Below are 57671 nucleotides of genomic sequence, written 5' to 3'. Positions count from 1 at the left end.
ATGTGATGATTCAAATGGTTAAATCGGATCCTCGTGCTTTTCCTCAGGCAATTAAACTGGAAACATACAAAATCGGATTTATTGAAGTTTCCAATATTCAGCTGATTATCTTATTTACGTCTCTGTTCCTAATGATTTTGCTGCAGGTGATTGTTAAAAAGAGTAAGATGGGGAAAGCTATGCGTGCAGTGAGTGTAGATTCTGATGCTGCTCAGCTGATGGGGATCAATGTTAATCGAACCATTTCATTTACCTTTGCTTTGGGTTCTGCTCTGGCAGCTGCAGCTGGTATGCTGATCGGGCTGTACTACAATTCCATTGATCCGATGATGGGGGTTGTTCCCGGACTGAAATCATTTGTAGCAGCAGTTGTCGGTGGAATTGGTATTATTCCCGGCGCGGCAATCGGCGGTTTTGTTATCGGCTTGCTGGAAACAGCGGCAGTGGCTTTTGGCTTCTCCGATTATAAAGATGCTGTTGTATATGCCTTACTGATAGTTATTTTGCTGATTCGTCCTGCAGGTATATTAGGGAAAAATATTAAAGAGAAAGTGTAGGCGATATGTATGAAGAAAAATATGAAATATATCCTAATCTGGTCGCTGATTGCTTTAGCTGTTTATGGTGCAATTTATGCAGCTTATGTTCTTGGTGCGGTAAATCTGTATTTAGAAAATACGCTTATCACCATTGGAATGAATATAATTTTAGCTTTGGGATTAAATTTGATTATCGGGTTTTCCGGACAGTTTTCATTGGGACATGCCGGCTTTATGGCAATCGGTGCATATGCAACGGCAATTATGTCTGTAAAAAATCCTACTTTAGCCGGCTTTTTCACAGGTTTGCTTTTAGGTATCCTCCTTTCAGGGATAGTTGCGGTTGTGGTTGGTATTCCTACACTGCGATTGAAAGGAGATTATCTGGCTATTGCGACATTAGGTGTATCGGAAATTATTCGGATTGTCATTATTAATATGAGAGATATTACAAATGGACCGGCTGGAATTTTCGGTATTCCGCCATTCGTTAACTGGTCTATGGTTTTTGGTTTTGTTGTGGTAACTATTTTGATTGTTGTCAATTATATTCACAGCGGTTCCGGAAGAGCTACAATGGCTATTCGCGAAGATGAAATTGCTGCAGAATCAATGGGAGTTAATACAACAAAATATAAAGTTATTGCTTTCGTAGTTGGAGCGATGACTGCCAGTGTTGCCGGAGGAATTTATGCAAGTTATATCCAAACAATTGCACCAAAAGATTTTGGGTTTATGAAATCCATAGATATTCTGATTATCGTGGTATTTGGTGGAATTGGAAGTGTGACTGGAACCGTTATTGCTGCAATAGCATTAGGGGTTATGAATATGTATCTGCAAAACTTTGGGGAACTGCGTATGATTATTTATGCACTGGCGTTAATTATTATTATGATTTTCAAACCGGGCGGCTTATTGGGTACGTGGGAATTTTCAGTAAAACGCTTATTTAATAAAAAGGGGGACGATTCAAATGCCTCTATTGGAAGTTAAAAATCTGACTAAAAACTTTGGCGGTTTGGCGGCTGTTTCTGATGTAAATCTTTCTTTGGAAACCAACGAATTAATTGGACTTATTGGTCCGAATGGTGCCGGCAAAACAACGCTGTTCAATTTGCTAACAGGGGTTTATGAGCCAAGTGAAGGAACCGTTGAATTGTCTCTGCTGGGGAAAAAGCATATACTAAATGGGATGAAACCTTATAAAATTGCAGATATGGGACTTAGCAGAACTTTTCAGAATATTCGCCTGTTCAAAGAACTGACTGTGATGGATAATGTATTGATTGCAATGAACAGTAAAAATAAAGAAGGCATTTTTTCCAGTATTTTGCGCCTGCCGATGTTTTATAAAAAGGAAGAAGAGCTGGAGAAAAAAGTCAGAGAACTGCTTATGATTTTTGGACTGGAAAGGAAAGCAGATCATCTAGCTAAAAACCTTCCTTATGGAGAACAGCGCAGATTGGAAATCGTTCGTGCTTTAGCGACAAATCCGCAGGTTCTATTTCTGGATGAGCCGGCTGCTGGAATGAATCCACAGGAGACAGCTGAACTGACAGAACTGATTAGAAAAATACAAAAAGAGTTTCAAATTACAATTTTGCTGATTGAACATGATATGAGTCTGGTGATGGAAGTGTGTCAGAGGATTTATGTTCTTGAGTATGGACGGGTCATTGCTGAAGGAGAACCGGAAGAAATTCGGAATAACCCTCAGGTAATAGAAGCTTATCTTGGAGGTGAGCTGTAATGCTGTCGATTGAAAATTTATCTGTTCATTATGGTATGATTCAAGCAGTAAGAGAAGTCAGCTTTAATGTGGAGCAGGGAGAGATCGTTTCTCTGATTGGTGCAAACGGCGCTGGAAAAACGACAATTCTTCGAACGATTTCAGGACTGACCCGCTCATCAGGCGGGAAAATTCTTTTTGAAGGAAACGAGATACAAAAAATGGTACCGCAGAAAATTGTCGCCTCTGGATTATGTCAGGTGCCGGAAGGAAGACATGTATTTCCTGGATTGACTGTGCAGGAAAATCTTGAAATGGGTGCGTTTTTACGTAAATCAAATGAGTTTAAAAAAGAGTATGACATGATTTTCGATCGCTTCCCAATTTTGAAAGAAAGAAGAAATCAGGATGCAGCTACACTTTCAGGAGGCGAACAGCAGATGTTGGCAATGGGACGTGCTCTAATGTCAAAACCGAAACTGCTGCTGCTGGATGAACCATCAATGGGACTTGCACCGATTTTTATTCAGGAAATTTTTAACATCATTCAGGAAATCAATAAGCAGGGAACTACTGTTTTACTGATTGAACAAAATGCTAAAATGGCACTGTCAATCGCTGATCGAGGGTATGTACTTGAAACCGGAAAGATTGTTTTAAGTGGAACTGGGAAAGAACTGATTGATGATGAAGAAGTGAAAAAAGCATATTTAGGAGGCTAATTAATGAGTATAAGAGATTTTATGACGAAAAATCTGATCGTTGTACAGCCTGATGTGAAAATTTTTGATGCTGTAGATTTGATGAAGAAAAACGATATTCACCGACTGCCGGTTGTTAAGAATGAACGATTGGTGGGACTGCTGACAGAAGGAACGATTCAGTCGGCAATGCCCTCTCAGGCAACCAGCCTGAGCGTGTATGAGGTAAACTATCTTTTAAACAAAACAACAGTTGCTGATATTATGATTAAAGATGTTCTGACTGTTGATCCTGATGCTTTACTTGAAGATGGTATTTATCAAATGAGAGTCAACAATATAGGTGTATTGCCTGTTGTTGATAAAAATAATGATTTGGTTGGTATTATTACAAACAATGATATTTTTGATGCTTTCCTAAAAATAACAGGTTATAATGATGGGGGAACAAGAATTCAGATTCGTATTCCTGAGGATCATAAAGGAATTCTTGCACGAATGACAGAACTTCTTGCGGAAAATGATTTCAGTATTATGACGGTAGTAGTAAATCGTAAAGAGCTGGAGACGATTATTGAAATGCAGGTAGAAAGTCGGGAAACTGAGAAAATTCAACGCATTTTAACAGATGCCGGATACGATGTTTTTGAAGTAGCCCTTGTTACCAAAAAGAATGTCTAGAATATTTTTCTAATTGAAGTCTTTGAAAAGCATTGACTAATAAATATCCATATGATAACTTTAATTTAGAATTTCATTAATTGTAGTGAGTAAACGCATTATCGAATGAAGAGAAATTTCCATTTCAGACCTTACCAGGGCTTTGGAAATTTCACTTTTTTCTTAAAAAACATTCGGATATCAGTAAATAGTCTTTTTTTGTGTAAGGGGAGAATATGTTACTCACCCCGTTGTTTGTTGGTATAATTAATTCTGGCTAACTGCAAAGTTTGCCGGTAATTTTTTATAAATAATTAAAGATAGGAGGAGATTACATGAAAAAAATCTTGGGATTATTAGTTGTAGTTTTTGTTGCTCTAGGCTTGGCTATGCCAGCTTCAGCAGATGGCGCGATTGCAGCCAATGAGCAAAAAATCCTAAACGAGTTGAATGCAGGTGCAACGATTGGCGGAAAGAAATTCTACTTTGAAGCAGCAGAAATTAATGCTGCTGAGAATCATTTGAAACGTGTAGCATTAACGGATGCACAGGTTGAAGAAGTTCTTACAAACATTCGTGCAGCTGTTGCTTTAGTTGGAGCTCAAAATGTAGATACAACAAATGCAACAACTCTGGGAGATGCATTACGCTTGTTGCCGACAAGTGTACTTGATCAGCTGAAGAACTATGTTATTGCTGCTGGTAATGCAGTAGGTGTGAAAATCACTTTCGGCAGCGGAGGTTCTTATACCGCTGTTACTGTAACAGATGCTGCTGGAAATCCAGTATACAGCTCTGGCAGTGCGGTTAAAAACACTGGAAACAGCTATGTTCTTAGCGGAATCACTTTTGGTTCTTTACTGGCAGCTGCTGCAGGTGCGGCATTTGTAAGTAGAAAACGTAAACTTGCGTAAAAAAACGTTCAAAAGGGTGGGGGCATATTTTTATGTGCCCTTTCTCTTTATGATTTTTGGCTATCTTATCATTTATATTATCGGTGCACCTGTCATTAATTTTGCTTCATCAGCTGTTGAGTTGATTTTATTAAGCGATGCTCCGGATTTTGAAAGTGAAAAAAATAATCTTTTTGCTGAAGCTGAGCAGACTGAAAAAGAACAGTCTATTAATTCTGAAGGAAAATTAGCCTCATCGACATTGATTTATCCGGATGGAGGAGATCAGTTCGGCAAGGTGATTATTGATAAAGTTGGAATTAATGAACCTTTATTTTATGGAGATAGCGAAGATATTTTAAGCCTGGGTGCTGGTCAATATATTGGGAGTATGATCCCGGGAGATATTGGGACAACATTGATTGGTGGGCATAACGCGCCTTCTTTTGGTAAGATTTACTATTTGGAGCCGGGTGATTCAATTTCCATCAGTACACATTATGGAGATTATACTTATCAGGTTACAGAAAAGAAGATTGCACACTATACAGACCCGGTTATTAAAGAAAGACTTGGAGATAAAACAAAGCATTCTCTGATTTTATATACTTGTTACCCGCTGGATGCCATAGGGTTAACGCCGGAACGGGTGTTTGTTTTTGCAGACTATGTTTCGGGACCGTTAATAGATGGGGATGTCTAAAATGAGGAGCGAAGTAGAAATGCAACACTCAACACCATTAAGTAAAACGATTGCAAGACAATTTCTGGCTTTTCTTTCAATGGTATTTTTATTTGGTTTTCTGATTCTGCTAAGTCTGTACCTCACACTTTTTAGTGGAAAATATTTGGAAAGGCAAGCGGAGAAATCAGATTATTACACCAATTTATCTGAAGAAATTAATAAGCAGATAGAAAATACCGCATTAGGCAGTAATATTCCGGCCGGAGTTTTAGAAATAGCGGTAACAGAAGCTTTTGTAAAGGAAGATGTAAAGTCTTATCTCACTGCAATGTATAACAGAGGAAAAGATTTTGAACTAAAAAATCAGAAAAATGTCCATAATTCTGTAACTGAGAAAATCAAGAGATATGCAGCGGATAAGGGTATAGATGTTACTAAGGATACGGAAAATTCAATCCTTCTTTTGGCTGATCGCTCTGTTGAAATATATGATGGGTATATTGAGCTGCCTTTTCTGGTTTCTTTTACAAATCGAATGATTGGTTATAAATCAAAGCTTTTATTATTCATGATTGTTTGCGGTATTCTTTGGGCAATCTTAAGTGCTGTTCTTTTCAGCTCATTAAGAGGATATTTTCACCGACTGGTGAGATTTTGGGGCTATATTTTTACAGGCGGCGGTTTGATGATGATCGTTCTGCCGGCATTTTTCCTGCTGACAGGCGTATTGAAGCGTCTGGGAATACAATCTAAAGCAATGTATGGATTTGTACAAACTTATTTAGCCAGCTTTCTTCAAATGTTTATTGTAATGGGGATTATATCCGTTGCCATCGGCGTATTCTTTGCCCTTTTCAGTGAATTTCAAAGAAAACGAATGCTTAGGCAATAAGTGTAAAAGTGTCTATTTGAAAAGAAATAGATGCTTTTTTTTCTGATTATGGTATGATTTATTTCGGGAGGGATAAGAATGTCAAAAAAGAATAAAGATATAGAGGTAAGAATTGAGGAAGAAAAACAAACGCTTGCCGGCGTACAGATAACTGTAACAAAGTTATTAATCGGAAAGAAAGAAATCGGACGGATTATTCCAAAAGATGAAAAGCGTTTTACGATTGAAATGAATGGCGGTACACAGGCAACAGTTAAGACAGTTGATGAAGGAATTGAGAGCATTATTCGTCAATGGAATCTTGCGGAATAAATGCTGAAAAAAAATTATAAATAACACTTGCATTTACAGATGAAATTATGTATTATGAATAAGTCAGGTTTTTAAGAAACCTTTTGGAGGAGTAGCGAAGTGGCTAAACGCGACGGACTGTAAATCCGTTCCTTAGGGTTCAGTGGTTCGAATCCACTCTCCTCCATTTTTTATTTTTGGGGTATAGCCAAGCGGTAAGGCAACGGACTTTGACTCCGTCACTCGTTGGTTCGAATCCAGCTACCCCAGTCTTTGGAGCTGCTCATAATTCTTGAGCAGCTCTGTTTTTTATTCTATAATGAAAGTGTATAAGTTGATGAACAGGTAAAGGAGAGTAAACAGATGAATCTTAAAGAAAAAATTACAGATACAGCTGAAAGATTGTATGATTTAAGCAAACAAAAAAAGTATCAGATAAAAGCTGGTTTTCCCGGTAAAATAACTTCGGACAGAAAAACAGCCCATAACAAAAAATGGCGGGCTAAAAACAGATAAGAACCATTAATTCTTCTGATACAACAAAAGAAGCAAGTACCTTCACCTGATCCGCAGGAAGGAGGCTTGCTTCTTTTGTTTGATATAAGTAGAAGAGAATTGTAATTTTATACTGAAGTCATTACAGAACTTCAACCAACTTTTTTTCAAAGAACAGCAATCTAACCTCTTACTTCTCAATCTCTATCCCTAAAACGGTCAGATGTCCATTGCCAACTAATTTAATCACCAAACGTGCCAGATGGTTTGGCGTCATATCTGTTTCACTGCTGACCCACCAGTGAAGTGTTCCTACAAATATGGATGTCATATATTCAATGATGAAATCAACAGGAACTTCAATATCATTTTCGGTGATTTTTAACTGTGAAAAAATACAGGAATATTTTTCATAGAGAATATCAGCCAGCTTTCTTCTCAACACTTCATTAGAGCTGCCATCCATAATTGTCAGAAAGAAATTCTTATTTTTATGAATATTGTTATAAATTCTTGTTAACAGCAATTCAATTTTTTTTACTTCCAATTTGTTCTGTTGAATAGTGGTATCTGCATCAAGAACGGAGGTAAACGCCTGAACAGCAAAATCAAAAATCTGCTCGTAAAGATCCTGCTTATCTTTAAAGTGTGCATAAAAGGTGGCTCTGTTAATCATTGCCCGGTCGGCAATTTCCTGAATCGTGATTGCATCCAAGCTTTTCTCTTCAACTAAATGAAAAAAAGCTTCAATAATCATCTTGTGAGTTCTCATTACTCGAAGATCTTTTTTTTTCATTGCAAAAATTCCTTTCAAAAAGACAACATTACATCCAACTTTGTTGTTTATCTCACAAAAACCAACATTTTGCTTATTGCAAAAAAAAGCAATCATTTCTAAAATAGACATAAGTATTATATCAGACAACACGTAAGTTAATCAACAAACTGTTGCTTATTGTGATTTTTTTCTCTTGGAAGGAGTGGTTGCATGATAAAATTAAGAGCAGGAATCGATGTGGGATCAACCACTGTTAAATTAGTTATTATTGATGGTGAAAATCAAACAAAATTTGCGAAATATGAACGGCATTATTCAGATGTAAAAGCTGCAACGGAACGTGTATTAAGCGACGCTCGGGAAATTTTAGGCGGAGAACAGCCAATAAGCATGATGATTACAGGATCAGGCGGGATGGGTTTGGCAGATGTGCTGGAAATTCCTTTTGTACAGGAAGTAATTGCTTGCACAAAGACGGTTGAAGAAATTATACCTGAAACGGATGTAGCGATAGAGCTTGGTGGGGAAGATGCTAAAATTACCTTTTTTGAGGGTGCTTTGGAGCAGCGCATGAATGGAAGCTGTGCAGGCGGAACGGGAGCCTTTATTGATCAAATGGCAGTATTGCTGAAAACGGATGCCAACGGTGTCAATGAACTGGCTAAGGATTATCAGACTATTTATCCGATTGCTTCCCGATGTGGTGTTTTTGCCAAGACAGATGTTCAGCCGCTAATCAATGAAGGGGCTGCAAAAGAAGATATCGCTGCAAGTATTTTTCAGGCAGTTGTGAATCAGACGATCGCCGGTTTAGCAGCAGGTCGAAAAATAAAAGGGAAGATTGCTTTTCTTGGTGGACCTTTGTTCTTTATGTCTGAACTGCGTAGAAGATTTATTGAAACATTGGATATTAAGCCGGAAGATGTAATTTTTCCTGAACATCCACAGTTATTTGTTGCAATGGGAGCAGCGATTTATTCACAGGAAGTTGAACCGACGCAGCTGAATCGGCTGATTGAAAGACTGACAGGCGGTGATAAAGATCAGCTGAAGCCTACAGATACTTTGGAGCCGTTGTTTAAAGATGAAGAGGATCTGAGAAAATTCAGGAAACGTCACAGTCAGTCGAATACGGTGGAAAAAGTGCTGTCCAAGCACAAAGGGGCAGCTTTTCTGGGGTTGGATGCCGGCTCCACAACAACTAAAGTTACCTTAATTGACGAGGAAGGTAATTTACTTTTTTCTTATTATGGCAATAATCAGGGACAGCCGTTGGAAACAACAATGACTGTTTTGAAGGATCTTTATGCTCAACTGCCGGAAGGAGCGTTTATTGGCAAGGCTGCAGTTACAGGGTACGGTGAACATCTGATAAAAAATGCCCTGAAAGTAGATATTGGCGAAGTAGAGACAATGGCTCACTACAAAGCGGCAGAGCATTTTCAACCCGGTGTTGACTTTATTTTAGATATTGGCGGTCAGGATATGAAAGCGATGACGATAAAAGAAGGTGTTCTGTCTTCTATTCAACTGAATGAAGCTTGTTCTTCCGGATGCGGTTCATTTATCGAAACTTTTGCGAAATCACTGAATTACAATGTGAAAGATTTTGCTTTGGCAGCATTGGAGTCAAAAGGGCCTGTTGATTTAGGTTCTCGCTGTACTGTCTTTATGAATTCCAAAGTGAAGCAGGTGCAAAAAGAAGGTGCCTCTATTGGAGATATTTCAGCAGGGCTCTCCTATTCTGTTATCAAAAATGCCATTTACAAAGTAATTAAAGTGAGAAGACCTGAAGAACTTGGGAAAAAGATTGTTTGTCAGGGAGGAACCTTTTACAATGAAGCTGTTTTAAGGGCTTTTGAAATGATCAGCGGTCGTGAAGTTATACGTCCTTCCATATCTGGATTGATGGGGGCATACGGTGCCGCATTAATTGCACTGGAGAACTATGAACTCGGGGATGAAACAACTCTGCTATCACAAGAAGAAATGGAAACTTTTACTGCAGATAAAGAATTTACGAATTGTGGTCTCTGTGAAAACAATTGTATGATGACTGTGACTATTTTCTCAGATGGCCGCAAGTTTATCACAGGTAATCGCTGTGAACGAGGAGCAAGGATTAAAGTAAAACGTGAAGACCGAAAAGTAAATTTAATCGATTATAAATATCGCAGACTGTTCAAGTATCGTCCTCTGAAAGAAAAAGATGCTGTCAGAGGAACTGTCGGTATTCCACGTGTGTTGAATATGTATGAAAATTATCCTTTGTGGTTTACTTTCTTTAATGATTTAGGATTTAGAGTGGAGTTGTCTCCACGATCCAGCAAGGAATTATATGAACAGGGAATGGAAAGCATCCCAAGTGATACGGCTTGCTATCCGGCTAAAATAACTCACGGGCACATTCAGGCGATGATCGATAAAGGAATTCGAATGATTTTTTATCCAGGAGTGATTTTTGAACGTCAGGAAGACCTGAAAGCGGATAATCATTTTAATTGTCCCATTGTACAAAGTTATCCGGATGTTATCAGAAATAATGTGGATGATATTCGTGATGGAAAAGTGGATTATCGGAATCCTTATATAAATTTGGCAAACGAAGCCTCAGTGGCAGAGGTGCTGGCAGCAGCATTTGAAGATCTGGACATTACAAAGGAAGAAATTACAGCAGCTCTTCATCACGGGTATAAAGAATTGGAGCAGTTTAAAGAAGATGTCCGTAATAAAGGCGAGGAAACACTGTTAATGTTAAATCAAAAAGGGCAGAAAGGGATTGTACTGTCAGGAAGACCGTATCATCTAGATCCTGAAATCAATCATGGTATTGCTGATGTGATTACCCAGGAAGGCTTCCATGTGTTAACAGAGGACAGTATTTCTCATTTGGGCGATATTGGAAATTTAAGAGTGGTCAATCAATGGGTTTACCATTCCAGACTATATGCTGCAGCCAAGGTTGTTGCAAAATCTAAAAATCTTGAGCTGGTTCAGTTGAATTCCTTCGGCTGTGGACTGGACGCTGTGACGACCGATCAGGTGGAAGAAATTATGGAGCAGCATGGCAAAATTTATACAGTGCTTAAAATTGATGAAGGATCAAATCTGGGAGCTATTCGAATTCGGCTGCGCTCATTGAAAGCTGCTGTAGGAGAAAGAGACAAACGTGGGTTTGAACCTCAACAACGTGAAGAAAGTCAGGAGAAAATCATCTTTACGAAGCAAATGAAGAAGAATCATACACTGCTTTTGCCGATGCTTAGTCCTATTCATCAAAACGGACTTGTGGATGTGGCGTTGAAAGCTTCTGGATATAATGTGGTCTGTCTTCCCTCTGAAGATAATGAAGCAATTAATGTTGGACTGAAATATGTTAACAATGATTCTTGTTATCCTGCAATTATTTCAATTGGTCAGCTAGTAGAGGCTCTGCAGAGTGGAGACTATGATATTAACAATGTCAGTGTGATGATGACGCAGACCGGCGGCGGGTGCCGGGCTACCAATTATATTCCGTTGCTGAGAAAAGCATTGAATGATGCAGGCTTTTCACAGGTTCCTGTGGTATCTATTTCAATGGGGAATAAAGGTGTTGAATCAAATCCAGGCTTTAAATTTACTTTACCTATGCTAAAACGAGTGGCTGTTTCTTTCCTGTACGGTGATTTATTTGAACGTGTGGTTTACCGAACACGTCCTTATGAGGTTGAGCCGGGTATGATTGACCGCATGCATGAGGAATGGTTGAAGAAAATCGAGAAAAATGTTCGAAATGGTTCACTGACTCAGTTTAATCGAAATATGAAGAAAATTATTCAGGATTTTGACACTGTTCCTTTGCTGGATATCGAAAAGCCTAAAGTAGGAGTTGTTGGAGAAATACTGGTTAAGTATTCTCCAACTGCAAATAACGATATCGTCCGGCTTTTAGAAGCAGAAGGTGCAGAGGCTGTTGTACCAGATATCGTTGGGTTTATGAATTATTCACTCTATAATCAGATTTTTAAATATGAGAATCTGGGAATGTCGAAAAGGAGTAAAATGATTGCAGAATTTGCAATTAAGATGATTGAATTAGTAGAAAAACCAATGGACAAAGCTCTGAGAAATTCTCATAGATTTGAAGGGATTGCTTCAATCTATGAATTAGCTGAAGATGCAGGTAAGGTGCTGTCAATCGGTAACCATACGGGAGAGGGCTGGTTCCTGACAGGGGAAATGATCGAATTACTGAAAGAAGGCGTAAACAATATTGTTTGCATGCAGCCGTTTGGCTGCCTGCCAAATCATGTGGTTGGGAAGGGAGTTATCAAAGAGCTTAGATACCAGTATCCAAAAGCAAATATCGCTGCCATTGATTATGATCCAGGCGTCTCACTGGTAAATCAGTTGAACCGTATCCGATTGATGATGGCAACAGCTCACAAGATGTTGAAAGAAGAGAAGAGCCATTTATAATATGAGCGTGTGCGCATCGCAGAGTTCGGGATAAACATTCATAAGCGTTTGTCCCGCCGTTTATTCGGGGGTAGATACGAAGAGAGTTTGGAACTTTTTTCTGTCCCACTCTCTGTTTTCTTATTATTCAGTTATACCAAATAAGCGTATTAAGGATAAAAATGCCTTTATATTAAAAATCTGGTTGTTTATTAGGTATATACCAGTTATACTTGGAATATAAGAATAAGAGGGGGAGATCGCATGAGTTCTTCTTTACCAATCTATTTGCAGATACACGATAAGCTAAAAGAAGATATAGAAAAGGGTCGCTGGGCAATTGGAGATCGTCTGCCGTCTGAACGTGAGCTGGCAGTACATTTTAATGTAAGCAGAATGACACTCCGTCAGGCAATTCAAACGCTGGCTGATGAAGGGATATTGGAAAGAAAAATTGGTTCCGGAACATATGTAGCCAGGAAAAAAGTACAGGAAAAAATGATTGGGACAACTAGTTTTACCCAAATTATGGTTTCTCAAAATCGAACACCTTCAAGCAAAACGGTGTCTTATTTTATTGCCAAACCAAACTCCAGTGAGCAGGCTAAACTACAGCTTTCAGAAGAGGATTCTATTTTGAGGATGGAGCGAATTCGCTATGCTGATGGCATTCCTATCTGTTTTGAGGTAGCAAGTATTCCTTATTTCCTTGTAGAAAAGTACAGCAAATCTGAAATTAGTACTTCGTTGTATCAGATGCTGGAAGAAAAAGGCGGGTATAAGATTGGTCATGCCAATCAGACCATTTCAGCTATGCTGGCATCTGAGCAGATTTCCGAGTACTTGGAAATCAAACGTGGAGATGCTATTTTAAGACTGCGGCAGATCTCTTATCTGGAGGATGGCCGCCCATTTGAATATGTACGTACACAATATGCCGGAAACCGCTTTGAATTTTATCTGGAAAAATAAATAGGTCAGAAGGGAAAAGTTATATTTGTAAGCCCCCTGTTAAGCTGATCATGAGCTGCAGATTCATGCTCCTTCGTTTTTGCTTGAATGGTTCGTAGATAAAGTAAAAACACTTGGAGGAGCGAAAAAAATGAATGCCCAACTAAGAGAACTGAATGATGAGGATATACCTTTAATGGAAAGCTGGCTTCAAAGAAAGGCATGTCGCTCGTTGGTATCACGAACCAGAGGACTGGTTGCTGGAGATCAGAAAACGAAATGATGCATTTAAGTTTCTGCACTACTTCATTGTTTTAATGGATGGTCAGGCAATTGGATTTGGACAATACTATTGTTGTGCTGATGCTGAAGAAGAATGGTATGGAGAAGTATAGCTGAACGAAATATACAGTATTGACTATTTAATCGGTGAAGAAGCTCAACTTGGAAAAGGATTTGGAACAGGGATTGTGGGTTTGCTGACAGAAGCTGTTTTTCAGAAGAACAACAGTAAGAGGATTATTTGTTCAGCCGGAACTTGAAAATCAGGCTTCCTGTGGTGCACTGAGATCACACGGTTATTATTTTGATAAGGCAAATAGCTGCTATATCAAAAATAGAAGCTAAATAAGAATGTGCGGCACAACCGCACATTCTTATTTGATTTATTTACAGAGAACCTCATGATAACTGCATTCGCCCTCAACAAAACTAAACTGTCCATTTAATACATCTGTTACTTCGCTGAGAAACTGCTTTGTCTTTTCTTCATCCACTAAACAGATTAAGGTAATAGTTTCACTAAAAAGTGTCTCCTTTGTTGTACAATCACTGCCTTCCAAAAATTTTTGGAGTTTTCCCAGCTGGGAATAAGCAATCGTCAGACGGAGCTCCTGCTGCAGCTTTCCTTCAACAACACCAATTTCATCAATTGCCTGAGAAACAGCATGACTGTATGCGCGAATTAATCCTCCGGTACCTAGTTTAGTTCCTCCAAAATAACGTGTAACTACTGCAGCAACATTGATCAGCTCACGTTTTTTTAAGACCTCCAGCATGGGCACCCCGGCTGTTCCGCTAGGTTCTCCGTCATCACTGCTTCGCTGTATTTCGCCTTTTGAACCAACAACAAATGCACTGCAATTATGGTTTGCTTTCCAATGTTCTTTTTTTATCTCGGCAATAAACGCTTTTGCCTCTTCTTCAGTGTGAACACGCTTCATATAGCAAATAAAACGAGATTTTTTAATTTCCTGTTCACTTTGTCCATCCTGCAAAATTGTAAAATAATGATCGATCATCGTATCTTCCTTTACACAGTTATAATACTACCAGTATAGAAAAAAACAACAGGTTAAGCAACTATGGAAAACATTGAGCTTTCAGGGTGCCAATAGTTGAAACTTCAACGATTTGTGAGATAATAATAACAGATGGGAGGAGATCGCGTGGCCAAAGAACGATCAAAGAAATATGATCATATTACTCAGTACCTTAAAGAAAATGGCGGCTCACAGGTAACACTGACATTTACTCAATTTGACGAACTTCTTTTTCCGTATTCGGGCCTCCCAAAAACTGCCAGAGATGATCCGGACTGGTGGGCTAATGACTATAAACATCCTGAAAAAGGAGCCTATGGTTGGCTCAACGCAGGGTACCAGGTTGCGCAGGTGAACCTGGAAAAAGAATATATTGTATTTAACAAGCTGCTGAAATCGAAGTGGTTGATTTAAAAAATAATTAGAAAACAAAACGAGTCTGTGATAATCTTTGCTCGTCTCAAGCTGCCAATGCTTTTCCAAATAGATGCGTTTGTATCGAGAATCGAACAAAGTCCTTCAATTCTTAGTGGCTTTGCCATTTAGAAATTGAGGAGATCGAAACGAAGTGTAGTGTAGTGAGACTCGTAGGTACAATGATTTTTTCGTAGTAGAAAATCGGTTATCAGAATTTCCAGTCCCATTAAGATAATTATACTAGTGAAAGGGTATACAACACGATGATCTCATAAACAAGTAAATATTTAATCTTAAATAGGAGATAACTGATCGCAGCGTTATATAAAGACTGGAATACTGTTTATTCGATTATAGAGAGATGAGGCATACTAATGTCGCATCTCCATTTTTTTTTGACAATAATTCTCTCTTTTTGCGAATACTAAGACAGGAGGAAAGAAATGAACGAATTAATCGGACGAAAAGTAATGAAAAAGGAGCTGAATACTGATATAGATATCTCTTCAGCGATTCAATTGCCTGCCATGAAAGAATATGGAGATAAAATTGAATGCGGCAGATGTGGGATGAAGCATCTGAAAGCTTTTGTTCAGCTGTCTCAAAATTTCTATTTTTGCCCAAGCTGTATTCAGTTTGGCAGAGTTGACAGCGATGAGATTTTTTATCATCTCCCAGAGACTCAAATTGTTCCCAGAGAAGTTCTCTTTATCTGGCAGGGGCAGCTGACGGACGGTCAACAAGAGGTTTCACAAAATTTGCGGACCATTATCACAAAGAACAGAAACGGCATGATCTGGGCAGTTACAGGAGCAGGAAAAACGGAAATGCTCTTTCATGCGATTTATGAAGCACTGGAAGAGGGGAAACGTGTTGGACTGGCATCTCCCAGAGTGGATGTTTGTTTGGAGCTTTATCCTAGAATTCAGGAGGTTTTTCCAGAAGAGCCAATTACTTTGCTGCATGGAAAGTCTGAAATTCCCTATAATTATACAAAATTAGTTATTTGCACCACACATCAGCTGCTGCGTTTTTATCAGGCTTTTGACTTGCTTATCATTGATGAAGTCGATGCATTTCCGTATGTGAACGAACAAATACTGCATATCGGTGCTCAAAATGCATTAAAAGAGACGGCTAGCTTGATTTATCTCACTGCTACTCCAACAAAAGAGCTTCTTCAAAAACAGAAGATAAATGAACTGGAAACAATTATATTACCAGCGAGATATCACCGCCGGAAACTTCCGGTCCCAAAACTAAAGTGGTGCTTTCAATGGCGCAAAGCGATTAATCAGGGAAAGATTCCAAAGCAGATGCTCAGCCTTCTTCATTTACTGATGAAAAAGAACAATGTACTTCTGTTTTGTCCAAGTATTATTGTTTTGGAGAAACTGTATACTTTGATGAAAAAGCAGCTGCCTGATGGAATGGTAGCTGCTGTTCATTCCAAAGATGAGGAGCGGGCAGAGAAAGTAATGAGGATGAGAAAAAATGAGTTCCGTCTATTTTTAACAACAACAATTCTTGAAAGGGGCGTGACCTTTGATCAGGTTTCAGTCATGGTACTGGGAGCGGAGCATCGGGTATTCACCGAATCTGCTCTGGTTCAGATCGCAGGAAGGGTGGATCGTAAAATGATCCACACAAACGGTGAAGTCTGGTTTGTCCATGATGGACAAACTAGAGAAGTAAAGAACAGTATTCGACAAATACAGCAAATGAATAAGCTGGCGGAGGAGCAAGGACTGGTAGATGAACTGTGTTTATTGTGAGCATCCTTTTATTAAAGTTCCTTCCATTACAGAACTTCTGCTGTTTAAACCCATTTCTGATCATGAGCTTTGCCTTCAGTGTCAGAAAAAATTTCATTTGATTGATAAAAGCTCAGTTTGTTCAGGCTGCTGCAGGGAATACCCTGGAAATCTTTGTGAAGACTGCAAAAGGTGGCAAAGCAAATATCCTGCATACCCTTTTAGTCATACTGCATTATTTCATTATGACAGTGAAATGAAACAGTGGTTTGAGGAATATAAGTTCAAAGGCAACTACGCTCTGAGTCATACTTTTTCAAAAGAAATTTCAAATTTTTTTAAGCAGAAGAAAAATTCTTTGATTATTCCGCTTCCTTTATCGCAAAAAAGACTGGCGATTCGGGGATTTAATCAGGTGGAAGGTATTCTGGCAAGTGCCGGTGTATCCTATTCAGATTATCTATTGAGAATCAGAGAAGATAAACCACAGGCGCAAAAAAGCCGTTTGGAGCGATTGTCAGGTGAACAGCCCTTTGTATTGAAACCCGAATATGAATCCTGTTTGACGAATCAAGCTGTTTTTTTAGTTGATGATATATATACTACAGGAAGAACGCTTTTCTATGCCTCGGAAATTATCTTAAAGTATCCTGTAAAAAAGCTTGAAACTTTTTCTTTAGCTCGATAACTTAAATGATTTTCATAAAATTTGAATGGCAATTTTGTTGGCAAATAGTTAATAGTTAGCTATAATAGAGAATAAGAAGAGAGAAGGAAAGAGTGGTCCTTTGAATTCTCTCTTTAGTGGTAGATGAAAGGGGCAATTGTTATGTTTAGATATAATGTACGTGGAGAAAACATTGAAGTAACAGAAGCAATCCGTGATTACGTAGAGAAGAAAGTTAAGAAACTGGAAAGATATTTCAGTGATTCACCAGAAGCAACTGTTTACGTTAATTTGAAAGTTTACACTGAAAAAACTGCTAAAGTTGAAGTAACTATCCCTCTTCCGTATCTAGTTTTAAGAGCTGAAGAAACTTCTCCTGATTTATATGCGAGCATTGATTTAGTTGTAGATAAACTGGAACGTCAAATCCGTAAATTTAAAACAAAAATCAATCGCAAATCACGCGAAACCGGTACAGAAATTATGAAGGAAGCTGTCTTCTTTACTGAAGATGACAATAATTCAGAAGAAAATTCAGAACTTGATATCGTACGTACAAAACGCCTTTCACTAAAACCAATGGATAGTGAAGAAGCTGTTTTACAAATGAACATGCTTGGACATAATTTCTTCATCTTTGAAGATTCTGACACTAATGGCACAAGCATTGTTTATCGTCGTAAAGACGGTAAATATGGATTGATTGAAACAGACTGAGTTTGAATCATTCCAAAGGTGGAAATATTAATAGTCGACTGGAGTAAGGCAGTTGCTTTTCTCCAGTTTTTATTGTAAATATAGTTGCAAGTACATAGAAATATTTAGGGAATTCTTTTTAGTAAGTTATTTCCTTTCTTAAGAAGTAATGATAAAATAAGAAGGATGATTGTACATTCTTGTAAAAATGACTGTGTAATTCGAAGAAAAAAATAAATAGAGTTAATTGAAAGGAACACTTAAAAAATGGCAAATTTTCTGAGACAGATGATTGAAAATGATAAAAAGGAACTGAAGCGGCTGGAAGCTATCGCAGATAAAATTGACAGCTTTGCTTCAACCATGGAACAATTAAAAGATGAAGACTTTGCAGGAAAAACTGAAGAATTGAAAGGACGCTATCAAAAAGGAGAAACTCTTGATCAGCTGCTTCCGGAAGCTTTTGCTGTTGTTCGTGAAGGGGCAAAAAGAGTCTTGGGACTGTATCCTTACCGAGTTCAGCTTATGGGAGGGATTGTCCTGCATGATGGCAATATTCCTGAAATGAGAACCGGTGAAGGGAAAACCCTGACAGCAACAATGCCGGTTTATTTAAATGCACTCTCAGGAGAAGGTGTTCACGTTGTAACCGTGAATGAATATCTGGCAACACGTGACTCCAATGAAATGGGTGAATTGTATAATTTTCTTGGTCTAAGTGTTGGACTGAATATCAACTCAAAATCAGCAGAAGAAAAACGTGCAGCCTATGCAGCAGATATTACTTACAGTACAAATAATGAGCTTGGTTTTGATTACCTCAGAGATAACATGGTAGTTTATAAAAACCAAATGGTTCAACGTCCGCTGAACTATGCGATTGTGGATGAAGTTGACTCGATTTTAGTCGATGAAGCACGTACACCTTTGATTATTTCAGGGCAAGCTGAAAAATCAACTGGCTTGTATACTCGTGCAGATAATCTGGTAAAACGCTTGAAAGAAGAAGAAGATTATAAGATTGATGTTCAGTCAAAAACGATTAATCTGACAGAAGCCGGTATGGAAAAAGCCGAAGAAACTTTTGGTCTGGAAAATCTTTATGAAATTGAAAATACAGCTTTAACCCATCACTTGGAGCAGGCACTTCGCGCCAACTATATCATGATTCGCGACATTGACTATGTTGTGCAGGAAGGCAAAGTGCTGATTGTTGACCAGTTTACTGGACGTATTATGGATGGTCGTCGCTACTCTGACGGACTGCATCAGGCGATTGAAGCCAAAGAAGGCGTGGAAATCGAAGATGAAACAAAAACAATGGCAACAATCACGTTCCAAAACTATTTCCGGATGTATAAAAAGTTGTCTGGTATGACAGGGACTGCGAAAACGGAAGAAGAAGAATTCCGTGAAATTTATAATATGCAGGTTATCCAGATTCCAACAAACAAACCAATTATTCGTGATGATCGTGCAGATTTGCTTTATCCAACACTGAAAAGTAAATTTATAGCGGTAGTTAATGATATTAAAGAACGTTATCATAATGGGCAGCCAGTCTTGGTTGGTACTGTTGCTGTAGAAACATCTGAGTTGCTTTCTGATATGCTGAATAAGGAAAAAATACCGCATGAAGTATTAAATGCAAAAAATCACTTTAAAGAAGCGGAAATCATTATGAATGCTGGTCAAAAAGGCGCTGTTACTATTGCAACCAACATGGCTGGTCGTGGTACCGACATTAAGTTGGGACTTGGTGTGATTGAATTAGGCGGTTTGGCTGTAATTGGTACTGAACGTCATGAATCACGACGTATCGACAATCAGCTGCGCGGACGTTCGGGCCGGCAGGGAGACCCGGGTGTTTCTCAATTCTACCTTTCTTTAGAGGATGATTTGATGAAACGTTTTGGTACAGATCGTATCAAAGTATTCCTTGATCGGATGAAGATTGATGAAGAAGATGCGGTTATTCAAAGTAAAATGCTGACAAAACAGGTTGAATCTGCACAGAAACGAGTGGAAGGAAACAACTATGATACTCGTAAAAATGTCTTGCAGTATGATGATGTCATGCGCGAACAGCGTGAAGTTATTTATGCACAGCGCCAGCAAGTTATTATGGAAGAAAATGATCTGACAGAAATTTTGCTGAATATGGTGAAACGTACTATCGGACGTGTTGTTGACAGCCATACCCAACTGGAAAAAGAAAATTGGAACATTGAAGGTATTGTTGATTTTGCCGGCTCTGCTCTTTTACATGAAGATGAAGTTTCTGCGGAAGATATTAAAGATAAAACACCTGAACAAATCAAAGAATATTTGTATGAGGCTGCCCATAAAGTTTATGAAACAAAAGCAGGACAGCTGAATGGACCGGAACAAATGCTTGAATTCCAAAAAGTGGTTATTCTGCGTGTTGTAGATACAAAATGGACGGATCATATCGATGCGATGGATCAGCTGCGTCAATCAGTGGGATTGCGTGCATATGGACAAAATAATCCATTAGTGGAATACCAGACTGAAGGATACCAAATGTTTGAAGATATGGTTGGAGCGATCGAGTTTGAAGTAACCCGTCTGTTTATGAAATCAGAGATTCGCCAAAATGTTCAAAGAGAACAGGTTGCTAAAGGTGAAGCAAGTCATCCAGGCGAAACAGCAGAAGAACAAAGTAATACTTCTGCTAAAAAGAAACCTGTTAAAGTGGATAAAAAAGTTGGAAGAAATGATCCATGTCCATGCGGCAGTGGAAAAAAATACAAAAACTGTCATGGTAAAAATGCGTAATATGTGAAGAAATCGGGACGGAAGTATTCAACTTCAAAGAATGAACAGAAATTGATAACTGAATGGCAGGTTGACTGCGACTGTTTATTTGCAGAAAGCGGAGCATTCAATTTTGCAGAGAAACTGTTTAGTACTGCTTAGTAGGAAATGGTTCTCAGTTAAATCAAATTCTGATTCATTTTATAGGAGTGACTTCTGTCCCGCTGTTTTATTGAGCTGAAAAAAGTTGATGCAGATCATCTGTTTTCAGAACTGAAATAATCATACAGTCAAATGTTTTAGTTTGGCTGGCTGCATCCATAAAAATTAAAGAATTGCTAAAGATGAATAAGTCAGCAGTTGATATTTCTTTTTTTCTCCTGTAGTCTTTAGTATCTATTAATTCTATGGGCAAAAACAGCAAAATTCCATTTAGTATATGAAAAGAAAGGAATGTTTCAATTTATGGAAAATGCAGAAATTCGCCGTTCTTTAGATGAAATGAATGAAAAAATCAACAGCTATAGGGGGTCTCTTTGACTTAGATCAGTTAGAGGAAGACATTGCTGAGGCTGAACATAGAATGGCAGAACCGGGCTTTTGGGATAATACAGAAGAAGCGCAAAAGCTGATTAATGAAACCAATATTTACAAAGAGAAATTTCAGCAGTTTAATCAGTTGTCTGAGGAACTTGAAGAATTGGAGATCATGAATGAACTGCAGCAGGAAGAGTATGACCAGGAGACACAGGATGAGTTGGTGGAAAGAATTCAAAAGCTAACTGAAAAGCTGGCTGTTTATGAACTTTCTCTTCTGTTAAATGAACCGTATGATAAGAATAATGCAATCATTGAACTGCATCCGGGAGCTGGCGGTACTGAATCACAGGATTGGGGGAGTATGCTCCTTAGAATGTATACACGCTGGGCAGAAAGCCATGGCTTTCAAGTTGCGACACTGGATTATCTTGCAGGAGATGAAGCGGGGATCAAGAGTGTTACACTGGAAATAAAAGGGTATAATGCTTACGGCTATTTAAAATCCGAAAAAGGCGTTCATCGTCTGGTTAGAATTTCTCCGTTTGATTCAGCCAAGCGCCGACATACTTCATTTTGTTCTGTCGATGTAATGCCTGAACTGGATGATACGGTAGAAATAGATATTAATACAGATGATTTGAAAGTTGATACGTATCGTGCCAGCGGGGCCGGAGGACAGCATATCAATAAGACAGAGTCGGCAGTTCGGATTACTCATATTCCAACTGGGACGGTAGTTGCCAGCCAGGCTCAGCGCTCTCAGCTGAAGAACAGGGAGCAGGCAATGTCTATGCTGAAAGCAAAACTTTATCAGCTGGAACTTGAGAAAAAGGAACAGGAAGCAGCAAGCCTGCGTGGCGAGCAGCTCGAAATTGGCTGGGGCTCTCAGATTCGTTCCTATGTTTTTCATCCATACTCCATGGTTAAGGATCACCGGACGAATCATGAAACTGGAAATGTACAAGCTGTGATGGATGGAGATCTTGATGGATTTATTGATGCGTATTTAAAAATGCAGATTAATTAGCTTTAGTTTGTAAATGAAATATAACTGTAAAGTCTTGCAAGAGGATTGAAACAAATTAATGCTATAATAAGCAATGATTTTATACAGAGATGGAGAGAAAACATCATGATTGAAATGAAAGATATAATGAAGAAGTATTCTAATGGAACAACAGCTATTAGAAATCTTTCAATAGAAATAAAACCTGGTGAGTTTGTCTACGTTGTAGGACCTTCAGGTGCTGGTAAATCAACGTTTATCAAACTGATGTACCGCGAGGAAAAAGCAACAAAAGGCAAATTAAAAGTTGCCGGACACGACTTGATAAAGATCAAGAACACTGAGGTTCCTTATCTGAGAAGAGAAATTGGAATTGTTTTCCAGGACTATAAACTGTTAAGCAAAAAGACTGTTTATGAGAATGTTGCCTACGCAATGCAGGTAATTGGAAGAAAACCGCGTGAGGTGAAAAAACGTGTAATGGAAGTGTTAGATTTAGTTGGTTTGAAACATAAAGTACGTGTTTTCCCAAGCGAACTATCTGGAGGAGAACAACAGCGTGTTTCTATTGCCCGTGCAATTGTTAATACACCAAAAGTTCTTATTGCCGATGAGCCTACCGGAAATCTTGATCCGGAAAATTCCTGGGAAATCATGAAATTACTGGATCGAATCAATGCCCAGGGAACAACGGTTGTGATGGCAACGCATAACAGCACGATCGTAAACACCATCCGTCACAGAGTTATTGCGATAGAAAATGGACGGATCATTCGAGATCAAGCGGAAGGGGATTACGGTTACGATGATTAGAACATTTTTTACTCATATGCTTGAGAGTATGAAAAGTTTGAAGCGAAACGGTTGGATGACCATTGCTTCAACCAGTGCTGTGACGATTACACTGATACTTGTTGGTATTTTCATGGCAATTATTTTTAATGCTACAAAGCTTTCAAGAGATATTTCACAAAACGTAACAGTTTCAGTATTTGTTGATATTGGAACAACTGCGGAGGAGATGCAGAATTTAGAAGCTGAACTGGGACAGATTAAAAATGTTGAGAGCATTTCTTATTCAAATAAAGATCAGCAGCTGAAGAAAATACAAGATCAAATGGGAGACGCCTGGAATTTATTTGAAGGCGACAGCAACCCGCTTTATGATGTGTATTATCTAAGTGCAAAAGAACCTGAACAGACAAAGAAAATATCAGAGGATGCCGGAAAACTTCAAAATGTTTTTAAAGCCGATTACGGCGGTGTTTCATCAGATAAGATTATTCAACTGGCAAAAACAGTTCAAACCTGGGGACTTGCTGCTGCAGCGTTGTTGCTGTTTGTTGCAGTTTTCCTAATTTCCAATACTATACGTATTACTATCCTTTCCAGACAAAGAGAAATCCAAATTATGCGTCTGGTTGGTGCTAAAAATGGATATATCCGTTGGCCGTTCTTTCTTGAAGGAGCGTGGATTGGGTTATTGGGAGCTATTGTTCCAATTTTGTTACTGACATTTGGTTATACACAAGCATATAATATTTTGAATTTGCAGCTGCTGCGTTCAAACTATTCCATGCTTAAGCCTGAAAGCTTTTTATGGCAGTTAAATCTGCTGATGGTAGGAACAGGTATGATTATCGGATCAGTAGGATCAATTATTTCAATGCGTCGTTTCTTAAAGATATAAGAATTTAGGCGGAGGTTGTGCTAAACACTCATGAGTGTTTAGCACAACCTCGCTTTTTTTCTTTACTTATTTTAATAAGTTCGCTATTCTTACTATTATGGGAAAGTTAGGGTTGAGGTGAACAGATGAGTTTTGTCATTAATAATTTTTTTGTTATTATTTTTATTGCAAATATTTTACTGTCATTGATTATTGTCTTCTGGGAAAGGAAACAGACTGCACAAACTTGGGCATGGTTGCTGGTTCTGTTGTTTGTTCCAGTTGTTGGATTTATACTCTATATCTTTTTAGGAAGAGGAATTTCCAAAGATAAGATATTTGATATGAAGATGCAGGTTAAGCTTGGCTTGAATGTAGAGATAGAAGTTGAAAAGCAATCGTTAAAGCGGGGACTGTTTCCTCATCCGCCTACGGGTGAGGTAGAATCGAAGCAGCTGATTTATATGCTGACCATTTTTGAAAGCTCTATGTATTCCACAAACAATGATATTGTTTTATATACGGATGGGCGGGAGAAATTTGACGCTCTAATTGATGATATCAAAAATGCAAAAAATCACATTCATATGGAGTACTATATATACCGTTCAGATGAATTGGGTCAGGAAATACGAAGTGAATTAATAGCTGCAGCTAAACGAGGGGTTAAAGTTCGTCTGCTTTTGGATGCATGGGGTTCTACTCAGGTAAATATGAAGTTTTTTGAAGGATTAACGAAAGAAGGAGGGGAAGTTGCTTTCTTCTTTCCATTATTTGTCCCCTATTTAAATCCAAGAATTAATTACCGGAATCACAGGAAAATTGTTGTCATTGACGGAATAATCGGATACACTGGAGGATTCAATGTCGGAAACGAGTATCTGGGACTTGTTGATAAATTTGGGTACTGGAGGGATAATCATCTACGGATATATGGTGATGCTGTGTACAGTATGCAGAACCGGTTCCTGATGGACTGGAATTCTCAGCATACTGAGGAAGTAAGTTACGATGATGCTTATTTCCCATCTATTACTTCTTTAGGGAAACGAGCTGTTCAGGTGGTAACGAGCGGACCTGATTCTGAACATGAACAGATTAAAATGACTTATTTGAAGATGATTTCCATTGCAAAGAAAGAAATTCTAATTCAGACTCCTTACTATATTCCTGACGAATCTATCCATGAGGCAATTAAGCTTGCATTGCTGTCTGGTGTGAAAGTAAGAATTCAAATTCCAAATAAACCAGATCATATGCTGGTTTACTGGGCAACCTATTCGTTTGCTGCTGAACTGCTTGAGTATGGTGCAATTATTGAAACCTATGAAAATGGTTTTATACATGCTAAAACGATGATTATAGATGGAGGAATTGTATCTGTGGGATCAGCGAACATCGATGTTCGTTCATTCCGACTGGATTTTGAAGTCAATACGATTATTTATGATCAGGAATTTTCAGAAAAAGTCAGAGATTCATTCTATGAAGATTCGCAAGTATCTGAGCTCCTGACTCAGGAAAAGTACAATGCACGCGGCTTTTGGATTAAACTCAAAGAAGGGTTGGCTAGACTAATTTCACCTTTGCTGTGAACTAAACAGAATGAGTAGAGTAAGAACTGGCATTTGATTTTTAAGATACAAGCCCATAAGATAGTATTACTGAAATCGGAGAGAATCTCCGATTTTTTGTTATTTTATTATGATAATGCAGTGGGTTTGAGAAAAAGTAAAGAAATTTAATTTTCAAGTTCCAATGTTAATGTTAAAATGAACTGAATGAAAGTATTTGGAGGATTGTTGAAAAATGAAAACGAAATTATTCATTCTTTTTAGCTTTATTAGTTTGGTCGGACTTTCAGGCTGTGCCAGCTGGATTGATCGTGGAGAATCAATTACTGCTGTCGGCTCATCTGCGTTGCAGCCTTTGGTGGAAACCGCAAGTGAAGCCTACCAAAACAGTAACCCTGGAAGGTTCATCAATGTTCAGGGCGGCGGAAGCGGAACTGGGCTGAGCCAGGTTCAGGCCGGTGCTGTAGAAATAGGAAATTCTGATCTGTTTGCAGAAGAGAAAAAAGGGATTGATGCCGATAAACTGGTTGATCATAAAGTAGCAGTTGCCGGAATTACCCCAATTGTAAACAAAAATATCGGCGTGACTGATATCTCATTGGAAAATCTGAGAAAGATCTTTCTTGGAGAAATAAAGAACTGGAGCGAACTGGGCGGTACCGATGTGGAAGTGGTTATATTAAATCGTGCTTCAGGAAGCGGTACACGTGCAACTTTTGAACAATGGGTTCTTGACGGTCAGACAGCTGTAAAGGCACAAGAACAGGATTCCAGCGGGATGGTTCGATCTATTGTTTCAGATACGCCCGGAGCAATCAGCTATACGGCTTTTTCATATGTAAATGATCAGGTTGCGACATTAAGCGTTGATGGCATAGAACCAACGGATGAAAATGTAACAACAAACGCCTGGAAAATCTGGTCCTATGAACATATGTATACATTGGGCGAACCGCAAGAATTAACAAAGGATTTTCTTGAATTTATGCTGTCGGATCAGGTGCAGGGAGAGATTGTTGAACAGCTGGGGTACATTCCTGTTTCCAAAATGAAAGTTGAACGGGACTGGGAAGGAAATTTAATCAATTAATCATCTTTACACAAAATTTACAAACTTAACATAAGATTTACATGTTATTAAATGCAAATTGATATTCAACGCGTAGACTTGAATTTATCTTATAGTGCTCAAGGAGGGGTTTTCTTGGAAGATGTGCAGAAGCAATTACTGACAAAATCAAAACGGTCAAGAATGGAGCAACGGGGAAAATTTATCAGTTTCTTATGTATTGCTCTAATTGTACTCGTGGTACTTTCAATTTTTTATTTCGTAGCAAGCAAAGGTATGGCAACCTTTTTTGTAGATAAAATAAATGTTTTTGATTTTATATTTGGAACAGATTGGAATCCCAGTGCGACTGGACCTGGCGGACAGCCAATGGTTGGTGCGCTTCCAATGATTACGGGGTCATTCATAGTGACATTTCTATCAGCCATTATTGCAACACCTTTTGCTATTGGTGCAGCAGTATTTATGACGGAAATTTCCCCGAAAAAAGGCTCAAAAATTCTGCAGCCGGTTATTGAATTATTAGTGGGTATTCCTTCTGTGGTTTACGGTTTTATCGGACTGACAGTGATTGTACCCTTTATCCGCTCGATCTTTGGAGGAACTGGTTTTGGTATTTTGGCTGGGACATTTGTTCTGTTTGTTATGATTTTACCTACGGTTACTACGATGACTGTCGATGCCTTAAAAGCTGTTCCACGTCACTACCGGGAAGCGTCTCTGGCTTTAGGGGGAACACGTTGGCAGACAATCTATAAAGTAGTTTTAAGAGCGGCTGTTCCAGGAATTCTGACAGCTGTTGTGTTTGGAATGGCTCGGGCGTTTGGTGAAGCGTTGGCTATTCAAATGGTTATTGGTAATGCTGCTGTCATGCCAAATGGATTCACAACACCGGCATCAACATTGACAAGTATCTTAACGATGGGAATCGGTAATACAATTATGGGCACAGTTGAGAACAATGTTCTCTGGTCACTGGCTCTGATTTTACTCCTAATGTCCTTATTATTTAATATTATCATTCGAATTATTGGCAGGAAGGGAGCGTTGAAATAATGAATGCTAAAAAAGCTGATAAAATAGCAACAGGTGTTCTTTATACCGTTTCCGGAGTCATCGTCCTGTTATTGGCAGCGTTGCTGCTGTTCATTCTATTTAGAGGACTCCCTCATATTTCCTGGAGCTTCCTGACAACACCATCTAAAGCTTATCAGGCAGGCGGAGGAATTGGGATTCAATTATTTAACTCTCTTTATCTGCTATTAATAACAATGCTTATCAGTATGCCGATTTCTCTGGGAGCAGGAATATATTTATCGGAATATGCAAAAAAGAATTGGCTGACAGATGTGATTCGAACCTCTATTGAAATTTTGAGCTCATTACCGTCAGTCGTAGTAGGTCTTTTTGGTTTTTTAGTTTTCGTTGTTCAAATCGGTTACGGGTTTTCAATTATTTCTGGTGCACTTGCACTGACGTTCTTTAATCTGCCTTTACTGACAAGAAATGTGGAAGAATCGCTTAAAGCTGTACATTACACACAGCGTGAGGCGGGACTTGCTCTAGGCTTGTCTCGCTGGGAGACAGTGAGAAAGGTCATTATACCTGAAGCAATGCCGGGAATTCTGACAGGACTGATTTTGAGCTCAGGACGGATATTTGGCGAAGCAGCCGCCTTGATTTATACAGCTGGACAAAGCGCACCTGCTTTGGATTTCAGTAATTGGAATCCATTGAGTATTTCCAGTCCAATCAGTATTTTCAGACAGGCGGAAACATTAGCTGTTCATATCTGGAAAATCAATTCAGAAGGAACCATGCCGGATGGTCCGGCAGTATCAGCAGGAGCCTCTGCAGTTTTAATCATCGTTGTTTTGTTATTCAACTTTGGTGCCCGGTTTATCGGAAATAAACTGCACAAGCGATTGACATCAGCGTAATGTTAGGGGTAGACAAATGAAAGAATATAATTTGAATGAAACAAATATTATCCAGTTAAATCCTGAAGAGACGCCCATTGCTCTTTATACAGAGGACTTGCATGTTTGGTATGGTGACAATGAAGCGATTAAGGGCGTAGACCTTCAATTTGAAAAGAGCAAGATTACTGCGCTTATCGGGCCTTCCGGCTGTGGAAAATCCACTTATCTGCGTTCGTTGAATCGAATGAATGATGGAATTGCAAACACCAAAATTACAGGGAAAATTATGTACAAAGGTGTGGATGTGAACAGTAAGAAGGTTGATGTCTATGAAATGCGTAAGCGAATCGGTATGGTGTTTCAGCGTCCAAATCCGTTCAGCAAATCAATCTACGAAAATATTACTTTTGCATTGAAACAGCATGGGGAAAAAGATAAAAATAAACTTGATGAAATTGTTGAAACAAGCTTGAAGCAGGCTGCATTGTGGGATCAGGTAAAAGATAATTTGAATAAGAGTGCGCTGGCTTTATCCGGAGGTCAGCAGCAACGTTTGTGTATTGCACGGGCAATTGCAATGAAACCGGATATTCTTTTATTAGATGAGCCGGCAAGTGCATTGGACCCTATTTCAACAGGAACTGTGGAAGAAACACTGGTCAGCCTGAAAGACAATTATACAATTATTATTGTAACGCACAATATGCAGCAGGCAGCACGTATCAGTGATCAAACAGCATTTTTCTATTTAGGAAAAGTTATTGAATACGACGAAACACGTAAAATCTTTACGCGACCAAAAATACAGGCAACAGAAGATTATGTTTCCGGACATTTTGGTTAGGAGGAAAAAGATGACAAAAGAAATTATTTCATCCAAGGATCTGCATTTATATTACGGGAAAAAAGAAGCCCTGAAGGGAATCGATCTTTCGATTAATCAGGGAGAAATTACGGCAATGATCGGTCCGTCCGGCTGTGGGAAATCCACTTATCTGCGGTCGTTAAATCGAATGAATGATCTGATTCCGGGGGTAACGATAACTGGCAGTGTTATGTATAAAGGAAAAGATATCTACGGACCTAAAACAGATACTGTAGAGCTTCGTAAAGAAATCGGCATGGTATTTCAACAGCCTAATCCTTTTCCGTTTTCCGTATATGAAAATGTCATATATGGATTGCGTTTAAAAGGTGAAAAGGATAAACAGGTACTGGACGAAGTGGTGGAAACAAGCCTGAAAGCTGCTTCTGTTTGGGATGATGTGAAAGATAAACTGCATAAAAGTGCGTTATCTTTATCTGGAGGACAGCAGCAGAGAGTCTGTATTGCCAGAGTATTAGCAGTAAATCCTGAAATTATTTTGCTTGATGAGCCGACCAGTGCTCTGGATCCTGTATCGAGCGGGAAGATTGAAAGTATGCTGCTGACATTGAAAGAACAATATACGATGATTATGGTTACACACAATATGTCTCAGGCTTCTCGTATTTCTGATAAGACAGCTTTCTTTTTGCAGGGAGAACTGATAGAATTTAACGATACGAAAAAAATCTTTTTGAATCCGAAGAAAAAAGAAACAGAAGATTATATATCAGGGAAATTTGGATAAGTCTGAATCACAGATTTATTTAGAAGGCTGCAGGGAGTTAGTATTATTGAAAGAGAAAAAAGAAGAAAGTAGTCGAAAAATTTTAGACGATTACTTTACATACAGAGAATGTAAGGAGGAAGGTATATGCTGCGCAGTCAGTTTGAAGAAGAATTATTAAATCTGCATAATCAATTTTATGAAATGGGAATGATGGTGAGCAATGCAGTTCATAAGTCTGTTCGTGCCTATATTGACCACAATAAGGAACTTGCTCAGGAAGTGATTGATTATGATACTGAAATCAATGACATGGAAGTAAAGCTGGAAAAGAAAAGTTTTGAAATGATTGCTTTACAGCAGCCGGTGACAACTGATTTACGAATGATCATTACAGTGATGAAAGCCAGCTCTGATTTGGAAAGAATGGCAGATCATGCTGTTTCCATCGCAAAATCAGCAATCCGCTTAAAAGGAGAAACACGAATTCCTGAAATTGAGAAAGAAATATCCGATATGTCTGATTTTGTGAAAAAAATGGTGGACAATGTATTGATCGCCTATGTGAAAACAGATGAAAAGGATGCACGTATGATTGCTACAATGGACGATACTGTGAATGACTACTTTAACAGTATCTACAAAAATTCGGTTAGAAGCATGCAGGAAAATCCCGAAACAGTAATCAGCGGAACAGACTATCTTCATGTGGCAACATATTTGGAGAGAATTGGTGACTATGTAACGAATATCTGTGAATGGATTGTCTATCTTGCAACAGGAAAAATTACTGAATTAAACACCAATCACGATGAATAATTAAATGAATAGTACGACGAAGTTGTGACAAAGCGTCTCCATGCGATGAGTAATCGCAGGAGCACTTGCACGAACTTAATTGCGACGAGTAACCGCAGGAGCAGAAGTGTTCTAGCTCAAGAACCAAGTAGGTATCATCTACTCTGACAAGTCAATCGTAGTGATTTATGACACCAAGAAGGATAATCCGAAAATTGTCATGGAACACTATTTATGAAATGAATAGCTGTGGATTGATATCTACTTGGAGCTGTCTATATTTTTGAGAGTATTCGGCTTATTTCCGAGATGTTGCCTGCGATTAATCGGCACAGATTAGGACCGACAAGTGCTAGTTCTACTTTGCCGCTTCTGCTTATATTCGCACTTTAGCAGAATGGTATGCGTAGTTTCGATAAGTATTTCTTGAATGAAACTAGCTCACTTGATGTAGTAGAACGGTATGCGGAGCAGAGCTGCTGTCTCTACGAGTCCAACGATTCTCTAGACAAAACATTACACTGTATCCATTTTTCTTCGTCTACGGTTCTCACTACACTACACTACACAACACTACACTTCGTTTCGATCTCATCAATTTCTAAATGGCAAAGCCACTAAGAATTGAAGGACTTCGTTTCGATCTCATCAATTTCTAAATGGCAGAGCCACTAAGAATTGAGGGGCTTCATTCTGATCCTCGAAGCATGGAGAGGATTTGTAACACCATTTATTCGGTTTTAAGGGTTCTGGACATATTAATGTCACAGACCTATTTTTTTTGAAGAAAGGCAACTCGATTACAAAAAATTTTTATTTTTTAATTTTCCGCTGATAAAATGAAGTATCCAGCAGAAAACCAGTGTACTGACCGAATTAAAAAAGGTTATACTTTTAATCCAAGAAACGTGGAGCCAGAACGGGAGCAACTCGGCAGAAAATGCTGATTTTATCCCTAACTGGAGTCAAACTAGCTGTAAAAATTATAGAAACAGCTTAAAATTTTCTAAGAACATCATGTATAGACTATTTTTTAGTGCAATTTATAATTTGGTCAGAGTGTTAGGGTTTGTCTGAAAACTATTGAGGGAATGGCTTTTTCAGGAATTTAAGCGATAGTCATGGGGAGAAATACAGTTTATGTGATTCATAAGCGAGGGTTTATAACGGCGATATCTGTAGAAATTATGAAAAGACTCGCTGCTAGAGTATTCATACCGATTCTAAATTGTTTTCTTTCTATATAAAATAATCAGTAATAATTGACCATCCATTATGAAATGTTTTATGATTAAACCAGATAAGAAAGCGGAGAATTGCTGTGTTTTTTGAATGTCCTTAAGAATGAGGGAAAATTCATTCTTAAGTCCTATGACAAAGAAATGAAAAAAAGGCATAATAATACATGTAAGGAAGACACCTTAGGGTGAAAAATTTGCTAAGGAGGCAATTTCCATGAAAGAAAGAGAAAGAGTACTGGATTTAGTAAAAAAAGGAATCCTGTCATCTGAGGAAGCCTTGGTCTTATTAGAAAACCTGGCAACTGAAAAAGATGAAAAACAGATAAAAAAAGCTGCAGATGAAGTAGATGTAACAACTACGAATGTTGATTCAAAAGAAAGTGACCAAGTTGCTGATTTATTAGATGAGTTAGAATCTGAAAAAGAAACAGTGGAAGACGAGAAAAGCGCTGCTGATTCTTTTGAAGAACAAACAAAAGCGAGTATAGAAGCAGATCGAAAAAATTTGGAAAAGATTTTAGATGAGCTGGCAACTAAAGCAAATCAGGCTTCTGTGGAACTGGATGAAGTAAATGCTGAGATTGCGGGAATCAAAGAAGAAATTAAAGAAACGCAAGAAGCTCTGATGGAGCTGAACACCAAGGAAGAACTAGGTGAGCTTTCTGAAGAAGATCTGAAAATAAGAGCTGATTTGGAAGAAGAGCTTAAAAAGCTAGAAGATTCTCTGGCTGATAGCAGTCAGGAAAAGATTGCGTTGGAAGCAGAACTGAAAAATATACGTAAAGAACAATGGACTGAAACGAAGGATCGTGTAACTTCAAAATTTGATATTCCGGATGACTGGAAAGAGCAGGCAACTGATACAATAAATCAGGTTGGCGAAAAAATGAGTGAAGCCGGTTCTCAATTAGGTTCATTCCTAAAGAAAACATTCAGTACAGTAGCTGAAACGGTTAACGAAAACGTTGAATGGAAAGATATTAATTTCCGTGTACCGGGTGTGGCTACAACGAAATTTGACCATGAGTTTAATTATCCTGCTGTTGAAGCAAGCTTGATTGATGTGAAAGTGGCCAACGGAAATGTTGTTTTCAAAACATGGGATCAGGATGATGTAAAAGTGGAAGGAAAGATCAAACTCTATGGTAAAATGGACGGAGACACACCTTTGGAAGCCTTCCTTGAAAGAAGTCAGATTGATGTGGATGATGAAGTCATTTCATTCCAAATTCCAAATAAACGCGTAAGAGCTGACCTTGTATTCTATCTACCTGCACGTACATATGATCATGTATCTGTTAAATTACTGAATGGTAATATCACGGTGGAAGAATTAAAAGCAAAAGATGTTTATACGAAGTCTACAAATGGCTCAATTACTTTTAACGACATCAATGCAACGATGTTGGAAGTAGAAGGAGTAAATGGCGATATTAAAGTCCTTAAAGGAGAAATTCTGGATAATATTATCGAAACAGTAAACGGTACTGTTACAGTTGCAGCAACTCCTCAAACGATTGCAATCTCTTTAATCAACGGGGATATTCGAATTACTGTAAAGGAAAATACGTTGAAAAAAATTGAAGCAAGTTCAGTGAACGGGAATGTAAAAATTGCTTTACCGCTGATGCTTGGTATTGAAGGAACTGTTAAAACAAGCTTAGGCAGTATTAACAGTCGATTGTCAGACTATGAAGTGATCCGTAAGAAAAAAGAACGTACGAATCAGCTGCTTCAATTCAGACGTGTTTCCGATGAGCAAATGGCTCAAATCAATGCTTCTACAACAACAGGAAATATTTATTTGAAAGATACAGACAAATAAATATATAAGTAATTAACCAATAAAGTTATAGTAGAGCGTGGGACAACGTTTAACAGGAACTTTGTCCCGGCTTTTTGAAAAATAATCAACTTATCAGGAATAAGAGGTGAGATTAAAATGAGAAAAAGATTGACGAAATCTTCTAATAACGTAGTTTTTACTGGAACTTTAGCCGGTATCGGCGAGTGGCTGGGTATCGATCCGACAATTGTGCGTGTACTATTTGTGATTATCAGTTTCTTTTCAGCAGCTTTCCCTGGAATTTTTGTGTACATCATTTTAGCGATTGTCATTCCTTCTCCACGTAAAGGAAGCAGTAACCCATATAACTACAATAGAAACGTAAGAAATGAAAATCCTTATAAAAGGCATGAAAGAAAACAAGCTGAAAAAATGGATGATGATGACTGGAGTGACTTTTAATGACCTATTTTCAACGTTTGGTCGTTAATACTTTGATATTTGTTTCGCTGGCAGTTGTTTTTCCAAACATGATTCATGTTAGAAGCTTGGGAATAGCTGTAATTGCGGCATTTGTTTTATCCATATTGAATATGTTCGTCAAACCAATTTTGACAATTTTGTCACTGCCATTTACGTTGCTGACATTTGGATTATTTAGTTTTGTTGTAAATGCGGTAATTTTAAAGATGACCTCCTACTTTGTGGGAGAGATGAATTTTGGCTTTTCGAGTTTCGGTGCTGCGCTATTGATGGCAGTCATTATGTCACTCGTAAATGCCGTTGTCAGTGAGCATAATTTAAATAAAGAAAAAGAATAGACGAGGGCCTTAAGGCACGTCTATTCTTTTTCTATAGGAAATAACTGGTATTCCTCAATACGTTTAAGATAAAGGTGGAGGATCGCCACAAAGTCGATCTGTTTTTTGGAATAGGTACTAAGAGAATCTGGATACTCTGTGATGTTTAAAAGCAATGTTTGGGCAGCTTGCTGCATATTTTGACTACTGCTGGTAATTTTTTCTGGAAACACTTTTTCAGTAACAATTAGACCTTGATAAATCAGGTAGCATTTTACTGTATGATCCATTGGGAGCCACAGTGCATGCCATTCTTTTTGATTAATTGGAGATAAGAGAAGCTGTTTGTTTTTATAGAAGAAAGTCCGGATGAATTTTCCATCATCCCGCCAGCGAGCAGCCTGAATGAACTGCATTTGCTCGGAGGCTTCCAGCATTTTTTCTTCGATACGTTTTTCTATATCCTGTGAATCACCGGAAAACGCTTGTAAAAGTTCTTTTAGGACAAGGTATTTTAATGGTTTTGTCTCATCTGATCGATGGAATAAACGTTGCCATGCATCATTGGGGTTTAGCTGATAGAGTTTTTCCAGTATTGCTATTACTTCAGGGATTTTTTGATAGCCTGCATAAGGACCAAAAGAGTACTTTGCCTCGGGATAAGGAGACTTGTGAAGACGAATAGATGTTTCGCCTTCATGAATTTCCAAATAGCTGTATCTTTCAAAAGCATTCATTTGCCGATTATACATGGGGCGATAATGTTGAATTAAACGACATTCAAGCAATAAGGCATCGAGTTCGGTATCAACATGAATGACATCAAAAGAAGACAGCTGAACAAGCATTCGTTTAACTTTGTTGGAATGCTGATTGTTCTTAATAAAATAACTGCTGACACGTTCTTTTAACTTTTTTGCTTTTCCTATATAAATAATTGTTCCAGATTTATCTTTCATTAAATAAACACCGGGAGAAAGAGGCAGTTTCTTTGCTTCCTTTTTGAGTTGCTCGTTCATATATCAATACCTGACCTTATTTTAAAATCAGTTTAAGTATACTGCGGCTGACAAAATAGTCAAGAGCAATCGTTCCTTGAACAATAGGCTAAATTAATATAGGTAGAAAGTTATTGATTGAAATGATAAAATAGATCGAAGAGAAGAAAGGAATGAGTCGTATTTTATGACAGAAACTGTAAAAATTCGTCAATTAGTGGAAAAGCTTTCTTTAGAAATTGTTTTTGGTTCTGAAGAAGCACTGGATAAAATAATTACAACAGGAGATATTTCGCGTCCCGGTTTAGAGTTAACGGGCTACTTTAATTATTATTCTCATGATCGGCTGCAACTTTTTGGAAATAAAGAGATTGCTTTCGCGGAAAGAATGATTCCAGAAGAACGACTGCTTGTGTTACGGCGAATGTGCTCAGAAGATACACCGGGCTTTATCATTTCCAGAGGATTGGACGTTCCTGAAGAGATGATTCAGGCGGCAAAAGAAAAAGATATGGCTGTTCTTCGCTCACCGATTTCTACTTCACGTTTGTTGGGGGAGCTATCCAGCTTTCTTGATGGCGAACTGGCAAGTCGTACAAGTGTTCATGGGGTATTAGTGGATGTCTATGGCTTGGGAGTGCTGATTCAGGGGGATAGTGGAATTGGGAAAAGCGAAACAGCATTAGAGCTGATAAAGCGCGGGCATCGTTTGATTGCAGATGATCGTGTTGATGTTCATCAGCAGGATGAACTGACATTGGTTGGCGAACCGCCAAAAATTTTGCAACATTTGATAGAAATTAGAGGAATTGGTATTATTGATGTAATGAATCTTTTTGGTGCAAGTGCAGTCAGAGGATCTATGCAGGTTCAATTGGTTGTATATCTTGAAGCTTGGGCAAAAGATAAGCAATATGACCGTTTAGGCAGTAATGATGCAGTGATTGAGATTGGCAACGTGGATGTTCCTCAAATACGTATACCAGTGAAGACGGGGCGAAATGTGGCTATTATTATAGAAGTTGCTGCAATGAATTTTCGTGCTAAAACTATGGGGTATGATGCTACGAAGGAATTTGAAAATAGATTGACAAGCTTAATTGAAGAAAATTCGGGGATGTAGGGGGAATTCACATGTTGGCTCAACTCAGTCCGGTGGCTTTCCGTATTCTGGGAGTTGAAATTTACTGGTATGCAATAATTATTGTATCCGGGATTATTCTTGCTGTCTGGCTAAGCAGCAGAGAAGCAGTTCGAGTTGGAATGCAATCAGATGATGTGGTTGATTTCATGATCTGGGGGCTTCCCAGTGCAATCATCGGAGCCAGATTCTATTATGTTATTTTTGAATGGCAGGATTACCTGAAGAATCCAATTGATATCTTTTTAATTAGAAATGGAGGTCTTGCTGTTTATGGCGGATTGATTGGCGGCGGACTTGCATTGTTTTTCTTTGCAAGAAATCGTTTTATATCTACCTGGCTGTTTTTAGATATTGCAGCACCAAGTGTCATTCTGGCGCAGGGAATCGGCAGATGGGGGAATTTTATGAACCATGAGGCCTATGGACCTGATACAACTAGAAGTTTTTTGGAAAGTCTGCATTTACCAAATTTCCTCATAGAGAATATGAATATAGATGGCATTTACCGTCAGCCGACATTTCTCTATGAATCAATTTGGAGTGTTTTGGGCTTTATCGTGCTTATTTTATTACGCAGGAAAAAGAACTTTTTAAAAGAAGGAGAGATATTTCTTCTTTATGTAATTTGGTATTCTTTTGGCCGTTTCTTTATAGAAGGTCTGCGAACAGACAGTTTGTATGTATTTGACTTAATCAGAGTGTCTCAGCTTTTATCGATTATATTATTTGTTGGTGCGATTGTTTTACTTGCCGTTCGCAGAAGAAATGCAAAACTGCCTTTTTATAATCGAGAGCAACAGCTTTCTCAAAAAAGCGAATAGGGAATCAGAGAATAGATTCAGGCAATGAACAGATTCCATTTTAGGAGGAAAATATACGATGAAACAAAAGATAGCTGTTTTAGGCCCCGGTTCATGGGGAACAGCATTAGCACAAGTATTGGCTGAAAATGGTCATGATGTGCGAATATGGGGAAATAATCCAAAACAGATTGATGAAATTAATGAATATCATACAAATAAGCACTATCTGCCGGATTTAGTGATTCCTGAGTCTATTAAAGGAACGAAAACAATGGCCGAATGTATCAAAGACGTTGATGCAGTACTGTTTGTTGTTCCAACTAAGGCAATGCGCGCAGTGGCAAGAGAATTTGCTGCAGCGGCTGAAAACCAGCCTTTGATTATCCATGCAAGTAAAGGCTTGGAGCAAGGAACACATAAGCGGATTTCTGAAGTGCTGATGGAAGAAATACCAGCTGATAAACGCAAAGGAATTGTTGTTCTTTCAGGACCAAGTCATGCTGAAGAAGTAGCCGTTCATGATATTACGACAATTACTGCAGCAAGTGAAATTATAGAAAATGCAGTATATGTACAGAAATTGTTTATGAACAGCTATTTTAGGATTTACACGAATAAGGATGTTATTGGTGTCGAAACTGGTGCTGCTTTAAAAAATATTATTGCATTAGGTGCTGGTGCCATTCATGGTTTAGGCTTTGGAGACAATGCAAAGGCTGCAATTATGACACGAGGGTTAGCAGAAATCAGCCGTTTGGGTGTTGCAATGGGGGCGAATCCAATGACTTTTATTGGTTTAAGCGGTGTTGGAGATCTGATTGTCACTTGTACCAGTATTCATTCCCGGAATTGGCGGGCAGGCAACCTTTTAGGAAAAGGGCATAGTTTGGATGAAATTCTGGAAAATATGGGGATGATTGTCGAAGGAGTTTCCACGACTAAGGCAGCCTATGAATTGGCTGAACAAATGAATATCGATATGCCGATTACTACGGCTATATATCAGGTATTATACGAACAAAAAGAGGTAAAACAGGCAGCAAAAGAAATCATGCTGCGTGATGGAAAAACGGAAAGTGAATTCTAATAAAGGGGGAACTATTGAAAATGAATGTAAAAAAAGCAGTTATTCCAGCAGCTGGATTGGGAACAAGATTCTTGCCGGCAACAAAGGCAATGGCGAAAGAAATGTTGCCGATTGTCGATAAACCGACAATTCAGTTTATTGTAGAAGAAGCTTTGGCTTCAGGAATTGAAGATATTTTGATTGTCACAGGAAAAGCAAAGCGTCCAATTGAAGATCATTTTGATTCGAATGTTGAATTAGAAACAAATTTGAAAGAAAAAAATAAAACAGAATTATTAAAACTGGTTGAAGAAACGACAGATGTGAATCTTCATTTTATTCGCCAGTCGCATCCTAAAGGATTGGGACATGCGGTCTTACAGGCAAAAGCTTTTGTTGGCAATGAACCGTTTGTGGTTATGCTTGGTGATGATATTATGGATGATGAAATTCCATTGACGAAACAACTGATCAATGACTACGAGGAAACACATGCGTCAACACTTGCTGTTATGGAAGTACCTCATAAAGATACTTCTAAATACGGAATTATTAATCCGGAAACAGAAGTATCAAAGGGCTTGTATAATGTAAAAAACTTTGTTGAAAAACCAGCTCCAAAAGAAGCACCAAGTAATTTAGCCATTATTGGACGTTATCTGCTTACACCGGAAATCTTTCAGGTATTGGAAAATCAAAAACCAGGAGCCGGCGGTGAAATTCAATTAACGGATGCTATTGATACCTTAAATAAAACGCAACGTGTCTTTGCCAGAGCATTTACGGGGAAACGTTATGATGTCGGGGATAAATTCGGCTTTATGAAAACAAGTATTGAATACGGTCTGACACATCCTGAGGTAAAAGATAATTTAAGACAGTATTTGCTTGAGCTGGGGCAGGAATTGCTGAAAGAAGAAAAAGCAAGCAACCCTAAAGAAAAATAGTATTGTATGGACAGAAGCCGGAGACAGATAAGATCTCCGCTTCTGTTTTTTTGATAATCATTGAAATAAATTTTTTTGAGGAACTTGTGATATTTTATTATGGAGTGAACAGAAAGAAATTGGTATAATAAATAAGGGAAAAGTCATTTAATGATTTGTAGAAAAGTATAGCAAATGTTATGCTAAGTAAAATGGATGTTTGAAAGGAGTAAAATTATGACAGGTGGAGAAATTGCAGGACTGATAGCTGCTTCAGCATTTGCTGTTTTAGTATTGTTTATCGGGTTTCTACTGGTAAAAATATCAAAAACAGTGGACCAGGTAACAAAAACGGTAGATGAGGCAAATAAAACAATTTCGGTTATCACAAATGATGTGGACATTTTATCAAAGCAAGTGGAGGGACTGCTCGTAAAAAGCAATGATCTTCTAAATGATGTCAATCAGAAGGTAGCGACGATTGATCCTTTGTTTCAAGCCGTTGCTGATCTGAGTGAAAGTGTTTCTGAATTGAATCTTTCAAGCAGAAATCTAATCAGTAAAGTTGGAGCTGTTGGGAAAACAACGGCAAAAGCAGGCGTTGTCAGCAAAGTTGGGGGAGCAGCCTTTCGAGCAATGCGATCAAAAAAGAAGTAAGTAGTAATTAATAATAGATGGAGGAATAGAGATATGGCTAAAAAAGGCGGATTTTTATTGGGTGCAGTAATTGGTGGAACAGCAGCTGCGATTGCGGCGTTACTGCTTGCACCGAAATCTGGAAAAGAGCTGCGCAGGGATTTATCTGAACAGGCAGATGATTTAAAAGAAAAAGCATCTGATTATACAGAATATGCAAAACAAAAAAGCAATGAACTTGGATCAATAGCTAAAGAAAAAGCTGATTCTTTAGGGGATCAGGCGAATGATCTTGCAGGAAATATTAAAGAAAAATCTAAAGATTCTTTTGAAAAGGCTCAAGGAGTTTCTGATTCAGTTTTAGAAACACTAAAGAAACAGACAAATGATTTATCCAGCCGTTTTAAAAAGACTGCGGATGAATTAAATGATGACCTGAGTGAGTTAGAGAGTATTGCAGAAGACACTTCTGATGATATTTATATTGATGTAAAAGACTCTGCAAAGAAAGCAAAAGAGATTGTTTCTGATGGAAAAGATGAAGCAAAAGCCGCAGCTGCTGATATTCCTGAAAAAGCAGAGGAAGCTAAAGAAGATATTAAAGAGGCTGTAGATAAAACAGTGAATTAGGAACTGAATACTAAAAATATTGTATACGAATAAAGCTGGAACACTCTCAGGGAGGAAGTTCCAGCTTTATTTTGAATTCACAGTCAAATACAGAGAGCATAGCGTAATTTAATCACCTGTTTATACTCTTGAGCATGGAAGGTATCAGCAGCTACTTTAATTAAGAAAGAGCTTTCCTTCAATAATTGAAGATGAATTGCTGAAAGTTTAGCCTGAAATGCTGCTTATATGACAAAAGTTCAAAAAGATCATTCGAGAATCTGTAATTCTTTAGGCGTTTTTGTAAAGGGTACGCAGCCGTTCTCAGTCACGTAGACACAATCTTCAATGCGAACACCAACATTATTTGGAATATAAATTCCAGGTTCCAAAGAGAAACACATTCCTTCTTCAATAACTAAATCATTGCCGGTAATTAAAGATGGGTATTCATGGACAGTGGTTCCGATTCCATGCCCCAGTCTGTGGTTGAAATAGGCACCGTAGCCTTGTTCCTCAATGACTAAACGCGCAACAGTATCAAGCTCGCCTGCAGTTATACCCGGTTTCACCGCTTCTGCAGCTGCTAATTGAGCTTTAAGTACAAGTTCATAGATTTCTCTTTGAAAGGCAGTAGGCTCTTTAAAAGAGATTGTACGTGTGACGTCACTGCAATAGCCTTTCCAGACCACGCCTAAATCAAATAGAACAAAGTCGCTATTTTTGACCGTTGTTTTTCCTGGAGTGCCATGCGGGCTGGCAGCATTTTTTCCTGTCAATACAAGCGTGTCGAAGCTCATGGCACGAACGCCTCTCCGCTTTAACTGATACTCAATTTCAGCGATTATTTCCTGTTCTGCTGCTCCTTCTTTTACGGCTTGAAAGCCGATTTCCAATGCAACATCTGCCCAATTTCCTGCTTCCATTAAGAGATTGATTTCTTCCTTCGTTTTAATCAATTGAAGTTTTTCAATAACAGGTACGGCATTTGCTGATAAGTCAGCTTCAGGGAAAAATGCTTTTAGCTGGTCAAAGCAGGCGACAGACAAAAATTCTTTTTCAGTTGCTATTTTCTTTGGAAGCCCAGTTTTCTTTATCAATTGAGCAATCTTTTCCCATGGATTTTCACTATCCAAGTAGCCGTGGACAGGATAAGCCCAGCTGCTGTTTTCTGCGTCCTCAACTTCCAGTGCCGGGGTGAAGAGGAAAGGGGCGTCTTCCAAGGCGATGAATAATGCCAAGATACGTTCATGCGGATCACTTGTATAGCCGGAAAAATAAGCAATATGGTGAGGATCGCTGATATAGGTTAAATCGATCTGTTCGGATGCCATCCAACTTTTTAATTCATTCATTTTGTTCTGATTCATAAAAGACCTTCTCTCTATTGTTTATGTAAAATCGTTTTATTTATCATACCATGAAAGTCTGTTTTTTTCTTTTTGAAATAAAGAAATTAAATTTCATGAAAATGGCATAAAAACGGTTGCAAAATGAAAATAAGTCTGATATTCTAAATAAGAAATGTAAATGAAGTTTTCTGAAAATGAAAACTAATATAAATTTAGGAGAAAAGAACATGGAAAAACAAACGATTACAATTTATGATGTGGCTCGTGAAGCAGATGTATCGATGGCAACCGTTTCCCGCGTAGTGAATGGTAATCCTAACGTTAAGCCGGCAACCAGAAAGAAAGTACTGGAAGTTATTGACCGCTTGGATTATCGTCCAAATGCTGTAGCACGTGGACTGGCTAGTAAAAAAACAACAACAGTAGGGGTTATTATACCGGATGTCAGCAATATCTTTTTCTCTTCTTTAGCTAGAGGGATTGATGATGTAGCGACAATGTATAAATATAATATTATTTTAGCTAATTCTGACGGAAATGATCAGAAGGAAGTGAATGTGTTAAACAATCTGCTTGCAAAACAAGTAGATGGGATTATTTTTATGGGTCATCATATTACAGATGAAATTCGCGGTGAATTTTCACGATCTAAAACACCTGTTGTGTTGGCTGGTTCGATTGATCCGGACGAACAGGTTGGCAGTGTGAACATTGACTATACTTCTGCAATTAAGGATGCTACAGATCTGCTTGCCAAAAATGGCAATAAGGAGATTGCGTTTGTCAGCGGTGCGCTGATTGATCCAATTAATGGTAAAAATAGAATGAGCGGATACAAAGAAGCACTTGCTGAAAATGATTTGACATACAGCGAAGGATTAATTTTTGAATCGGAATACAAGTTTAAAGATGGTATTAATTTGGCAGAGCGTATACGCAACAGTGGTGCAACTGCTGCTGTTGTTACTGACGATGAACTGGCAATTGGATTATTGGATGGAATGCTTGATGCAGGAGTGAAAGTTCCAGAAGAGTTTGAAATTATTACCAGCAACAATTCATTACTGACTGAAGTTGCCCGTCCTAAACTGTCAAGCGTTACACAACCGTTATATGACATTGGTGCGGTAGCGATGCGCTTATTGACAAAGCTGATGAATAAAGAAGAAATTGAAGATAAGACAGTTATTCTGCCTTATGGGCTGGATAAAAAAGGTTCGACAAAATAATTATTTTTTCAAATAAAGAGAGCGCCCAGGAGGTTTAACCTTTCAGGCGCTCTCTTTATATTTTGTTTTAATCAGGAGTGGAACTCTCTGATGGCTCCATTGAAACCGAGGGTTCTTCACTGTTGTCTCCGGCATTGTTCTGATCCTCGTTGTTATTTTCTTCTGAGGATTCTCCGTTGTTCGTGTTATCAGCATTACCATTTCGGGTTCCTTGATTATTGGCAGTATTATTGTTATTACTGCTGGAAGTCTTTGTTGTCAAATATTTGCTCCAGTATGCTTGATAGTTTGCATCTGTTCCACCGTAGCCGAATTTATACTGGCTGTCAGCAGGACCATTTTTAGCAAAGTATGAAACGACTGTTTCGCTTGAAACAGAGTATCTGATATTGTTATAGGTAAAGCCGCCTGCTTTATCACCGGTAAGCTTAGATACACTTGCCTGAATGACATCATCTGTTAACTCGAATCTTGTACCAACATTGAACAGCTCCGGTTTTACGTTGTAGATGGCATTGGTCAGATAAGCCAGATAGGTACTGTTATGAATCCCGCTATCTGGGCTCATAATATCGTTGTTATCGTAGCCGGCCCATGAACTGATAGTAATACTTGGTGTAGAGACTACAAGCCATGCATCTCTGTAATCATTGGTTGTTCCGGTTTTTCCAACCCAGTCAGCCGATGCTAATTGAGGATTGAGACCTGCTATGACATCTTTAAACGGCGTAGTGATTTTTGAGTCAAGTACTGAACGCATTAAATCGTTCATAATAGAAGCAGTTGCAGGAGAGTAGACCTGAACTGGCGCCTCCTGATGCTGATAAATCACATTCCCATCATTGTCTACAATTTTCTCAATCATATATCCTTTTTGATAGGCTCCCTTATTTGCAAGGGCTTGGAAGCCATTTGTTTGTGTATATACAGAGGTTTCGACAGAGCCTAGCGGTGCTGACTCATAGGCCCAACCTTCATCTGCCGGATAATTCATTTTACTTAAGTAGTTGTTATAAGAAAAATTATCATCGCCCATTTGTTCCTTCATCGCATTATTTAAATTGACAACTGGAATATTGTATGACCATTCCAGCGAGGTACGAACAGTGTCAAAAGTGTTGGTTCCTGTATTTGTAGCATTCACAAGCTCGCCGCCTGATTTATATTTTGTTGGATAATTTGCCAGCCGACTTTCTGACCCTATCATCCCCTGATCAATCGCTGGACCATAGACAGAAATTGGTTTAATCGTAGAACCTACCTGACGCTCGGTATCAAAAGCATGATTATTTTGATTTAAGTCGTAGTTTCGTCCCGCAACAAAGCCGATAATTTTTCCTGTCTGATTATCCATTAATACATTGCCGGTTTCTACTGGAGCAGCCGAATACCCATCATCAAGAAGGTAACCAAAGTTTGCGACTGCATCCTGCATGGCGTTATAAACTGTTGGATCAATCGTTGATTCAATCGTATAGCCGCGTGTTTGGATCTGGCGGGCTGCCTGATCTCTGTACTGCTGGAGACCAGCAGCATCAAGCTCATCTTTATTTACGCCTGCTTTTTCAATGTTGATATCCATAATGACTTCCTCAGCCTGGTTCATTACTGTGTAATAAAGGAACCCTTCAGAAGTTGTATTGGCTGCCTCTGTAGGTAGGAAGTCTTGACTTAAATCATAGTTTTTAGCATTTTCATACTCTTCTTGCGAAATTCTTTTTTCCCTATACATACTGAAAAGTACGAAATCCTTTCTTTCCATACCTGCGGATAAATCTTCCTTGAGTTCTCCTGTATTCGAATATGGAGTGTAAACGATTGGACTTTGCGGCAGCCCGGCAATAAATGCTGCCTGCGGCAATGTAAGATCATTTGCACTTTTTCCAAAGAGTCCTTTTGCTGCTTCTTCAACTCCGGCAATATTCTCCCCCTTATTGTTTCGGCCAAATGGAGAAACATTCAAATAGGTTGTGAGAATTTCATCCTTCGAAAAATAATTTTCGATACGATAAGCTAGTAAAATTTCATTTGCTTTTCGTTTGAAGGTTGTTTCGTCAGTTAAAATTTGCTGTTTTACCAATTGTTGAGTCAGAGTGGAGCCGCCTGAAGAGCCGCCAAAACCGACTGAATCAGCCAGTAACGCACGTACAAGTGCTTTGGGAACAACACCGTCATGTTCTTCAAAATACTCATCTTCTGTGGCAATAATCGCACTTTTTAAAGTTGGAGAAATCTGATCACTGTTTACGCGGGTTCGAACTAAATCAGATTTGATTGTTGAAATCATAGAGCCGTCAGCATATGTCATTTTTGAAACTTCGGTAATATCGCTGATTTCTTTTTCCAGCTCTTCTTTTGTCAGGGGGTCAGTTCCTTCAACAAGCGAAGCAAAATAGCCCATACCGACGCCCAATCCCAATGAGCCTCCTAAAATAACAGCTACAATTGAAAAAAGAACGAGGGATTTCAACACTCGAGCAATGACATTTAGAGCTAAAAATATATTTTCTTTACTGAGCCATTCGTGTGGGGGTTGGTTGTTGTGATTCGAATTATTATTGTCCAAAAATTTCACCTCGATATGTTAATTCGAATAATCATATTCCGTGATATTATAGCAAAAAAAAAGGTTAATGAACAGTTGTTCTGTCTTTTATCACAAAAACTTTAATTTCTCGATAAAAATGCTGATGTTTATCTTTTATTTAATCTGTTATTCAGGTAATATGGGAAGGTAGGGGCAAAAAAGCGCCGGTAAATCGAATGTGGAGGGAAATAGAATGAGTGCAGATTTTTTTGATGAACTGAAATTGCGCGGACTTGTTCATCAGACAACTGATGAAGAAGCTTTAAAAAAACAATTGAATGAAGAGTCTGTTAAGCTTTATATTGGGTTTGACCCGACTGCTGACAGTTTACATATCGGACATTTATTACCGATTTTGACATTGCGCCGTTTCCAGCTGAACGGTCATGTTCCAATCGCTCTTGTGGGCGGAGGGACAGGAATGATCGGCGATCCGTCTTTTAAAGATGCAGAGCGCAGTTTAAATACACTTGATACAGTTAAAGGGTGGTCTGACAGCATTAAAAATCAGCTTTCCCGTTTTATTAATTTTGATGATAGCAAAAATCCTGCAATCCTTGCCAATAACTACGACTGGCTTGGTGAGGTTTCGTTGATTGATTTTCTTAGAGATGTTGGAAAAAACTTTACAATTAATTACATGATGAGTAAAGAGAGTGTAAAACGGCGAATAGAAACAGGAATCTCATACACAGAGTTCGCATATCAGCTGCTTCAGGCGTATGACTTTTTGAAATTATATGAAATTCATGGCTGTCTGCTTCAGCTTGGGGGAAGCGATCAGTGGGGGAATATTACTTCCGGAATTGAATTACTGCGTCGTGAAAAAGAAGTACAGGGTTTTGGTTTGACTATGCCGTTGATTACAAAAGCAGATGGCACAAAATTTGGGAAAACAGAAGGAAATGCAGTTTGGCTGGATGCAGATAAGACTTCTCCATACGAGTTTTATCAGTTCTGGATTAATACAGATGATAGAGATGCGGTAAAATTCCTGAAATACTTCACTTTCCTTTCAATTGAAGAAATTGCTGAAATTGAAAAAGAATTTACTGAAGCACCTGAAAAGCGTGCGGCTCAAAAGGCACTTGCGAAGGAAATTACTACACTGGTTCATGGTGAGGAAGCGTATGAACAGGCAGTGAAAATTTCACAGGCGTTGTTTAGCGGGGATATTAAAGGCTTGAACGCAGAAGAAATCATTCAGGGCTTTAGGGATGTTCCTTCTTATGAAGTTCAACAAGAGGATTCAATGAATTTGGTTGAGCTGTTGATTGCAGCAGGAATTGAACCTTCAAAACGTCAGGCAAGAGAAGACGTTCAAAATGGAGCTATTTATATTAATGGTGAAAGAATACAAGATGTGGCTGCGGAATTGACTGACAGTGAAAAAATTGAAGGGCAGTTCACAGTAGTACGCCGTGGAAAGAAAAAATACTTTTTACTGAAATATTAGTCTGTTGACCAACTTAAAAATAAGTTATGCTTTTAAGTCAAGAAACGTGCAGCCTATCCAATAGTATTATATATGAGACTACTGGATAGACGACGAGCATTCGAAGAAAGCTTTTAATACCGGAATGAATATTGCTAACTCATTTGATCGTCGTACGCATACCACTATCTCTTTGTATGATGAACATAAATGTTTGCCCATTTATTTCAATTAGAGTATTGCATACCATCCCACTAAATGTTCCTACACAAGTGAAACTGACAAAACGGAACTAACTCATATTTATTTTTTCGTGAACATTCACCACTAGAGTTCTCAGAAAGACACTAATTTGATTGATTTAAATCGCAAGAAAAGACAAGGTCTCCGGTTATAAAGGAAGATCCTGTCTTTTCTTGATTTTAAAAGAGAAGATCCGTAGTGAAATAGTCTCAAAAATTTTATGCGAATCTATTTACTTCTTTTTTTCCGTATTTTCCTTGATTCTGAACTGAATCATTTTTTTTATAAGAGACCAGGGAAGCTCTTGGGTTGCTGGAAACTGAACCGCTCCTTTAGAAGATTTATATCCAGTGAGATCATCTTTGAAAGCTAGGATTGCAGAGGGAGTTGGATAAAAACCAATATGCTTTTTTGCATTGGCAAAGTGTACAAGATTTCCATTCAAATAAAAAGTGGGCATCCCGTAGGAAAGCCTTTCTTCTGCTTCGGGGACAAGTTGTTTAATAAAATGATAAAGCTCTGTTAATGCTGATTGTCTTTCTTCTGGTTCTTTGCGGATATAGTCTTCAATAATAGTCATAGCTGTCAGCTCCTTCAAGGGGATTAATTAGAGAATAGGGGTTCGCTTACTTTCAGTATAGCTAATTTTTGTAAAAAAGCCAGACAAGGATGTTTCCGCTAGCTTTCTGTTTGGAGTAGTGCTATTCTAAATCAGACTATTTAGTATAATAACATATTAAAATAAATGCTAATTGTGGATACCACTGGTCAGGTGGACACTGTGATTAGAGTCAGGAGAGAAAGCAAATGGATCAATTCGACATATACCTTAAAGAGATGGACCCTAAATGGCAGGATTCATTTAGACGATTATTTGAAATTATTACAGACAGTATACCGGAAGGCTTTGAACTGGTTTGGCAGTATAATCTTCCTACATTTGTTGTTCCTTTATCCGTCTATCCAGAAGGTTACTTGGACAGAAGGGATGAAGGTGTTCCATTTATCAGTCTTGCTGCCCAGAAGAAGCATCTTGCTTTATATCACATGGGCTTGATGGGTAATAAGGGGGTGCTGGACTGGTTTCAGTCAGAATATCGAAAAAGTGTTCCAACAAAATTGAATATGGGGAAAAGCTGTATCCGTTTTACAAATCCTAAAACTATTCCTTATGAGTTGATTGGTGAACTGGTTTCAAAAATGAGTATGGAAGAATGGCTCAGCCAATATATACAATTTGCGGAACAAAGAAAAAAATAAAATTATAGAGTAAGAGCTGCAGGCTGTTCTTGATGGAGAATCTGTTCGCTGGATATGGAAAACAGCAGCAGACAAAAGACTGTTGATTTAGGCAAAAAGATTGTCATTTCAAATTTTTTAACGTACGCTAAAATGGATGAAACTTAAGGAGGAACAAGATGTTAATAGGATCACATGTAAGTATGAGCGGAAAAAAGATGTTGTTGGGTGCTGCAGAAGAAGCTGCAAGTTATAAAGCGACAACTTTTATGATCTATACAGGAGCGCCACAAAATACACGGCGTAAGCCTATTGATGAGTTGAATATTGAAGCGGGTCAGACTTTTATGGCAGAACACGGAATAAGCGACATTGTTGTCCATGCCCCTTATATTATCAATTTGGGGAACACAATTAAACCGGAAAATTTCGGATTTGCAACAGAGTTTCTGCGTCAGGAAGTTCAAAGAGCTGAGGCTCTGGGTGCGAAACAGATTACACTTCATCCTGGGGCTCATGTAGGTGCTGGTGTTGATGCCGGTCTTAAACAGATTATCAAGGGGCTGGACGAAGTCCTTACAAAGGATCAAATTCCTCAAATTGCATTGGAAACAATGGCTGGAAAAGGAACGGAACTTGGCCGGACCTTTGAAGAGCTGGCAACAATTATTGAAGGTGTAAAGCTTAACGACAAGCTTTCAGTGACTTTTGACACATGCCATACAAATGATGCCGGATATAATGTAAAAGAGAATTTTGATGGCGTGTTGGAGGAATTTGATAAAATTATTGGTTTGGATCGTTTGAAAGTCATTCATGTGAATGATTCGAAAAACCCAATGGGTTCTCATAAAGACCGCCATGCAAATATTGGTTTTGGAACTATTGGGTTTGAGGCGTTGGATAGAATTGTTCATCATGAGAAGCTGACTGCTTTACCTAAAATATTGGAAACACCTTATGTAGGAAAAGATAAGAAAACAGCTTATGCTCCTTATGGCAAAGAGATTGAAATGCTTCGGGAAGAGAAATTCAATCCTGCTGTTTTTCCGGAATTGCTAGATGCTTAAAAGAAGAGAAGTGTATATGTTGGTTTGACATCAACTTGAATAGATTTAGATGTGTCTGAAAACTATAGTGCGAATATTTTCTCTATTTCTATGAAAATTATTATTATAAAGCCTCAATTATGCGCTGTATTGCCAGTCCCACTGATGCAGGAACAGCTAGTGGGATGGTATGCAAAGCTCTGATAGAGGTTAAATGGGGTAAAATTTATATCCTTATATGGAAATAATGAGTTTGGGGATAGTCAGGGATGAGAGTGTTATCCTTTTTTTGTAAGAATTTTCAGTCTTACCCAATAAATTAAGGCAACTGGCTGGATACAGTCTGTTGCTTCTTTTGGTTCTCGTGAACTTCTTTGTGGGGTGAGTATTTTCTATCCCTCATTTTATTGAGTTTTCAAAATTTTGATTGAGAAATCAGCTGAAAAACTTTCAAATCAGGTATTTTAGAAATTTCTTTTGGAGAATCTTTTAAAATGCCTTTTCTTTTCCAGCTGTTTCTAGTAAAATGTTTTCTTGAGAGCAATTAAACGAGAAGGATTGCTTCTAAATTTATAACGTCTAAAATTCGAAGCTTATATGAATTAAACTGTTGTTTTTTTAAATGACATTACTCATTAGCTTTTATGATGGAAAGGAGAGATTTATTATGTCAACAGGAGTCGTAGTTTTAATCGCAGTAATCGCTTTAATCGCAGGTGCGACAGGCGGATTTTTCCTTGCCCGTAAAGCAATGCAGGACCATCTTAAAAAGAATCCTCCCGTTAATGAGGAGATGTTACGAATGATGATGGCATCTATGGGACAGAAGCCTTCTGAGAAGAAGATTCGTCAAATGATGCAGCAAATGAAGCACCAAGGGGATAAGTAAATCTTCTAATCTTCATATTTCGAGCACAACGGGCAGATTTTTGTCCGTTTTTTTTTGTCTTTAAGCGGTACAGGAAAGGAGTTCATTAAAATGGAAATAAAGCTGAATGGACAAGTGATAAGTAACAAGATATAAGGGAGTAAGGAGAGGAAAAGATGTCAGTTTTTAGGAAGTTAGGTTGGTTTTTTAAAAAAGAAAAGAAAAGTTATATAATAGGGGTTTTTGCTTTGGTCATGGTAGCGATTGTTCAATTGATACCGCCCAAAGTAATAGGAATTGTTGTGGACGTGATTGCTGAAAAGGATTTTGAGCTCTCTCAGATTCTTTTATGGGTCGGAGTTCTTTTAGCAGCAGCACTGGCTCAATATATTTTCCGCTATATTTGGAGAAAGTATATTTGGGGTGGAGCAGCTCAATTGGAGAGGGAGCTTAGACGGCGGTTATTTCATCACTTTACTAAAATGGACAGCATTTTCTATCAAAATCATCGAACCGGAGATTTGATGGCACATGCTACTAATGATTTGAACGCTATCCAAAATGTTGCAGGAGCTGGTATTTTAACGTTTGCGGACTCCTTTTTTACGGGAGGGAGTACCATTATTGCCATGATTCTGTTTGTCGATTGGCGTCTGACGCTTATTGCCTTGATTCCTCTTCCTCTGCTGGCTGTTATGTCGCGGGTATTGGGCTCAAAACTTCATGATGCTTTTAGGGATTCGCAGGCAGCTTTTTCAACCATTAATGATAAAGCGCAGGAGAGCATTACAGGTATGAAAGTTATTAAAACATTTGGGCAGGAAAAGGAAGATATTCAGGATTTTACAGAAAAAATAGAGGAGGCAATTATTAAAAACAACCGGGTGAATTTTTTAGATGCATTATTTGATCCATTTATTACATTAGTTATCGGTATTTCATATGTTTTGACCATTATTATCGGCGGAAAATTTATTATGAGCAATGTAATTTCAATCGGGCAGCTGGTTTCGTTTATCAGCTATATTGGTATGCTGATTTGGCCGATGTTTGCAATTGGCAGACTCTTTAATGTATTGGAGAGAGGGAATGCAAGCTATGACCGGGTAAATGAGATGCTCCATGAGAAAACACATATTATTGAACGGGAAAATGCTATTCAGGCACCTGCTAAAGGGACATTGGTAATGGATATTCAGTCTTTTGTCTATCCGAAAGAGGAGCTGCCGGTACTTGAAAATATCAGGTTCAAAATTAATGAAGGAGAAACACTGGGGATTGTCGGTAAAACCGGTGCAGGGAAAACAACGATGCTGAAGCTGATAATGAGAGAATACGATGACTATCAGGGGCAGATTACCATGGGCGGCCACAATATCAAGGATTATTCTTTGGATGCCCTTTTAACAGGAGTGGGCTGTGTGCCTCAAGATCAGTTTCTATTTTCAATGTCTGTTCGTGACAATATTCGTTTCGCAACGCCTTCATTAACGCAGGAAAAGGTGGAAGAGGCAGCTCGGCTGGCTTATATAGATGAGGACATAAAAGGATTTTCAAAAGGCTACGATACACTGGTGGGAGAAAGAGGTGTGTCTTTGTCAGGAGGACAGCGACAGCGGATATCCATTGCCAGAGCTGCGATTATTAATCCGGAATTGTTGATTCTGGATGATGCACTTTCTGCAGTAGATGCAAAAACAGAAGAAGCAATTTTGACAAATCTCAAAACTGAACGACAGAATAAAACAACTATTATTGCAGCGCACCGTCTAAGCAGTGTGATGCATGCTCAGGACATTATTGTTCTGGATAAAGGAAAAATTATTGAACGGGGAACACATCAGGAGCTTCTGTTGGCAAACGGCTGGTACAAGAGAATGTGGGATAAACAACAGCTTGAAGCGAAAATAGAAGGAGGGGAAGTATAATGGAAGAACAGCAGTCAGTCTGGACAAAGTCAATTCCTGTTAAAGAGCAGATAACCATTGTCAGGCGCTTATTAAAATATGCGAAGCCCTTTCGTATCACATTTTTATCTGCTATTGGTTTTGCTTTTATTTTGTCCATTATTAACGCACTTTTACCAAGAATCATTCAGATGCTGATGGATAATTACTTAACACCGAAAACAGCAACTGATCAGATTATTTACATGTTTGCAGGAGTCTATTTGTTTGGCATCATTGTAAAAAGTCTGATTTGGTTTTTCCAGTGGTTCTTGTATTCGAAGGCTTCTCTGAAAACGTATCAGTTTATTCGGGTGAAGCTGTTTGAGAAATTGCAGACATTGGGGATGCGCTATTTTGATCAGACTCCGGCAGGATCAATCGTTTCCCGTGTGACAAATGACACGGAAACTTTATTTGAATTTTGGTATGTTTTTTTAATAGTTTTGATAGGCATTTTTGCTGTGCTTTCTTCCTTTGTGGGAATGGTTCAAATTGACCGAAGGAGTGCGCTTTGTATCCTTTTGTTCCTCCCTGTTCTTTTGGCAGTTATTGCTTATTACCAAAAGTTCAGCTCAAGGATTTATCGAAATATGCGGGAAAAACTCAGCCAGTTGAATACGAAACTAAATGAATATATATCAGGAATGCAGATTATTCAACAGTTCAGACAGGAAAAACGTCTCGAAGGGGAATTTGAAACGACAAATGAAGAGTATTTGCAGACAAAACTCTCCATGATACGAATTAACTCGTTGCTGTTAAGTCCGATTATTAACTTGCTTTATGCAATTGCAGTTTCTGCTGCACTGACTTTATTTGGGATAGATGCGCTTGACTCACCAGTTAAAGTAGGGTTGATTTACGCCTTCGTAACCTATGTTCAGGCATTTTTTGAGCCAATGACGCAAATGATGGATTTTTTAAGTATATTTACAGATGGAATAGTTGCAGGCAGTCGTATTTTGAAAATTTTTGATACAGAAGAACTGATACCCCAGCAGAATCCAGATGCATCAGCAGAAATCACCCTTGGAAAAATTGAATTTAGAGATGTCAGCTTTTCTTATGATGGAAAAAACCATGTCTTAAAAAATATTAGTTTTACTGCAAATCCCGGAGAAACCGTTGCTTTAGTCGGACATACCGGTAGTGGTAAAAGCTCGATTATCAATGTCTTAATGCGTTTTTATGAATTTTATGAAGGACAGATTCTGCTTGATGATATTGACATTCGGGACTATCCAATCACTGAGCTTCGAAAAAAAATGGGTCTTGTCCTTCAGGATGCGTTCATGTTTTATGGAGATATTGCAGGGAATATTCGTATGCTGAACGCGAATATCAGTGACAAACAGATTGAAGAGGCGGCTAAATTTGTACAGGCGGATAAGTTTATTGAAACCTTGCCAAACAAATATCATGCGAAAGTCATTGAACGGGGAGCAAGTTATTCCAGTGGACAGAGACAGCTGATTTCATTTGCACGTACAATGGCAACCGATCCGAAAATTCTGGTTTTGGATGAAGCGACAGCTAATATTGATACTGAAACGGAAGGGCTGATTCAGGAAGGCCTAGCTAATATGCGTCAAGGGCGGACTACGATTGCAATTGCTCACAGGCTTTCAACGATCCGTGATGCCGATATGATTTTGGTTCTTGAAAAAGGATCAATTGTAGAACGAGGAAGTCATGAGAGTCTGATTGCTCAAGAAGGACTCTATTCAGATATGTACAAACTGCAAAACAGTGTTGTCTAAAAAATCTCAGATATCAGCAACAGGTGAAACTGGACTGCTGATGTCTGTTTTTACTATAATGGTAAGAGGTTGAGAGAAGTAGGTGATTGCAACTGAAGGTACCTACTTGAGATGTTTTGTTATTGAAGATTTGGCAGATCTGTTTGAATAACACTAAGATTAAGGGGATCGGTGAAACGGCTGACTGGAAACGTCATAAAATATTGAGCGAAGCAGAAAGTACGCTAAAGCAGCTGGTGGACAACAACCTCAGTTCCGCTGTTGTGGGGAGAATCGAAAGCAAGGTCATCACTCATATCACTGTTCTTGAGGAGTCAGTAGATGGACTATCTAACAGTAAGGAAATGGTTTTTGTGTTAAATCCTGTTTATCATGGTCAGGGGATAGTGACAGAAGTGGTTTTAGCTCTTCTGGAGTAGTTGTTTTTAGAAAACATTTCCAGGGTTTATGCTTGTTGTTTTCAAACCAACATACTGTCAAAATGATTGGTAGAGAAGTGCGGCTTTCAATTTGATCAAAATAGAGTATTTTTCTCAGTCTTTTTAACTTAGCCTTTTGCTTCCTATAAATATATGATGACAAAGGAACATCGGCTGGTCGGAAAGCTGCGTGAATAGCAGAAGAATGAATAACAGGAAATAGTGAAAAAATGAAATTTTTAAAGTCATGTAAAATAGAATATGATACTATAATCTAGGAATGCTGTTTAGGCAGAAAATTAGACAATCAGCTGCTTAGGTTGTAAAGTAAACTTACTTGAAAAAAGTAAGTGACTGGAATCTTTCTGAACTTTTCTTATAGGGAATGTTCAGATATTTTCATTCTATCTGTCAGAGTGGAAATATAAATGGTGAAGGCTGTGAAAATAACTGTTTACTAATTAGAATTGGCGGCTTTCTACAATAGAGAAAAGAGGGAATTGAAATGTATGATGTAATTATTATTGGGGCCGGACCTGCGGGGATGACTGCGGCTTTGTATGCTTCACGTTCGAATTTGAATGTACTGATGATTGAACGGGGAGTTCCCGGCGGTCAGATGAACAATACAGCGGAAATTGAAAATTATCCTGGATTTGATTCAATTATGGGTCCAGATTTATCAATGAAAATGTACGAAAACGTAGAAAAATTTGGAACTAAAAATGTTTATGGAACTGTACTTGATATTAGAGATCATGGCTCCTACAAAGAAATTATCTGTGAAGATACAATCTACCAAGGAAAGTCTGTGATTATTGCAACTGGCTGTGTCCATCGAAAACTGGGCGTACCAGGTGAAGAAGAGTATGCCGGTCGAGGGGTTTCCTATTGCGCAGTTTGTGATGGTGCTTTTTTCCGTAATAAAGAATTAATGGTTATTGGGGGAGGCGATTCAGCAGTTGAGGAAGCGATCTATCTGACTCAGTTTGCTTCCAAGGTAACTGTGGTTCATAGAAGAGATGAACTGCGTGCTCAAAAAATTATTCAGGATCGTGCATTTGCTAATGAAAAAGTTTTCTTTGAATGGGATACTGTTCTTGAAGAAATTGTCGGCAATGACATGGCTGTTACCGGTGTTCAACTGAAAAATGTAAAATCCGGTGAAGTGAAAGAAGTTGCGGCAAACGGTGTATTTATTTACGTTGGTTTGGATCCGTTGACTGAACCATTCAGAACAAGCGGGATTACCAATGAAGAAGGCTGGATTATCACGAATCAGGAAATGGAAACGGAAATTTCAGGAGTTTATGCGATTGGTGATGTACGTGAAAAAACATTGAGACAGATTACTACAGCTGTAGGTGAAGGCGGTATCGCCGGTCAACAGGTTTACAACTACCTTGAATCACTGAAAGAAGCTGAAACAGCAGTTAGCGAATAACGGTTGATTTTTGCTGAAATTCCTGAAAAATTCAGATACCTTTGGAACTTTTCAGACAGGTCCCAACTATATAAATACTATTTCCAGTTGAAAGTTGATTTGAGAAAGCATTGATAATACGGCGTAAATTTGTTAATACAAAAATTGAAAAGGGAATTAGGGAGAAGGTTGTGACAGAAGTGTTCTGCCTCAAGAACCAGGTAGGTATCATGCATCATCTACTCTGACAGGTCAATCGTAGTGATTTATGACACCAAGTCGGAATATCCGAAAATTGTCAAGGAACACTATTCATAAAATGACTAGCTGTGAATGGATACCTCCCTGGAGGTCTTCATATTTTCAGGCTAGTTCGCCTTATTTCTGAGATGTTGCCTGCGATTACTCGGCACAGTTTAGGACCGACAAGTGCTAGTTCTGCTTTGCCGCTTCTGCTCATATTTGTACTTTAGCAGAATGGTATGCGTAGCGTAGAAGAACTGCTGTCTCTGCGAGTCTAACGATTCTCTAGACAAAACATTACCGCTGTATCTGTTTTTCTGTGTCTAAGGTTCTCACTACACTACACTTCGTTTCGATCTCATCAATTTCTAAACGGCAAAGCCATTAAGAATTGAAGGACTTCGTTCCGATCCTCGAAGCATGTATGAACTTGCTCCTACGCTTCTTCGAATGCTCGTCGCATGTCTGGGGGCATGTATGGACTTGCTTCTACGCTTCTTCGAATACTCGAATCATACAAAGATTGGAACACCATTTATTCGGCTTTAGGGGACTGTGACATACTTATGTCGGCTCTTTGTCAAATCGGACTGATAGTATCACCAATGAACATCGGAAGAAGGAATCGAACTCCTTCTCCGGTGTTTTTTATTTGTATTGAATAAGGCCGTTGAGTAAGAAAATTCGGGTACGCATATTTGAAAAATCTCGGAAACCATAAGCAACTCTTTTTAGCGTTTTAATATGCGTGTGCAAGTTCTCTAAGCGACCATTGGAATAGGGTTTGGTCAAAGCAAGACGAATGCCATTTTCGTACTTGAAGAAAGCTTTTCTTACCGATCGTAGCTCTTCGGGTAGCTTCGTTGGCATCGTGCGAAGCAGGCGGAAGAAGTGATTCCCATCTTTCTCATGATAAGATGCCAATAGTTCTTGATAATACAAGTAGGCAGCCTTCAATTCAGAAGAAATCTTCAATAAACGATCGACCACTTCCGTTTCTGTCAG

Annotated in this window: 54 protein-coding genes and 2 tRNA genes (1 of these 56 running past the window's edge); 49 read left to right on the top strand and 7 right to left on the bottom strand. The window is 38.5% G+C overall.

Annotation, left to right across the window (positions count from 1 at the left end; translation table 11 throughout):
* From IW492_RS08370 to IW492_RS08315, 12 genes are all read left to right on the top strand, one after another.
* Window positions 1-557: the 3' portion of a branched-chain amino acid ABC transporter permease gene (locus IW492_RS08370; RefSeq protein ID WP_202067209.1), read on the top strand. It extends 322 nt beyond the left edge of the window; 557 of the gene's 879 nt are visible here — the last part of the coding sequence; the start codon falls outside the window, past its left edge; it ends in the stop codon at window positions 555-557.
* 9 nt (window positions 558-566) lie between these two features.
* Entirely contained in the window at window positions 567-1535 is a 969-nt protein-coding gene (locus IW492_RS08365; protein ID WP_202067161.1) for a branched-chain amino acid ABC transporter permease, read from the top strand.
* Window positions 1516-2292 (top strand): ABC transporter ATP-binding protein, encoded by a 777-nt coding sequence (locus IW492_RS08360; protein WP_202067160.1) that lies wholly within the window; start codon window positions 1516-1518, stop codon window positions 2290-2292. Before IW492_RS08365 ends, IW492_RS08360 begins: the two co-directional genes overlap by 20 nt.
* On the top strand, window positions 2292-2993 hold the full coding sequence (locus IW492_RS08355) for an ABC transporter ATP-binding protein (RefSeq protein ID WP_202067159.1): 702 nt from the start codon (window positions 2292-2294) through the stop codon (window positions 2991-2993). Before IW492_RS08360 ends, IW492_RS08355 begins: the two co-directional genes overlap by 1 nt.
* A 3-nt stretch (window positions 2994-2996) precedes the next feature.
* A complete protein-coding gene (locus tag IW492_RS08350) occupies window positions 2997-3653 on the top strand; it encodes a CBS domain-containing protein (protein WP_202067158.1) in 657 nt (218 codons plus the stop codon).
* 314 nt (window positions 3654-3967) lie between these two features.
* Complete coding sequence (locus IW492_RS08345; RefSeq protein WP_202067157.1) at window positions 3968-4546, top strand: hypothetical protein; 579 nt, start codon at window positions 3968-3970, stop codon at window positions 4544-4546.
* Between the two features lie 34 nt (window positions 4547-4580).
* A complete protein-coding gene (locus tag IW492_RS08340) occupies window positions 4581-5228 on the top strand; it encodes a class D sortase (protein ID WP_229441640.1) in 648 nt (215 codons plus the stop codon).
* A gap of 1 nt (window position 5229) precedes the next feature.
* Window positions 5230-6102, top strand: coding sequence for a hypothetical protein (locus tag IW492_RS08335; RefSeq protein WP_229444636.1), 873 nt, complete (start codon window positions 5230-5232; stop codon window positions 6100-6102).
* 78 nt (window positions 6103-6180) lie between these two features.
* Window positions 6181-6414, top strand: a complete 234-nt coding sequence (locus IW492_RS08330; RefSeq protein ID WP_202067156.1) for a DUF2969 domain-containing protein — start codon at window positions 6181-6183, stop codon at window positions 6412-6414.
* Window positions 6415-6499: 85 nt separating this feature from the next.
* Window positions 6500-6580: transfer RNA gene (locus IW492_RS08325), tRNA-Tyr, on the top strand.
* Window positions 6581-6591: 11 nt separating this feature from the next.
* Window positions 6592-6663 (top strand) — tRNA-Gln (locus IW492_RS08320).
* A gap of 93 nt (window positions 6664-6756) precedes the next feature.
* A complete protein-coding gene (locus IW492_RS08315; RefSeq protein WP_202067155.1) occupies window positions 6757-6909 on the top strand; it encodes a hypothetical protein in 153 nt (50 codons plus the stop codon).
* 169 nt (window positions 6910-7078) lie between these two features.
* On the opposite strand, the gene IW492_RS08310 is transcribed toward IW492_RS08315, so the two are convergent.
* Window positions 7079-7684, bottom strand: a complete 606-nt coding sequence (locus IW492_RS08310) for a TetR/AcrR family transcriptional regulator (protein ID WP_202067154.1) — start codon at window positions 7682-7684, stop codon at window positions 7079-7081.
* A gap of 195 nt (window positions 7685-7879) precedes the next feature.
* On the opposite strand from IW492_RS08310, the gene IW492_RS08305 reads away from it, so the two are divergent.
* The 4 genes from IW492_RS08305 (at window position 7880) to IW492_RS08295 (ending at window position 13452) form a co-directional block, all read left to right on the top strand.
* On the top strand, window positions 7880-12127 hold the full coding sequence (locus IW492_RS08305; RefSeq protein WP_202067206.1) for an acyl-CoA dehydratase activase-related protein: 4248 nt from the start codon (window positions 7880-7882) through the stop codon (window positions 12125-12127).
* 243 nt (window positions 12128-12370) lie between these two features.
* On the top strand, window positions 12371-13078 hold the full coding sequence (locus tag IW492_RS08300) for a GntR family transcriptional regulator (protein ID WP_202067153.1): 708 nt from the start codon (window positions 12371-12373) through the stop codon (window positions 13076-13078).
* A gap of 130 nt (window positions 13079-13208) precedes the next feature.
* Window positions 13209-13340 carry a hypothetical protein gene (locus IW492_RS18360; RefSeq protein ID WP_269160925.1) on the top strand — a complete coding sequence of 44 codons (132 nt, stop codon included), beginning with the start codon at window positions 13209-13211 and terminating at the stop codon, window positions 13338-13340.
* Window positions 13315-13452 (top strand): hypothetical protein, encoded by a 138-nt coding sequence (locus tag IW492_RS08295; protein ID WP_202067152.1) that lies wholly within the window; start codon window positions 13315-13317, stop codon window positions 13450-13452. Before IW492_RS18360 ends, IW492_RS08295 begins: the two co-directional genes overlap by 26 nt.
* Before the next feature lie 270 nt (window positions 13453-13722).
* Here IW492_RS08295 and IW492_RS08290 read toward each other — a convergent pair whose 3' ends face one another.
* On the bottom strand, window positions 13723-14358 hold the full coding sequence (locus IW492_RS08290) for a YigZ family protein (RefSeq protein ID WP_202067151.1): 636 nt from the start codon (window positions 14356-14358) through the stop codon (window positions 13723-13725).
* Window positions 14359-14505: 147 nt separating this feature from the next.
* On the opposite strand from IW492_RS08290, the gene IW492_RS08285 reads away from it, so the two are divergent.
* From IW492_RS08285 to IW492_RS08200, 18 genes are all read left to right on the top strand, one after another.
* Entirely contained in the window at window positions 14506-14793 is a 288-nt protein-coding gene (locus IW492_RS08285) for a DUF7662 domain-containing protein (RefSeq protein WP_229441637.1), read from the top strand.
* 446 nt (window positions 14794-15239) lie between these two features.
* Window positions 15240-16571, top strand: coding sequence for a DEAD/DEAH box helicase (locus IW492_RS08280; protein WP_202067149.1), 1332 nt, complete (start codon window positions 15240-15242; stop codon window positions 16569-16571).
* Window positions 16552-17238: a ComF family protein gene (locus tag IW492_RS08275; RefSeq protein ID WP_202067148.1), complete on the top strand. Its 687-nt coding sequence runs from the start codon at window positions 16552-16554 to the stop codon at window positions 17236-17238. The genes IW492_RS08280 and IW492_RS08275 overlap by 20 nt, the downstream gene beginning before the upstream one ends.
* Window positions 17239-17379: 141 nt before the next feature.
* On the top strand, window positions 17380-17934 hold the full coding sequence (hpf, locus tag IW492_RS08270) for a ribosome hibernation-promoting factor, HPF/YfiA family (protein ID WP_202067147.1): 555 nt from the start codon (window positions 17380-17382) through the stop codon (window positions 17932-17934).
* Between the two features lie 246 nt (window positions 17935-18180).
* On the top strand, window positions 18181-20712 hold the full coding sequence (gene secA / locus IW492_RS08265; RefSeq protein WP_202067146.1) for a preprotein translocase subunit SecA: 2532 nt from the start codon (window positions 18181-18183) through the stop codon (window positions 20710-20712).
* Window positions 20713-21156: 444 nt separating this feature from the next.
* Window positions 21157-22258, top strand: a protein-coding gene (prfB, locus tag IW492_RS08260) for a peptide chain release factor 2 (protein ID WP_202067145.1) whose coding sequence is annotated in 2 segments (ribosomal slippage) — window positions 21157-21228 and window positions 21230-22258 — 1101 coding nt in all. Because the reading frame shifts where the segments join, the coding sequence is not laid out codon by codon here.
* Between the two features lie 105 nt (window positions 22259-22363).
* Complete coding sequence (ftsE, locus tag IW492_RS08255; protein ID WP_202067144.1) at window positions 22364-23050, top strand: cell division ATP-binding protein FtsE; 687 nt, start codon at window positions 22364-22366, stop codon at window positions 23048-23050.
* A complete protein-coding gene (ftsX, locus tag IW492_RS08250) occupies window positions 23043-23927 on the top strand; it encodes a permease-like cell division protein FtsX (protein WP_202067143.1) in 885 nt (294 codons plus the stop codon). The genes ftsE and ftsX overlap by 8 nt, the downstream gene beginning before the upstream one ends.
* A gap of 125 nt (window positions 23928-24052) precedes the next feature.
* Window positions 24053-25501 carry a cardiolipin synthase gene (cls, locus tag IW492_RS08245; RefSeq protein WP_202067142.1) on the top strand — a complete coding sequence of 483 codons (1449 nt, stop codon included), beginning with the start codon at window positions 24053-24055 and terminating at the stop codon, window positions 25499-25501.
* A gap of 214 nt (window positions 25502-25715) precedes the next feature.
* Window positions 25716-26570 carry a phosphate ABC transporter substrate-binding protein PstS gene (locus IW492_RS08240; RefSeq protein WP_202067141.1) on the top strand — a complete coding sequence of 285 codons (855 nt, stop codon included), beginning with the start codon at window positions 25716-25718 and terminating at the stop codon, window positions 26568-26570.
* 114 nt (window positions 26571-26684) lie between these two features.
* A complete protein-coding gene (gene pstC, locus IW492_RS08235) occupies window positions 26685-27605 on the top strand; it encodes a phosphate ABC transporter permease subunit PstC (protein ID WP_202067140.1) in 921 nt (306 codons plus the stop codon).
* Window positions 27605-28489 carry a phosphate ABC transporter permease PstA gene (gene pstA, locus IW492_RS08230; protein ID WP_202067139.1) on the top strand — a complete coding sequence of 295 codons (885 nt, stop codon included), beginning with the start codon at window positions 27605-27607 and terminating at the stop codon, window positions 28487-28489. The genes pstC and pstA overlap by 1 nt, the downstream gene beginning before the upstream one ends.
* 16 nt (window positions 28490-28505) lie before the next feature.
* Window positions 28506-29315, top strand: coding sequence for a phosphate ABC transporter ATP-binding protein PstB (pstB, locus tag IW492_RS08225; RefSeq protein WP_202067138.1), 810 nt, complete (start codon window positions 28506-28508; stop codon window positions 29313-29315).
* 10 nt (window positions 29316-29325) lie between these two features.
* Window positions 29326-30084: a phosphate ABC transporter ATP-binding protein PstB gene (pstB, locus tag IW492_RS08220; RefSeq protein ID WP_202067137.1), complete on the top strand. Its 759-nt coding sequence runs from the start codon at window positions 29326-29328 to the stop codon at window positions 30082-30084.
* A gap of 126 nt (window positions 30085-30210) precedes the next feature.
* On the top strand, window positions 30211-30882 hold the full coding sequence (phoU, locus tag IW492_RS08215; protein WP_202067136.1) for a phosphate signaling complex protein PhoU: 672 nt from the start codon (window positions 30211-30213) through the stop codon (window positions 30880-30882).
* A gap of 1434 nt (window positions 30883-32316) precedes the next feature.
* Window positions 32317-33927: a daptomycin-sensing surface protein LiaX gene (gene liaX, locus IW492_RS08210; RefSeq protein WP_202067135.1), complete on the top strand. Its 1611-nt coding sequence runs from the start codon at window positions 32317-32319 to the stop codon at window positions 33925-33927.
* 117 nt (window positions 33928-34044) lie between these two features.
* Entirely contained in the window at window positions 34045-34350 is a 306-nt protein-coding gene (locus IW492_RS08205; RefSeq protein ID WP_202067134.1) for a PspC domain-containing protein, read from the top strand.
* On the top strand, window positions 34350-34709 hold the full coding sequence (locus IW492_RS08200) for a phage holin family protein (RefSeq protein WP_202067133.1): 360 nt from the start codon (window positions 34350-34352) through the stop codon (window positions 34707-34709). Before IW492_RS08205 ends, IW492_RS08200 begins: the two co-directional genes overlap by 1 nt.
* A 20-nt stretch (window positions 34710-34729) precedes the next feature.
* On the opposite strand, the gene IW492_RS08195 is transcribed toward IW492_RS08200, so the two are convergent.
* Window positions 34730-35707: a GIY-YIG nuclease family protein gene (locus IW492_RS08195; RefSeq protein WP_202067132.1), complete on the bottom strand. Its 978-nt coding sequence runs from the start codon at window positions 35705-35707 to the stop codon at window positions 34730-34732.
* Between the two features lie 166 nt (window positions 35708-35873).
* Between IW492_RS08195 and hprK the strand changes: the two genes are divergently transcribed.
* From hprK to IW492_RS08165, 6 genes are all read left to right on the top strand, one after another.
* Window positions 35874-36809 carry an HPr(Ser) kinase/phosphatase gene (gene hprK / locus IW492_RS08190; protein ID WP_202067131.1) on the top strand — a complete coding sequence of 312 codons (936 nt, stop codon included), beginning with the start codon at window positions 35874-35876 and terminating at the stop codon, window positions 36807-36809.
* Window positions 36810-36820: 11 nt separating this feature from the next.
* The gene (lgt, locus tag IW492_RS08185; RefSeq protein WP_202067130.1) at window positions 36821-37651 is read left to right on the top strand and encodes a prolipoprotein diacylglyceryl transferase; all 831 of its coding nucleotides are present in this window, start codon (window positions 36821-36823) and stop codon (window positions 37649-37651) included.
* A gap of 58 nt (window positions 37652-37709) precedes the next feature.
* The gene (locus IW492_RS08180; RefSeq protein WP_202067129.1) at window positions 37710-38720 is read left to right on the top strand and encodes an NAD(P)H-dependent glycerol-3-phosphate dehydrogenase; all 1011 of its coding nucleotides are present in this window, start codon (window positions 37710-37712) and stop codon (window positions 38718-38720) included.
* A 20-nt stretch (window positions 38721-38740) separates the two neighbouring features.
* A complete protein-coding gene (galU, locus tag IW492_RS08175) occupies window positions 38741-39646 on the top strand; it encodes a UTP--glucose-1-phosphate uridylyltransferase GalU (RefSeq protein ID WP_202067128.1) in 906 nt (301 codons plus the stop codon).
* Between the two features lie 216 nt (window positions 39647-39862).
* Window positions 39863-40282 carry a DUF948 domain-containing protein gene (locus IW492_RS08170; RefSeq protein ID WP_202067127.1) on the top strand — a complete coding sequence of 140 codons (420 nt, stop codon included), beginning with the start codon at window positions 39863-39865 and terminating at the stop codon, window positions 40280-40282.
* Window positions 40283-40315: 33 nt separating this feature from the next.
* A complete protein-coding gene (locus IW492_RS08165; RefSeq protein ID WP_202067126.1) occupies window positions 40316-40891 on the top strand; it encodes a YtxH domain-containing protein in 576 nt (191 codons plus the stop codon).
* A 248-nt stretch (window positions 40892-41139) separates the two neighbouring features.
* Here IW492_RS08165 and IW492_RS08160 read toward each other — a convergent pair whose 3' ends face one another.
* A complete protein-coding gene (locus IW492_RS08160) occupies window positions 41140-42240 on the bottom strand; it encodes a M24 family metallopeptidase (protein ID WP_202067125.1) in 1101 nt (366 codons plus the stop codon).
* A gap of 209 nt (window positions 42241-42449) precedes the next feature.
* Between IW492_RS08160 and ccpA the strand changes: the two genes are divergently transcribed.
* Window positions 42450-43451, top strand: coding sequence for a catabolite control protein A (gene ccpA / locus IW492_RS08155; RefSeq protein ID WP_202067124.1), 1002 nt, complete (start codon window positions 42450-42452; stop codon window positions 43449-43451).
* A 67-nt stretch (window positions 43452-43518) separates the two neighbouring features.
* Here ccpA and IW492_RS08150 read toward each other — a convergent pair whose 3' ends face one another.
* Window positions 43519-46017 carry a transglycosylase domain-containing protein gene (locus IW492_RS08150; RefSeq protein ID WP_202067123.1) on the bottom strand — a complete coding sequence of 833 codons (2499 nt, stop codon included), beginning with the start codon at window positions 46015-46017 and terminating at the stop codon, window positions 43519-43521.
* A gap of 214 nt (window positions 46018-46231) precedes the next feature.
* On the opposite strand from IW492_RS08150, the gene tyrS reads away from it, so the two are divergent.
* Window positions 46232-47494, top strand: a complete 1263-nt coding sequence (tyrS, locus tag IW492_RS08145) for a tyrosine--tRNA ligase (protein WP_202067122.1) — start codon at window positions 46232-46234, stop codon at window positions 47492-47494.
* 454 nt (window positions 47495-47948) lie between these two features.
* On the opposite strand, the gene IW492_RS08140 is transcribed toward tyrS, so the two are convergent.
* Complete coding sequence (locus IW492_RS08140; protein WP_202067121.1) at window positions 47949-48296, bottom strand: iron chaperone; 348 nt, start codon at window positions 48294-48296, stop codon at window positions 47949-47951.
* A gap of 227 nt (window positions 48297-48523) precedes the next feature.
* Here IW492_RS08140 and IW492_RS08135 point away from each other — a divergent pair, with 227 nt between their 5' ends.
* The 7 genes from IW492_RS08135 to trxB all read left to right on the top strand — a co-directional run bounded on the left by IW492_RS08135 (window position 48524) and on the right by trxB (window position 56444).
* A complete protein-coding gene (locus tag IW492_RS08135; protein WP_202067120.1) occupies window positions 48524-48976 on the top strand; it encodes a DUF1801 domain-containing protein in 453 nt (150 codons plus the stop codon).
* 158 nt (window positions 48977-49134) lie between these two features.
* Window positions 49135-50025 (top strand): deoxyribonuclease IV, encoded by an 891-nt coding sequence (locus tag IW492_RS08130; protein WP_202067119.1) that lies wholly within the window; start codon window positions 49135-49137, stop codon window positions 50023-50025.
* 643 nt (window positions 50026-50668) lie between these two features.
* Complete coding sequence (locus tag IW492_RS08125) at window positions 50669-50893, top strand: YneF family protein (RefSeq protein ID WP_202067205.1); 225 nt, start codon at window positions 50669-50671, stop codon at window positions 50891-50893.
* 155 nt (window positions 50894-51048) lie between these two features.
* Window positions 51049-52800, top strand: coding sequence for an ABC transporter ATP-binding protein (locus IW492_RS08120; protein ID WP_202067118.1), 1752 nt, complete (start codon window positions 51049-51051; stop codon window positions 52798-52800).
* Window positions 52800-54581: an ABC transporter ATP-binding protein gene (locus tag IW492_RS08115; RefSeq protein ID WP_202067117.1), complete on the top strand. Its 1782-nt coding sequence runs from the start codon at window positions 52800-52802 to the stop codon at window positions 54579-54581. Before IW492_RS08120 ends, IW492_RS08115 begins: the two co-directional genes overlap by 1 nt.
* Before the next feature lie 143 nt (window positions 54582-54724).
* Complete coding sequence (locus IW492_RS08110) at window positions 54725-55000, top strand: hypothetical protein (RefSeq protein WP_202067116.1); 276 nt, start codon at window positions 54725-54727, stop codon at window positions 54998-55000.
* Window positions 55001-55505: 505 nt separating this feature from the next.
* Complete coding sequence (trxB, locus tag IW492_RS08105) at window positions 55506-56444, top strand: thioredoxin-disulfide reductase (protein WP_202067115.1); 939 nt, start codon at window positions 55506-55508, stop codon at window positions 56442-56444.
* A gap of 870 nt (window positions 56445-57314) precedes the next feature.
* Here trxB and IW492_RS08100 read toward each other — a convergent pair.
* On the bottom strand, window positions 57315-57671 hold a 357-nt coding region (locus IW492_RS08100; protein ID WP_202067114.1), incomplete at its 5' end, for a transposase.

It is taken from the genome of Enterococcus sp. BWB1-3 (genome assembly GCF_016745275.1).
In the GTDB taxonomy this organism is placed as follows: Bacteria; Bacillota; Bacilli; order Lactobacillales; family Enterococcaceae; genus Enterococcus_L.
This window is presented reverse-complemented; position numbering and strand designations above follow the sequence as displayed.

What these genes read in the sequence shown, in the direction of transcription:
- IW492_RS08280 (WP_202067149.1), top strand. Translation starts at nt 15,240, where the DNA reads ATGAACGAATTAATCGGACGAAAAGTAATGAAAAAGGAGCTGAATACT.
- IW492_RS08350 (WP_202067158.1), top strand. Translation starts at nt 2,997, where the DNA reads ATGAGTATAAGAGATTTTATGACGAAAAATCTGATCGTTGTACAGCCT.
- lgt (WP_202067130.1), top strand. Translation starts at nt 36,821, where the DNA reads ATGTTGGCTCAACTCAGTCCGGTGGCTTTCCGTATTCTGGGAGTTGAA.
- IW492_RS08200 (WP_202067133.1), top strand. Translation starts at nt 34,350, where the DNA reads ATGACCTATTTTCAACGTTTGGTCGTTAATACTTTGATATTTGTTTCG.
- IW492_RS08170 (WP_202067127.1), top strand. Translation starts at nt 39,863, where the DNA reads ATGACAGGTGGAGAAATTGCAGGACTGATAGCTGCTTCAGCATTTGCT.
- IW492_RS08360 (WP_202067160.1), top strand. Translation starts at nt 1,516, where the DNA reads ATGCCTCTATTGGAAGTTAAAAATCTGACTAAAAACTTTGGCGGTTTG.
- hpf (WP_202067147.1), top strand. Translation starts at nt 17,380, where the DNA reads ATGTTTAGATATAATGTACGTGGAGAAAACATTGAAGTAACAGAAGCA.
- IW492_RS08335 (WP_229444636.1), top strand. Translation starts at nt 5,230, where the DNA reads ATGAGGAGCGAAGTAGAAATGCAACACTCAACACCATTAAGTAAAACG.
- IW492_RS08275 (WP_202067148.1), top strand. Translation starts at nt 16,552, where the DNA reads ATGAACTGTGTTTATTGTGAGCATCCTTTTATTAAAGTTCCTTCCATT.
- IW492_RS08205 (WP_202067134.1), top strand. Translation starts at nt 34,045, where the DNA reads ATGAGAAAAAGATTGACGAAATCTTCTAATAACGTAGTTTTTACTGGA.
- liaX (WP_202067135.1), top strand. Translation starts at nt 32,317, where the DNA reads ATGAAAGAAAGAGAAAGAGTACTGGATTTAGTAAAAAAAGGAATCCTG.
- trxB (WP_202067115.1), top strand. Translation starts at nt 55,506, where the DNA reads ATGTATGATGTAATTATTATTGGGGCCGGACCTGCGGGGATGACTGCG.
- IW492_RS08300 (WP_202067153.1), top strand. Translation starts at nt 12,371, where the DNA reads ATGAGTTCTTCTTTACCAATCTATTTGCAGATACACGATAAGCTAAAA.
- IW492_RS08290 (WP_202067151.1), bottom strand. Translation starts at nt 14,358, where the DNA reads ATGATCGATCATTATTTTACAATTTTGCAGGATGGACAAAGTGAACAG.
- IW492_RS18360 (WP_269160925.1), top strand. Translation starts at nt 13,209, where the DNA reads ATGAATGCCCAACTAAGAGAACTGAATGATGAGGATATACCTTTAATG.
- galU (WP_202067128.1), top strand. Translation starts at nt 38,741, where the DNA reads ATGAATGTAAAAAAAGCAGTTATTCCAGCAGCTGGATTGGGAACAAGA.
- IW492_RS08315 (WP_202067155.1), top strand. Translation starts at nt 6,757, where the DNA reads ATGAATCTTAAAGAAAAAATTACAGATACAGCTGAAAGATTGTATGAT.
- secA (WP_202067146.1), top strand. Translation starts at nt 18,181, where the DNA reads ATGGCAAATTTTCTGAGACAGATGATTGAAAATGATAAAAAGGAACTG.
- hprK (WP_202067131.1), top strand. Translation starts at nt 35,874, where the DNA reads ATGACAGAAACTGTAAAAATTCGTCAATTAGTGGAAAAGCTTTCTTTA.
- tyrS (WP_202067122.1), top strand. Translation starts at nt 46,232, where the DNA reads ATGAGTGCAGATTTTTTTGATGAACTGAAATTGCGCGGACTTGTTCAT.
- cls (WP_202067142.1), top strand. Translation starts at nt 24,053, where the DNA reads ATGAGTTTTGTCATTAATAATTTTTTTGTTATTATTTTTATTGCAAAT.
- IW492_RS08160 (WP_202067125.1), bottom strand. Translation starts at nt 42,240, where the DNA reads ATGAATCAGAACAAAATGAATGAATTAAAAAGTTGGATGGCATCCGAA.
- IW492_RS08135 (WP_202067120.1), top strand. Translation starts at nt 48,524, where the DNA reads ATGGATCAATTCGACATATACCTTAAAGAGATGGACCCTAAATGGCAG.
- ftsE (WP_202067144.1), top strand. Translation starts at nt 22,364, where the DNA reads ATGATTGAAATGAAAGATATAATGAAGAAGTATTCTAATGGAACAACA.
- IW492_RS08120 (WP_202067118.1), top strand. Translation starts at nt 51,049, where the DNA reads ATGTCAGTTTTTAGGAAGTTAGGTTGGTTTTTTAAAAAAGAAAAGAAA.
- IW492_RS08140 (WP_202067121.1), bottom strand. Translation starts at nt 48,296, where the DNA reads ATGACTATTATTGAAGACTATATCCGCAAAGAACCAGAAGAAAGACAA.
- ftsX (WP_202067143.1), top strand. Translation starts at nt 23,043, where the DNA reads ATGATTAGAACATTTTTTACTCATATGCTTGAGAGTATGAAAAGTTTG.
- pstA (WP_202067139.1), top strand. Translation starts at nt 27,605, where the DNA reads ATGAATGCTAAAAAAGCTGATAAAATAGCAACAGGTGTTCTTTATACC.
- IW492_RS08240 (WP_202067141.1), top strand. Translation starts at nt 25,716, where the DNA reads ATGAAAACGAAATTATTCATTCTTTTTAGCTTTATTAGTTTGGTCGGA.
- IW492_RS08165 (WP_202067126.1), top strand. Translation starts at nt 40,316, where the DNA reads ATGGCTAAAAAAGGCGGATTTTTATTGGGTGCAGTAATTGGTGGAACA.
- IW492_RS08310 (WP_202067154.1), bottom strand. Translation starts at nt 7,684, where the DNA reads ATGAAAAAAAAAGATCTTCGAGTAATGAGAACTCACAAGATGATTATT.
- pstB (WP_202067137.1), top strand. Translation starts at nt 29,326, where the DNA reads ATGACAAAAGAAATTATTTCATCCAAGGATCTGCATTTATATTACGGG.
- ccpA (WP_202067124.1), top strand. Translation starts at nt 42,450, where the DNA reads ATGGAAAAACAAACGATTACAATTTATGATGTGGCTCGTGAAGCAGAT.
- IW492_RS08180 (WP_202067129.1), top strand. Translation starts at nt 37,710, where the DNA reads ATGAAACAAAAGATAGCTGTTTTAGGCCCCGGTTCATGGGGAACAGCA.
- IW492_RS08115 (WP_202067117.1), top strand. Translation starts at nt 52,800, where the DNA reads ATGGAAGAACAGCAGTCAGTCTGGACAAAGTCAATTCCTGTTAAAGAG.
- IW492_RS08365 (WP_202067161.1), top strand. Translation starts at nt 567, where the DNA reads ATGAAGAAAAATATGAAATATATCCTAATCTGGTCGCTGATTGCTTTA.
- pstB (WP_202067138.1), top strand. Translation starts at nt 28,506, where the DNA reads ATGAAAGAATATAATTTGAATGAAACAAATATTATCCAGTTAAATCCT.
- IW492_RS08345 (WP_202067157.1), top strand. Translation starts at nt 3,968, where the DNA reads ATGAAAAAAATCTTGGGATTATTAGTTGTAGTTTTTGTTGCTCTAGGC.
- IW492_RS08130 (WP_202067119.1), top strand. Translation starts at nt 49,135, where the DNA reads ATGTTAATAGGATCACATGTAAGTATGAGCGGAAAAAAGATGTTGTTG.
- IW492_RS08195 (WP_202067132.1), bottom strand. Translation starts at nt 35,707, where the DNA reads ATGAACGAGCAACTCAAAAAGGAAGCAAAGAAACTGCCTCTTTCTCCC.
- IW492_RS08330 (WP_202067156.1), top strand. Translation starts at nt 6,181, where the DNA reads ATGTCAAAAAAGAATAAAGATATAGAGGTAAGAATTGAGGAAGAAAAA.
- phoU (WP_202067136.1), top strand. Translation starts at nt 30,211, where the DNA reads ATGCTGCGCAGTCAGTTTGAAGAAGAATTATTAAATCTGCATAATCAA.
- IW492_RS08355 (WP_202067159.1), top strand. Translation starts at nt 2,292, where the DNA reads ATGCTGTCGATTGAAAATTTATCTGTTCATTATGGTATGATTCAAGCA.